Genomic DNA, 57,671 nt, shown 5'->3' on the forward strand with positions numbered 1-57,671 from the left:
TTGCATTCTACGGCCACGACCATATCCTTTTTGCCTTCTTGCAAGTGACTCATTAATATCTGTTTCTAGTAATGGCAACCCTGCAGGCAAGCCTTCAATAATTGTTGTTAATTGGGGTCCATGTGATTCCCCAGAAGTTAAATATCTCATTACTCTTTCCCCCTTCAACGCTTTAAAGGATTATGTATCAATATAACATATGAACATCTATAAACATAGTATAAATTTAAAAATAATCTTTTATTTCTATAAAAATTATGTAACTAGTTAGGTTGAAAAGCCTATTTATTTTATTAACGGCAGTCCGCTTGTCTTTTTATAAAAAAAAGATTGCTGATTTTTCAAGTCATATAGAGAGGGATTAAATATTTGTTCCGTACTTCCGACAAATAAGTAACCACCATTTTTAAGTGCTTTACTAAATTTGCTATAAATCATTGCTTTTGCTTCTTCGGTAAAATAAATAAGGACATTTCGACAAATAATTAAGTCATAGTCTTTTAAAAAAGAATCGGCAAGTAAATTTTGCTTTTGGAAGACTACTGTTTGTTTAATCTCATCTGATAGAATATATTGTTTTCCTTCTTGAAAAAAATACTTCTTTTTCATTTCATCAGGTATCTCCTGAAGAGAACGTTCATGGTAAATGCCTGTTTTCGCTCTCAGTAGTGCAGATTCATCAATATCAGTAGCAAAAATTCGGATTTTTGAAAGAGGTAAATATTTAGATAAGATCATCGCTAGTGTGTATGGCTCCTCTCCTGTTGAACAGGCAGCACTCCATAGCTTCAATGGCTCATTCTTCTGTAACAATGGAGGTAGTATTTCTTTTTCTAACACTTCCCACCTCTTTCGATTTCGGTAAAACTCAGAGACATTAATCGTCATACGATCTAAAAACTCAGCCAACAGCTTTTTGTCTTTAACCATCGCAAGATATAACTGGTTAAAAGATGTATACCCCTTTTTATCATAGAAAGCTTGGAGTCGCCTTTTCATTTGTGTTTCTTTATATTGAGCCAAATCAATACCCGTATATTGTTTAACCTTTTCAATAAATTGCTCATATTCATGTTCGTACATGAGGTGTACACCTCCCTTATAAAGCTACATTTTCTATCTAGTATAAAACAAAAGTGCAAATAATGTTGAAATTTTTTTGAATTGCCGTAAATAATTCGATCTACTTTATAAAAAGTATACAAAAGGTCAACGGAGAGTTTATCATTTTCTCTCTACTCTTGATAAAGCAGCTTAATGAATTGTCCTTAACGAATTTGCTCAGCTTTCTTTTTTCTCTTCATGGATGCGTTATTCCCTTTGGCACGCTATCTTTTTCGTTTTTTAATCCAGACGGATGCGTAATACCATTTTGCTACGCCATCTTTCTCTTTTTCACTCCAGATGGACGCGCTAATCCCTTCTCCTCAACTGTATATAAACACCAAAATTATTAGAGCCATTATTTAAGCAAAAAAACGCCTGGCAATTGCCAGACGTTTTTAGAGTGAATAGATTAGTTAGACCAATCGTTAATTAACTTTTTGTATTCGACAATCTGCTCTTCTTTAAAGAACAGACCGATTTCACGTTCTGCACTTTCTTTTGAGTCTGAACCATGAATAACATTCTTACCAACAGTTACTGCGAAATCGCCACGGATAGAGCCTGGTACAGCATCTTTAGGGTTAGTTGCACCCATCATTTGACGAGCTGTGGCAATCACATTTTCACCTTCCCAAACCATTGCAAAAACGGGTCCAGAAGTAATGAAGTCTACTAATTCACCAAAGAAAGGACGCTCTTTATGCTCTCCATAATGCTCTTCTGCAAGCTCAGTAGGAATACTCATTAACTTTGCGCCTTTTAGTTGGAAGCCTTTCTTTTCAAAACGAGAAACGATTTCTCCAATTAAATTACGTTGTACACCATCTGGTTTAACCATTAAAAAAGTTTGTTCCATTTTCAAACACTCCTCTTGCTCTATGTATTATTTATCATCCATAATCCATCAAAAATATTATCATTGTTTTGACAATTTAGCAACTTCCAATTGATAAAATGACAGTTTCGATTAAAACTTTCTTTTACCAATTGTTTTCGCAATATCTCGCAGTAAATTTTTTGCGCGGTTTTGTGGAAGCTCAGCAATCAATTTTAGCGCTTTTTCAAGGTATAATTCACTTAATGTTAGGCTACGATCAATCGCATCGGAATTTTTTATCAATTCTAATGCTCGCTCAATTTCTGCTTCTGTTGAATGGTCAGTTATTTTTACTAAATTGTCTTTAATAGCAGGTGTTTCCATAGCAAGTAATACAGGTAAAGTAATATTCCCTTGCTTCAAATCACCACCAGCAGGTTTCCCTAGCTCTTTTTCTGTCCCCACAAAATCAAGCACATCATCAATAATTTGATAACTCATTCCAATATAATAACCTATAAAATATAACTTTTTATGTAACTCATCCTCTACATCAGCTGCGATCGCTCCTAATTGACAGCTCGCTGCAATGAGGATAGCGGTTTTTCTTCTAATTCGACGTAAGTATTTTCGCAAATTTTGATTAAATTGAAATTTATCCTCAATCTGTTCAATTTCACCTAAACATAATTCCACAAGCGTATGAGCTAAAATTTGGTGCGCAATCGGCTTATTAATGTTAGAGAGAACATCCAGGGCTCTCGCAAAAATATAATCACCGGTATACATAGCAATCCGGTTATCCCACCTAGATTTAATTGTCGGCTGTCCGCGACGCAAATCTGCATCATCAATTACATCATCATGAACAAGTGACGCCATATGGATGAGTTCTAATGAAACTGCTACATTTTTTATGTTATTAATATCATAGTTGCCAAATTTACCACCAAGTAAAACAAATACTGGTCGTAATCTTTTTCCACCAGCCTGTAATAATGAAAGGGATGCCTCATGAAGCAAAGGCGATTCAGCCTGTATAGTGTCCTCTAATTCTTTTTCAATAATATTGATGTCAGCATTCAAAAAAGAATAGATCATCTTTAATTTCATATCGATACTCACCCAGCTTTAAATCCTTCATGCACATTCATACTTGTCAATGATGAATTACATTTCAGAACAAATTATTATTTATGTCCAATATGGACCGCCGCTACGCCACCAGTATATGGCTTATACTCAACATCACGAAAACCTGCTTTTTTAAACATTCCCGCTAATTCTTTTATACCAGGAAAATCTTTAGCAGATTCTTGTAACCATGAATATTCCTCATAGCTTTTTGCAAAGATTTTACCAAATGCCGGCATAATAAAACGGAAATAAAAACGGTAGCCTTGTTTAAAGCCAATCATTGTTGGTTGAGAAGTTTCTAAGCAAACAGCTATCCCACCAGGCTTCACTACACGATACATTTCCTTTAAGACTTGCATATAATCAGGAACATTCCGTAAGCCGAATCCGATTGTTACATAGTCAAAGCTATTATCAGGGTATGGTAATTCCATCGCGTTTCCATGGACTAATTCTATGTTCTTGATTGGGTGGTTGCTCACCTTCTCTTCACCAATCTTAAGCATATTTTTGCTAAAATCTAAACCAATGACTTCCCCATTTTCACCTACAGCTTCTGATAATGCTATCGTCCAATCGCCCGTTCCACAACAAATATCGAGCGCTTTTGCCCCAGGCTTTACATCCATTCGTTTCATCGTATCTTTCCGCCAGCGCAGGTGCTGTTGAAAACTAATGACTGAGTTCATCTTATCGTAATTACCATATATTTTTTCAAATACTTTATGCACACGTTCTTCTTTCGATTGTACCATGTATTTAACCTTCCTCTACAAATGATTGAACAGCTTCTTGTTGCTGGCTTTTCATCCATTTTAGTTTTTCTCTAAATAGCTCTGTATGTTCGCATTTATCAATGGATTGCTCAATTTCTTTAAAGGATAAGGAGACGTATTTATCACAAATATGAATAAGACTTTGTTTATTATTATGCAAAGTAAATGGTACACTTTGCTCTGTCTCAAATAATTTAGATAAAGCGTCAAATAAAATGGACGGTTTACCAGCTAAAAATTGCTTTTTCTCGAGTAACACTCTATTAATAAAAACAAGATTTGCTGCTAATTCACCAAGCTCACCTCTATTGTAAAAGTGAGTAATACGATCAAATAAAGAGGACTCCGTCTTTTTTAAAGACTCCATTAACGATTCTACAGTAACTCTGGCATGGCTATAAACAGAAACTTTATGTTCATTTACTTCCATAATTCCTTCAGCTAAAGTACGTATCATAAAAATATCATCTATTTCAGCTAAAATTTGGTAGTATAATCCACTATAATAAGTTCCTGCTAAAATGGTGAGCTGCCTTCCCTTTAGACGCTCTAATGGAAGAGGTTCATTTTGAACGCTTTCGTGTGTATCAAGGGCGATTTGCACAAGCATGGTCGTTATGATATATTTATCTGCTTTAGATTTCGGTATTTGCAGGTTATCGACAATAAACATGATTAAAAGAAGCTTGTCTTCGTCAATATATGGTTGTTGAATGATCTTTGACATATAAGGTTGACGCGTTTTTTTCTGAAGAACTTCCTTTAAGTTCATTAATCGTGTATTCATATCTTGTAGTTTGGCGTTCTTGTTTGCATTCATTATATATTCCCCCGATACGGGCAATCCTTATGATCGACATATGAACCAATCATTTACTAAAGATTATTTATAGTAGCACTTCCCTTTTACATTGCCCAAAAAGTGACTTAATTGTTCTCCCTTAGACATAAAAAAAGCCTCTCACTTTTATAAAATCATTGCGTCCATTCCTTTTTTAAAGCTTATTTAACTTGAATGGTAGAGCGCTTGACTTCAATGATAAGCCAGTGACAATTATATCATAAAACAAAGTGACTTGTTAGGGGAATATAAAGGAAAGGCATATAAATTCATGTCAATCGATCATACCTTTAAGCTTTCTTTTCACTTTCTACTTCTCCATATGCTGTTACGATGGACGCATGCCCCCGTATTTTAATAGCAGAAGTATGCTCTGTAAATTGAGCAATCATGACTTCTCCCTCATCTAATTTCTCCGAATGATGAAACCTCGTGTCTGAGCCTCTTGTTAAACCAATCACATTTACGCCATCTTCTTTTGCTTTAATGACGACATATTCATTGCCAGGATTTGTTCTCTCCATTTGAGTCACCTCTATCCTATTACCCTTTTATAAATGACAACACTTCTGCTCTTGTATTTCCATCTTCCGCAAAAACACCTCTAACCGCAGAGGTGACTGTTTTACTACCAGGTTTTTTCACACCACGCATGGTCATACACATATGTTCTGCCTCTACGACTACCATCACACCATGAGGATCTAATTTATGTAATATTGCATCTGCTACTGTAGCTGTAATGCGCTCTTGAAGTTGCGGTCTTCTTGCAACAGTTTCTACAGCCCTTGCTAACTTGCTTAATCCCGTCACCTTACCATTTCTAGGAATATAAGCAACATGCGCCTTCCCAAAGAATGGGACAAGATGATGTTCACACATTGAAAAGAATGGAATATCTTTTACAAGGACAAGTTCTTCATGGTCTTCACCAAAAACGGTTTCAAAATATTCTTCAGGGTCCTGGTGTATGCCCGAAAACACCTCTTCATACATTTTTGCTACTCTTTTTGGTGTATCTAATAACCCCTCTCGGTTCGGATCTTCTCCAATAGCGTCTAATATAAGCCTTACAGCTTCTTCAATTTGAGCGCGATTTACTTCTGACATTCAGCTACCTCCTATTACGGAACTATAAACTATTATCTTACATGCTAGCATAATTATTTCCTAACAGACAAAAAGTTATAGAAAAATAAAGGATAAACTTTCTTCCTTTTAGGATACTATTATATAAATGAACACAAGTACCGTCAAACTCCTATGATGGTTTTGAGAAAGAAATCTATATGTTAAGTACAAATAGTAGTAAAAAACATAGTTTTTTATAACTCATTCATAAAATGGTCATTCACTTGATATGGTGGAATGTGCATTGATTTTGTAAAGAGAATGAAGATCAAGAATCATTCATTTTGTTGTAAGTCAGTTATTGGGGTCTTCTTAATCATTTAACGAAGAGAAAAAAATCCGTAGTCTTTAGCCCCTTTACCTTTGTGGATTGCACTACTGTTGTATGGGACTAGGCAATGTTTGAAATTAATCGTAAATTTATAAGAAAAACCGCGAAAAAAATTCGCGGTTTTTCCTTAAGCAATTAATTATGTAATTAATTACTTTACTGCATCTTTAAGCGCTTTTCCTGGTTTGAAAGCAGGAACTTTGCTTGCAGCGATTTCGATTTCTTCGCCAGTTTGTGGGTTGCGGCCTTTACGTGCTGCACGTTCACGAACTTCAAAGTTACCAAAACCAATTAGTTGTACTTTATCACCATTTTTAAGTGCATCAAGCACTGTATCGAAAACAGCATCAACTGCTTTAGTAGCATCTTTCTTAGAAAGCTCGCTAGCTTCTGCAACTGCATTAATTAGTTCAGTTTTGTTCATTACTTTCACCTCCTCCCAAAAAATATCGTAAACCCAGTAAAATAAAGATTCCTTACATTCATTTGTAAACAAAATTACTGAATTCTATACGTTGTAACGCATTTTTGTTGAAGCAGAAACTTATCATATCTCAAAAAAAGAAGAATTTCAACTTTTTTGATGCAAAAAGCCTTATTTCATAAGGGTTCTTACCGTTACAACGTTAATTCTGCTTAAAAGATTATCATAATCAATTGAGCATATCAAGGATATTTCATGATTTGATGGCAATCTTTTCTTATTTGAAACAAATTTGTAATAAGGGGAGAGAAAACCCGTCAATCTAGGCTTAAAGCTTGACAAATTTGTAGAGATAAAAAATGTAAGCTCTTTCATTTTCATAGTGTAATTCTTTATAAAGAACAAACCAAAGTAACCATACTGTATTTTTATTCGTTTCTATGTTACGAAAGGTTGATTGGTCTTTTTATAGGGTAATTCAAATAAGACTTCTACCGAAATTCCACGCTTCTGTCATTTTAGATAATACTTTATTTATCAACAAAAGTATACTAATCCGTTTTATACTTTTATTACCCATAAAAAAAAGACAACTTTTCATCCGAATAGAATGAAAGTCGCCTTTTATTTCTACAAAATAATGGCAATGAGTCCCCCAGAGCCTTCGTTTATAATTCTTTCTAAAGTCTCTTTGAGTTTATATCTAGCATTCTCAGGCATCAATGATAACTTTGCTTGGATTCCTTCTCTAACAATCGAGCTAAGCGATCGACCAAAGATATCTGAATTCCAAATTGAAAGCGGATCATCTTCAAAGTCTTGCATTAAGTAACGAACTAATTCTTCACTTTGTTTCTCTGTTCCGATAATCGGAGAAAATTCAGATTCAACATCAACTTTGATCATATGAATCGACGGTGCAACAGCTTTCAAGCGTACACCGAACCTTGAGCCATGCCTTGTTATTTCAGGCTCATCTAAACTCATATCAGACAGTGATGGAGCTGCGATGCCATATCCTGTCTGTTTCACCATTCTAAGCGCATCTGAGATTTGATCATATTCTGATTTTGCATGGGCAAATTCTTGCATCAGTTCAAGAAGATGATCTTTACCACGTATTTCAACACCGACAATTTCTTTTAATACCTCATCATATAAATCATCAGGCGCATATAAATCAATTTCAGCGATCCCTTGACCCATTTCTATACCGGCTAAGCCCGCACGATCAATAAATTCGAAATCACTAAACTGATGTACAACACGATCAACATCTCTTAACCTCTTAATATCTTTGACAGTCTCTTTTACGGCTTCTTGATAACTCTCACGTAACCAATGATCTTCGTGAAGGACCATTACCCAACTTGGTAAGTTTACATTTACTTCTAAAACAGGGAATTCGTACAACGCTTCTCGCATCACGCTATATACATCAGATTCCCTCATTCCTTCTACACTCATAGCAAGTACAGGGATATCATATTTCTCTGATAGCTTCAAACGAAGGTCCTCAGTTGCCGGATGGTGTGGTTGCACACTATTGATGACCATAATAAATGGTTTTCCTACTTCTTTAAGCTCTTCAATTACTCTTTCTTCAGCCTCGATGTAGTTTGCACGAGGAATTTCTCCAATTGTACCATCGGTCGTAATGACGACACCAATTGTAGAGTGTTCTTGAATGACTTTTCTTGTACCGATTTCAGCAGCTTCGTGAAATGGAATCGGCTCCTCATACCAAGGAGTATTAATCATTCTTGGACCATTTTCATCCTCATATCCTTTTGCTCCTGGGACTGTATATCCAACACAATCGACAAGACGGATATTAACCTCCAATCCTTCATCCACATGGACATTAGCAGCTTGATTCGGCACAAACTTCGGTTCTGTAGTCATAATTGTTTTTCCTGCTGCACTTTGAGGGAGCTCATCCTGGGTACGTGCTCGATCAGCCTCATTGTCCATATTTGGGAGGACTGCTAGCTCCATGAATTTCTTAATAAATGTCGATTTTCCAGTACGGACTGCACCTACTACTCCAAAATAGATATCACCGCCTGTTCGTTCGGCAATATCTTTAAAAATATCTACCTTTTCCAAGTGATCCCCTCCTGAATCATGAGTTAGTGGGATAATATTATCCAATAATTTATATTTGTACACTATATATCTATGATGTTGTCCGATATGAATATGCCAACTTTTTAAAAAAATCCCCTTTCTCACTTTTTCTTTATGCAATCAATAGTTGCTTTTCATTATTGTATTAAAAGAGAAAAAAAACCCTCCCTCTACAATATATTTTGTAGAGAGAGGGTTATGACTAATTCACTAAAAATATTGGTTCATTCTTTTTTTCATCTATTGTATACGGTAATGAATAAGATGGTACAAAAGGTGAATCTTCGACTAAATGGAAGCGTATATCATTGTTTTCAGCTTTAATATCCCCAGCCTCCATTAATTGCATTAAGTCGGTACGATAATCAACGAATACTTCTCCGTCGGTTGTCACCACATACGATAGTTCGTTACCACTAAACGGGCTAACAGCTTTCGGTTCATCATTATAACCGATTTTAGAGAAATCTAATGAGTATACATTTTCACCGATATTATCCTTATATGGTGGATATCCTTCCATGCGAATTCGGAGAGTAATATCTCTTATTTCATCAGCAATACGTAAATCAGACAATTTCACTTTCGGATCATCTTCAACATCAATCAGTACATATTGAAAAACGCCTCCAGATTCAAATGCATTGCTAGGATACTCAGCCATGTATTTTGGTACAAGTTTCTTAAAATCAATTGGATATTTTTGAAAAAGCGGTGTATCTTCTTCGGTCGTTTTTATAGGTAATAGACCACCTGTCTCATCTTGATATTGCTTGATGGCTGTTTGTACGCGATTAATTTCATCCTCGTAAGGAATTTGATTTTTTGCTCTTTCTTCTTCTGGGTACATACATCCAGATAAAAGAAGGGTAATGAGTATAAATAAGCTAGTTACATAGCTCTTTTTTTTCATATACATCAACCTTTAATTATGTATTTTCAGGGAGAAACCCCTTGCGATGTTCTATTCTGAAACGGGACCGCTAAATACGACTAGAAAAATAATGAGACCACTTACTACCATAAAACTATAGGCAAATAGAGCAGTTACCCCTTTCAATACCCCATTTTTCAACTTAAAACGACTTAAATAAATAAGTAAGATAGCAATAAACATAAAGCCCATTGAAGCAAGGGCAATCCACATTTTCATTAAACCAGGTGACATCTCATTCACTCCTTTTTCCGAATTGTATTATACCATACAGTTCGTTCGCTTTGACAGCATTATCAGATAATTTTATGTATTGCAGTAAAAGGCAAGCAATTATTGGACTACTCTAATATTCTCAATATCCATTTTAGGAATCCCCTAATTGACTTCTTATTCTCCATATTAAATGAATTGTAACATAGCAAGTAAAGTACAAAAAAATAACCGAGGAATAAGAAGGGGCTTCCTTATCCTCGGCAAATGACTAAAATACCCTATTCACCCTGTTCATTTTACCAGTTTGCTTCAAAGGCATTGTATGCAGAGGATAAGCCGCCCGTCTCCTCATATGCCTATATTTTTATAAACAGCACCAAATTATTAGTTAATCCTGATTTTGAGCCATAAAAATATCCGCAATATCTTCCATTTCATTTGTTTTTGTACGTGCCATTAGACGGTCAACTCCATCTTTAGCATCGATATCATTAAATAAAATGTCATATAGAACAGATGTTATGGGCATTTGCACATCGTATTTCTCTGCTAATTGATAGGCTGCTCTTGTTGTTCGAACGCCTTCAACAACCATACCCATATTTTCTAATACTTCGTCTAAGTTTTTGCCTTTGCCTAGAAGATTCCCTGCACGCCAGTTTCTCGAATGAGTACTTGTACAAGTCACAATTAAATCACCTATGCCAGCTAGACCTGAGAAAGTTAGCGGACTTGCGCCCATTTTTACACCTAGTCTTGTGATTTCTGCTAATCCTCTAGTTACTAGCGCAGCTTTAGCATTATCTCCATAACCAAGTCCATCTGAAATGCCAGCTGCTAATGCAATAATATTTTTTAAAGCGCCACCAATTTCAACGCCAACAATATCTGGATTAGTGTATACTCTAAAGTTTTGATTAATAAATAAATCTTGGACTTTTTCAGCTGCCTTCATATTTTTAGAGGAGACAGCTACAGTTGTCGGGTGGCGCAAACTAACTTCTTCTGCATGACTAGGCCCTGATAGTACAACCACATCTTTTAAAAGGGCTGTAGGTGTCACTTCTTCAATCATTTCGGAAATTCTTTTTGAAGTATCTGGTTCAATCCCTTTACTCACATGGACGATGGTCAACGGTTCTTTTCTCACTTCAGCTATGCTCTGTAAAACTTCTCTAATCGCTTTCGTAGGTACAGCTAAAATGATTGTTTCGATACCTTCTAATACTTGATCAAGCTTTGTATAACCTACAATATTTTTTGGTAAAGTAATCGCAGGTAAATATGCTTCATTTGTATGGTTCTCATTAATTTCTTTGATTTGTTTTTCCTTGTGACCCCATAAACGCACTTCATGGTCATTATCTGCCAGCACCATCGCAAGGGCTGTACCCCAACTTCCGGCACCAATAACAGCTATTTTATCTTTTTGACTCATCTTGCATTCACCTCATTTCAATTCATTTCGCCTATTTAAAAGAAGGAAAGGAACCGCCAATCTGAGAAAAACATTAGTCGAGCGGATGAATAGTCATTTTTTTACCTTTACTAATTGGCATATACTAAAGAACCGGTGGTCCCATAAAGCTAGAAACATAATTATGTAAGAGACAGCTTATTATGAAATGATGAGTCATCAAATCATACAGCTGTCCGCTTTTACTATGCTAATAGTGAATAGTTTATTTTCGTTCTCTTGCAATAATTTTAATTGGCGTCCCTTCAAATCCAAAAGCATCTCTAATTCTGTTTTCAAGAAATCTTTCATAAGAGAAATGTAGAAGCTCAGGATCATTAACAAACACAACGAAGGTCGGCGGTTTGATTGCTACTTGGGTAGCATAGTATATTCGCAGCCTTCTTCCCTTATCTGTTGGTGTTGGGTTCATAGCTACTGCATCCATTATAACATCATTTAAAACATTTGTTTCCACGCGCATCATATGATTTTCACTAGCAATGTTCACCATTGGAATCAATGTATGAATTCTTTTCTTTGTCAATGCTGATAGAAAAACAATCGGTGCGTAATCAAGGAATTGGAAATGATCCCTAATATTTTGTTCGAACTTCTTCATCGTTTTCTCATCTTTTTCAACAGCATCCCATTTATTCACAACAATAATGACAGCCCTACCAGCTTCATGTGCATAGCCTGCAATTCGCTTATCTTGTTCAATGATTCCTTCTTCTCCATCTAGTACAATGAGAACCACGTCAGAACGTTCAATGGCCCTTAAAGCACGTAACACACTATATTTCTCAGTTGTTTCGTACACTTTACCTTTTTTCCGCATACCCGCTGTATCTATAATGACATACTCATCACCATTATACTTAAGCTGTGAGTCAATCGCATCTCTTGTCGTTCCAGCTACATTAGAAACAATAACGCGATCTTCTCCTAGAATAGCATTTACTAAAGATGATTTCCCCACATTTGGTCGGCCTATAAGCGAGAACTTTATGACATCATCATCGTATTGATTTTCCTCATGATTAGGGAAGCTTTTAGCTGCCTCATCTAATAAATCACCCAAACCTAAACCATGTGATCCTGAGATTGGAAACGGTTCACCAAAGCCCAGGGAATAAAAGTCATAAATCATTTGTCTCATTTCTGGATTATCAATTTTATTGACCCCAAGAACAACAGGCTTTTTTGCTTTATACAAAATTTTCGCTACTTCTTCATCCGCAGATGTCACACCTTCACGACCGTTTACTAAGAAAACGATCACATCAGCCTCGTCGATAGCGATTTCAGCTTGTTGACGAATTTGTTCTAAAAAGGGCTCGTCCCCAATATCTATGCCACCTGTATCAATAATATTAAAGTCATGAGTTAACCATTCTGCAGAACTATAAATGCGATCTCTTGTAACGCCAGGAATATCTTCAACGATTGAAATTCGTTCACCAACAATTCTGTTAAAAATAGTAGATTTTCCTACGTTTGGACGTCCGACAATTGCCAGTACTGGTTTTGTCACGAACATCACCCCTCAATTTCATTAAAATACTTGCTTATATTAATTTAATGTAAGCAAATTTGATTTAAAAGAAACCCTTCAACTAATGAAGGGTTCAACTATAATATATTACCAAACAGCCACCTTCCTTACAAGAAGAAGCTGCATATTCATGATTAATGGCGGACAATCACGTACATTTCTTCAGTCAGCATATGAGCGATTCCGTCTAAAATAGCTTCTAAATTTGTAGCAATCACTTCCATTTCTTTTTTATCCTCACAATGAAACACTGCTGCACCACTAGGGACTTTCTTTGGGTTTGTTGTTATAACTGCAAGTACAAATTTATTGATTTCCATCATTTATCCCTCCCTATTATTTTGGCACATGCATTTCTTTTGGCATTTTTATTGCATTTTCCAGGGTTGGTACACCACCAATTACTTTAATTGCTTTTTCAACTGTTCTTTCCTGTGGAAGGATGAATACCCCTACTCGCCCATCATCTAAATCCCGTTTAGCTAATGGCACAAGTGCTGGGGCACCAGAATCCGTCACGACCCCTAGAGCCGTTGAAACATCATGTAATATCGCTTGTCTTTGCCCTAAATTTGCAATTGTCGTATTTACATTAAAATTTTTCGGAACCAGAATAAAACCCATCCCATACTTTAAAATTTCTTCTTGTCTTTCCGGAAGTCCAATGTTCATAATATAAATGTTGTCAACATATAATCCGGCTCCGTCGAAATGCGGCTTCACATATTTGATTTCCACAATATCTGATAACTTACCACCACTCATCATTACTTTTGATAACACGACGGCAATAGCAGCAGCGATAATTGCTACCCAAAGATTAAATAAGAGGTAAAATAATGTAGTAATAAGAGATGTAAACATGACTAAATAATTCCTGCTTTCAAAGGCAATAGCAATTCCTTCTATATAAGTCCTACCCCGTGGAACCATTTCATAACTATCTAACTCAGTTAACGTATTTCTTTCCATATTCCTAACCTCACGGAACTGTGAAGCAGCCACGGTTAAGAAGGTGATCGCAGTAAAATCCTCCTCCATGATCGACGGGATGGCCACACTGCCTAATCCAGCAGCAATAAAACCTAAAGCAATATGAATAATCTTCCCATGTAGATAGGTTGGGTACTGTCGATAATCTGTTCTTAACATATAAATCCTTGTTAATGTGCCAACAATTACACCTAAAACAACTGGATAGATATATTCATTCATGATAATTTTGCTTCTCCTTTACTAATGGATTTAAGTTTCTTTCTAGGTAAGCAGCCAAATATTCAATCATATTCCATCCAGAAACAACTACAAATGCCATACTTAGGACATCAAGAAAACGAAAAGATCCAATTTGGAAAGGAAATCCATACTTTTGAATAATAAGGGCAAATATTACCTCCCCGTTTAATGCAGCAAATATTAATATACAAATACGGCTTAACGCTTGCTTATGAAGAAGTATGACTAAACACGCTAACATACCGGCTAACATCCAGTCACGGTTAAAAACAACCCAGATTGGATCAAACATCTCAAAGCAGAGAAAAGCACAGTAAGCAAATGAGACAATGAGCATACATGTAACCAAATAGAGAGGATGACCACATTGCGATTTTACAAAGAGAAAACTAGCGGCAATGTAGAGAAGGAAGAAACTCACACCAATTTCTGTCGTTCCAATTGAAAAATGATAAGGCGTAATGATAATAAGCAATAATAGTGCGAATGACGCTAAATAACGGTATGTATTTGCTTTACTTACGAAAAATGTGACAATAATCCAAAGTGACCAACCAATCCAATAAAAGAAAAGACCTTCCAAATAAATACACCTCCTACTATCCCCATTATGGGTAGAAAATATGTAGTTTAATCTATTTGAATAAAAAATGTCTGATTTCTTATCTTAATAATTAGGAGGTGTAGATATGGGAAAAGATCGTCAGGAAAAAAAACTAAAAAGCAGTAAGAGAGTAGAATCAGATCGTGACCAAAGTATTCAGTACGACGGGGCAACAACAATGCAAAGTCCAGACAATGCACGCAAATTAAATAATAATAAATAACTTAAAAGAATTGTGTAAACCTCTTAGTAACGGGATTACTCTTTATTTAACTGTTTTACTTTAAATATTTTTGTCCTATTCGCGTGTTAGCGCGACTTTTGTTTCGTATTCAGTCAACAAAGTCGCGCTCTTCTTTTTATGACTTTTATTAATTATATAGTTTAAAAATCAATAGTTTTTAACGTAATAAAAGAGACTACCTTTGTAAGCAGTCTCTTATTTTAAAGATTATTTTGCATGAATCATTCTTGTACTGTATGTATGTGTATTAATTTGTCGCTGTTGCAGCCACTCAAGTACTTCTCCCTTAAAAATCAGGGGGGCAAGTTGTAATTCGTTAAGATTGCTTGCACCTATAGCTGTCATAATTATTTTTAATTCTTCATGAAGGGAAGTAACTTCTTTTACTACTGCTTCATAACCAGAATCCACTAATATCTTCAAGAAGTACCCTGCCATTCCTACACCGTTAGCACCAAGCGCAATAGCCTTTGCAATATCCATACTTGTCTGAATTCCACCAGATGCAAGTATCGTTATATCACTATTATGTGATTGTGCTTCGACAATTGAAGTAGCAGTTGGAATCCCCCATCCATCAAAGAATGACAGTACCCTCTCTCTTCGTTCGTTTTCGATTTTAGAGAAATTAGTGCCACCATAACCACCGACATCTACGATATTAACGCCAACACCTTTTAGCTTTTCTACAGCTTCGCGACTCATACCGAATCCTACTTCTTTAACGATAATTGGCACATCTAAGTGATTTACAATCTTTTCGATACGCATGAGGGCATGCGAAAAATCACGATCTCCCTCTGGCATCGTTAACTCTTGGACGACATTTACATGAATTTGTAATGCGTCTGCTTGTATCATCTCTACAGCATCTTTTGCTTGGTTTACCGTGGCTTCGCTACCTAAATTGGCAAATATCAATCCATCTGGATTTTCTTTCCTTACAATTTCATACGAAAAGCGTTCTTCTGAATTTTTTATTGCTGCCATCTGCGAGCCTACTGCCATCCCTACCCCTGTCTCTTTAGCCACCCGCGCGAGCAGGCGATTAATTTCAAGTGTCTTTGCACCACCGCCACCGGTCATTGCATTGATAAAAATAGGCGAACTGAGTTGTAGTTCGCCTATTTTCGTTCCCAAATGAATCTTTGAGAGAGATGTGTTAGGTAAGCTTTGATGTACAAAAGAAACACAATCAAATCCAGCGTTATTCGTTTGACCAGTTGTTAGCGCATATTGAATATGATCCCATTTTCTCTTTGCTCTCGTCACTATACTACCACCATTATTTATTTAATTTCTTTAACTGTTCACCAATCATTTCACCTAATTGGAACCCCTTAGACTCTTCAGGCAGTTCATAATCAGTTGGTTCTTCTTCTTTTTCAACAAGATCTTTAATACTTAGAGAAAGTCTTTCATCGCCTTCATTCACATCAAGGACTTTCACTTGTACTGCTTGACCTTCTTTTAATACTTCGTGCGGAGTGGCAATATGTTTATGTGCAATTTGAGAAATATGAACAAGCCCTTCCACTCCAGGGAATACTTCTACGAAAGCACCATAAGATACAAGTCTTTTCACTGTGCCTTCTAACACACTACCTTTAGGAGCTTTTTCAGCAATACCATCCCAAGGACCAGGCAAAGTATCTTTAATAGATAGTGAAATTCGTTCATTATCCTTATCTACACTTAGTACTTTTACTTTGACAGATTGACCTTCTGTAACAACATCTGAAGGCTTAGCAACATGCTCATAAGAAAGTTGTGAAATATGGACTAAACCATCAACACCACCGATATCAACAAAAGCACCGAAATCTGTAATACGTTGTACAGTTCCATCAATCACGCTTCCAGCTTCAAGCGATCCAAGTAACTCTTTCTTTTGTTTTCCTTGCTCCTCTTCAACAACTACACGATGAGAAAGAATTAAACGATTTTTATCTTTATCTAACTCTACAATTTTAAAAGCTAATGTTTGACCTTTATAATCTGAGAAATCTTCAACAAAATGTGCTTCAACTAAAGAAGCTGGTACAAATCCGCGAACTCCAAGGTCAACGACTAATCCGCCTTTAACAACATCTTTGATTTCAGCATCAAAAACTTCACCGTCATTAAATTTTTGCTCTAGTTGTTCCCAAGACTTTTCAGCATCTACTTTGCGCTTTGATAGTACAAGCGCTTCTTCTTCTACTTTTAACACTTCTAATTGTAGTTCATCACCTTCTGCAACAGCATCGCTAGCTGTTTCTACATGAAGACTTGATAGTTCACTAATTGGAATAATACCATCTAATTTGCTATTTTCGATATCGACAATCACTTGCTTCTCTTCTACTTTTGTCACTTTACCATTTACTTTATCGCCAACTTCAAAATTTGCTACTTCAATTTCATTCATTTCTTCTGACATATGTATTCCTCCTTAATCCAATGGCTAATTTCATTTTCCACTTATAAAATGCAATCTTACAAAGTGTAAATTGCACTAAATAAACTAGAGTTGTAAAACCACTTTGATCCTGAAATATAAAATGCCTTTTTATAAACTTCTTACAAATAGCACCTTTTGTCAAGTAAGAAGGTTTAGCGATTCTGTTCGATTAATTTTTTGATTTCATTCATAATGATATCCGTTGTTTCTTCTGCATTGACTTTGTTTGCACGGATTTCATCCATTGGGATAGGCTTTCCGTAGACGACTTTTAATTTCTTAAAAGGCTTATACGGGCCAATGATGGCACAAGGTACGACTGCAGCATTAGAACGAAGAGCAAAGAACCCTGCACCGGCAAGACCTTTACCAACTTCTCCGGTTTTACTCCTCGTCCCTTCTGGAAATAAACCTAAAACATGCCCTTCTTTAAGAACCTTCAACCCTTTTCTCAATGCTTCACGATCACTCATTCCTCTTTTTACAGAAAAAGCATTCAGATGTGGTAATAACTTCCCTAAAATTGGCACGTTAAACAACTCTTCTTTTGCCATAAAGTGAATGTCTCTTGGCGCTGTTATCCCTACAATTGGTGGATCCAGGTTATCAATATGATTGCAACATAAAAGGACGCCACCTTCTGCTGGGACATTCTCCCTACCTTTAACATCCATGCGATAAACGGGCTTTAATAAGCCGTATACTAAAGAGCGTGCAAATGTATATACACTCATATTATTGAATCCTTTCCTCAACCAACTTCATAATTCTATCAACAACTTCGTGAATGCTTAGTGATGTTGTATCCAATTCTACTGCATCCTCAGCTTTTTTGAGTGGTGCAACTTCCCTTTCCGAATCTAACTTATCTCTTTTAGCAATTTCCTCTTTTAAAAGAGCTAAATCTGAAGGAAAACCCTTTTCTAAGTTTTCAGCATGGCGCCGTGCTGCTCGTTCATCCACTGATGCTAAAAGAAACACTTTTACCTCTGCATCAGGTAAAACATGTGTACCAATATCACGGCCATCCATCACTACACCACCTTCTTGACCGAAGCGTTGTTGACGGGCAACCATTTCTTCTCTTACCTGCTTATGTTTAGAAACCGTAGACACTGAATTAGTTACTTCAGCTGTTCTAATTTCCGTAGAAACATCTATCCCATCTAAAAGAATACGTTGGCCTGATTCTCCAGGATTTAAGACAATCTCTGTCTCTTTTAACAAAGGAATTAATGATTCTTCATCATTTATATCTATTTCTGACTGCAACGCTTTAAATGTTAACGCGCGATACATCGCCCCTGTATCTATATAAATATAATGAAGCTTCTCAGCTATAATCTTAGCAACTGTACTTTTCCCCGCTGCTGCAGGTCCATCGATGGCAATTGATATTTTATTCATAAACCCTCCTGAAATACCTATACAAATATATTCTTTACGTTTTATATTCTATCATAAATTCACTTAATTAGTTGTAATGATTATGTGTTATTAATAATCCCCTCCCCTAATAGGGAGTCTTTTTATTAGTTAAAATAATACGATAATTTTTAAAAAATAAGAAGAAACACTAAAAAAGGATGTTCTCAGGAAGAACAATCCAAAAGGTCTGTAAAGCTATTATTTCTATTGGCCTGATTTTCATCATAAAATCAAGTTAAGGCCTCTTTATGTAGAATACCTCCTCATCATTGTTTTCTAAATGATGATTCACTCCTTCATATCTTGTCACTTCATTAAAATGCGGAAATAGGTGTAAATAATGAAAAACGGTTTGAAATAATAGTAACAACCCAAGATGAAAAATGATTAATAGTATGAGCGTGCGTTCGAATACTTTCATCCTCCCACCTCCATTAATCATTATGGAGACACAAAAGAGATTTTATGCTGTTCTGCTTAAGATTGTTTACTTTTCTTCATATGAAGTAACTGTTGTTCGAAGCAAAACCTCATCATTGCTTGTCTATCTTCTGCATTTATTTGTGGAAATCTAAATGATATAACGAGACGCCCATCTGCTAATGCCTCTTTCCTTACATATTCTGACGCTAAAACAAAGGAACGCTTTTTACCTTCTATCACAAGTGTAAAACGCAATAAATAGGGCGATGGTTTATACAAATAGGTAAAATTATTAACAACTACAGCTATTCCCCCTGCACTTATATTTCTACTTATCCCTATAATAGAGTGAGACATCCCTTCACCTACGGGTTGAATTTCAACAGATTCATTGAAATCAACTCTAACATACTCCCTCATTTGTTCCTTCTCATGAGTAAATTCTTTTGCATAAGCAATTTTCAATAATGGTGTGGACTGCATCATTCGACCGACCACTCTTCCAGAGAAGAAAAACATTTTCCCATTTGCATTGTAAGCAACACACTTAATTCTTCTTCCATCTACTAAGTACATTTTCCGATTCGTTTGTAAACAAACGGGATAATGAATATGTAATATATCCTCTTTAATTTCAGCAATTCTAGATATGTACTTGCCCTCACTTGATAGATAATGTTCTATATACAATTGATCACCTGGTGACAATGTATTCCCTCCTAATCTTTTCTACTTTTCCTTATTTTATCACTTAACTGTTACAAAAGAACTATATTTTTATTTGAATGAGATGAGAATTATTAACATCATGGTATAATCACATTACTCTATTTAGTCCTAATTTTTTTCTACATTTATATTTCATCTTCATGTCTTTATTTAGCCAATGATTTCCATAAAAAAAAACAAAAAGAACCCTTTTCGGGTCCTTATTTGCCTTATACCACATCTTCATAAATTGGTTCTGCATTTTGCAATTTTTCTACTTTTTCTTCTCTTCCATTTTCACTATTAATATAGATGCGATACGTGTCTTCACCTAATGTCCCAGTAAATTCATAACAAAGTACTTCTTCATTACTATCATTCAATATAATCGCTAACCGATCATCCATAATTTTTAGTTGACTATTGATTTTTTCTCTTGCTTCCTCTTTTGCTAACACAGCTTGAGGAATATCTCGCTTATGATGGGATTTCAAATAATCCTCTGCTGAAAATCCTAAAATTTGCCCATTATCTAATGCTACTTTCATCTTAATTGAATCTGGGTAAATTCTTACATCGTCCTGTTTAGACACAAATGTAAACACGCCCATTTGATCATATTGCACACTTTCAAATAGATCAAGATCTTCAAATTCATTATCTTTTAAAAATTTCACTGCTGATTGATGAGCATCTTCCAGACTAATTTTTTGTTGTTTTACATCTCTTGCCGTGATAAGCCAAATAGGATAACCGCCCTTTTTAGTAATATCTAAATTGGTTTCTATACTTTCTTTAGGAGACCTTAGTGATACACTAAAAAATCCATAATCCGATCCTTCGCCATTTTCTGCCACGGTTGCTTTAACATCATCAGGGGATTGCGCATATTTCTTCGCTTCTGATACAGCTTCCTTTTTAGATATTTCTTTTCCTTCTAAGTATTGATAGTTCTCATCTTTCTTTTGCATATTTACAAATGCCGGACCTAAATCCGTTTCATCGTATCCCTCAACTGTTTTTTCGACGGTTTGAAAGCCGTCTATAATTGTATTATCTGCTGCTTCATTATTTGTAGCAAGCGCTGTTTCTACATCCATCCATCTTAAGTCATTTTTGACGACCATATGCTGCACATTCCGTAATTCTGATTGAATATCTGCTGCCTGCTTGTATAATCCTTGTAGAGACTGATATTCTTCATCAGTCAATGGGTCTTTATCCAAGTCTCTAATCGCTGTCTTATAACTAAACTCACCAATTTGTGCTAAAAATTCTTCCGTCTTATTAAATGGTAAAAGTGATAGTGGCAGCTGACCTACATCTGAATGTGCTTGAGAGGTAATTCTCCAAACATCCGCAAGCGCAGGAGACAGTGAACTTCTAGAATTCATTGCCAAAGTAGATCCAATTTTATCATGTAATACATCGATTTCATAAGTGAGTTCATGAAATGCACGTTGATAATTGTTTTCTGCGTTAATTAATATCGCATTTTTCTCACGATGTTCTTGATAACCCCAGACAGCAGTTCCGATAACACCAACTGAAAGAACAGTTATGAGTATTCCTTTTAACACGTGACTTCACTCCTTATTTACAGAAAATATGTTGTCCAATTTTTTTAATTTGTGGTCTTGTCCAAATCCAAGGACTTGTTGCAGTATCTGGATTAAAGTAATAAAGGGCATCTCCACTCGGATCCCAGCCATTAATTGCATCTATCACTGCTTCCCTCGCTGTTTCATTAGGTGTTAGCCAAATTTGCCCATCTGCAACAGCCGTAAATGCTCTTGGTTCAAAGATCACACCATAAACCGTATCTGGAAAAGACGCACTTTCTACTCGGTTCAATATTACTGCCGCTACCGCTACTTGCCCTATATAAGGTTCGCCACGCGCCTCACCGTACACCGCATTTGCCATCATTTGTATGTCGTTTTCCGAGAATCCACTAGGAACATTTGCCGAAGTTGTACCACCGGAATTACCACTTGATGCATTACCATCATTTTGATTTGATCCACTATTATTAGCAGGTGCTTGTTGACTTAAATCCGTTCCGCCATAATGTGTAAATGAATTCCCTTGATTAATTTGATTCTTCACATATTGCTCATCATAATTTGACGCACTCACCAACTTTTCCTTCGTACCAGAACCAGCAAGCCCATCTATATCCAAGCCAAATTCATATTGAAAATTGCGTAATGCCCAATATGTGCCCCAACCGAAGACCCCATCGATTTTACCATTATAGAATCCTAAATATTGCAATCTTGCTTGTAGCTCAATGACATCATCGCCTATCGCTCCTTGTCTAATCACTTGATTCGAAAAAGCATTTGCCGACTTATCCAATTCAGCCATTGGAATAGTGGTCGCTATAAGCAGTAGTATTAGCATCACTTTAGTAAACATCAATAGTTGTTTCATCGTACTAACCTCCAAAAATACATCTTTTCATCTGTTAAACAATCAGGTAACCTAATATGGCGTTTTGCAGGTAAAAAATGATGGCTGTAACAGTTATTCCTCGATCTCTCTTTTTCACGTTTACTAATCAGCGAGGAAGCTAACAATACATCTATTTTTTGGTTCCAATTGGCTTTTTATACAAATTCAATGAGAAAATCATTTGGATAAATATAGCATTTACAGGGTGGCCATCAAATAGAGGCTCGTACGCTTGAAATTTAACGATTTTTATAAAAAATTCAACTTCTATGTTAGATGTTCTGATTACTTATTTTTCCTTTAGAAGGCATCCGTTAGCCGGAGGAAGCTTGGTGATTTGACAAAAAGAAAAGAAGGCGGATTTGAGTTTACTCAAATCCGCCTTCTTACTTTATCTGAACTGAAACTCATTACTTATAGCCTCTTTTAACCTATGTTAACCATAATTTGTTCTTGTATCTTCTAATGATTGATTATATTTAGCACTTAGTATTCTCGCTTGTTTGGCTTTCTTTAGCCCCATCCACCAAAGAAAGATCATAAATGGAACAATAAACAGCAGCCAATTTTCTAATGTTAACAAAATATAATCATATGTTCCATGCAAAAGGAAAGGAGTTGCTAGAGATAAGCATAGCCATTTCCCTCTAGATTTTTTCGAAAACTTTCCTTTTCCTAAATAATAGCCCATAATTACACCAAAAAGTGCATGACTAGAAACCGGGAATAATGCACGACCTAGCGCATGCTCTATTCCGAGTGTCAATAAATAAAAGATATTCTCCAATGTAGCAAACCCAAGTGATACTGCTGCGCCATAAACAATGCCGTCATACGGTTCATCAAAGTGCACATGGGGGTAAATAATAATAAGGAGGATAAACCACTTAAAAAATTCCTCAAGCATACTAGAAGAAAGAAAAGCAGAAACAAAATGAGAAGTAAACACTTGTTCTACTTCAAATACATATTGGATAAACATTATGGGAAACACAAGAAGTGCCCCAAATAAAAAGGTTCTAAAAACCATCGAAAAGGGCTCAGTCTCATATTGATCTTTTAAATAAAAGTAACTTAATAATGCCAAGCCAGGAGCAATGGCAGCAGATATTAATCCCAGCATGGGCTGTTCCTCTTTTCAAAGCTTTTCTTTAATCGTATCATGTATAGGTAAGATTGAAAATAAATTTACCAAAATAATTACATATTAAATGGAGGTACCAAGTTGGATAAAAAGAAAATACTCCTAATTCATACAGGTGGGACCATTTCAATGAGTGAGGATGTTGAAACAGGTGCAGTATTAACAAATGAAGAAAACCCATTAACAAGACAAACAAAAGAGTTAAATGAGCTTGCGCACTTGATTGTCGAAGAACCATTTCAATTACCCTCTCCCCATATTACGCAAAAGGAAATGCTTATATTACGAAACTTAATTCATTCTTACAAGGATAAGGTATCTGGTGTTGTCATTACACATGGTACTGATACATTGGAAGAAACTGCCTATTTTCTTGACTTAACAGTAAAGGGTTCTTTGCCGATCGTTGTGACTGGGGCTATGCGCTCTAGTAATGAAATTGGCTCAGATGGGTTATATAATCTGATTTCTTCTATTCGTGTTGCCATTTGCGATGAAGCGGATGGAAAGGGCGTTTTAGTAGTGCTGAATGATGAAATTCACACAGCTGAAAATGTGACAAAGACACATACTAGCAACGTCTCGACCTTTCAAAGTCCTCAATATGGACCCATAGGTATAGTCACAAAAAGGGGTGTACTTTTTCATCACCTCCCTGTTCAACATGCACATTTCGAAATCGAACAAGCAGATAAACAAGTGATGCTTATTAAAGCTCATGCCGGCATGGACTCTACCCTATTAGGAGCAATTGCACAAACTACATGCGATGGATTGGTGATTGAAGCGCTTGGACAAGGAAACCTTCCTCCAGCCATGCTTCCTGGTATAAAAGATTTACTTGCTAGAAAGATTCCCATTATTATCGTATCAAGATGCTTTAATGGCATTGCCCAAGATGTTTATGGTTATCCTGGAGGGGGCAAAGAATTAAAAGAGCTTGGCCTCATTTTTTCTAATGGATTAAATGGGCAAAAAGCTCGTATTAAACTATTAATCGCTTTGGAAAGCAGGATGCCCTTCGAAAAACTTGAAGAAATGTTTCAACTATAAATGTTTGATTTACTGACTTTCTTTATTCCATCTATTAGATGGGAAGTCTACTGAGTTGATCGCTCACTCCTTTGGCAGTTTATGAAGATCATAATGATAGTACGCCACAAAATTTCAACATATGGAAAAATCATCCTAGACAAAAGGCAAAAAATATTGACAAAGTGATGCAACATCATTTGAAAACCCGAACAAAGCAAAGCACCATTAAAGAGTGTTTTGCATAAAGTTCGGGTTTACTTAAGCTCATATTCTCGTCTGAACTTGTTTGATTATTGTTCTTTCTCTTTAATCGCTTTGGCAATCATTTCTCCATGATGCCTACCATTCTCGATAAATATTTCATTGGCATTATTACCCGCAGCAATCACGCCAGCAATATATATACCTTCTACATTGGTCTCCATTGTTTCAGGATGATGTTCAGGTTTTCCGGTCTCTTCGTCTTTTTTAATGCCTATTGATTGTAAAAATGGATGATCTGGATGATAACCAGTCATGGCAAAGACAAAATCATTCGCGATTTCCTTAATTTTCCCTTCTTTCTCATAGACAACAGAAGTTGCTCTTATTTCCTGGACATTCGCATTAAATTCCATTTGAATATTCTCATGGCGAACAAGTGAATCAAACTGCGGTAAAATCCACGGCTTAACGCTTTTTGAATATTCATCGCCCCGATAGAGAACCGTCACATTTGCCCCAGCCTTTTCTAATTCAATGGCCGCATCAACACTGGAGTTTTTCCCACCAATAACAACAACATCTTTATTAAAAAACGGATGGGCTTCTTTAAAGTAATGAAAGACTTTATCTAAATCTTCACCAGGGACCCCCATATAATTTGGTTGATCATAATACCCAGTTGCAACAATAACATAAGAGGATTGATATTCCGCTTTATCTGTTTGCACAGAGAAGTCATTATCTTTTTTCTTTATGATGCTTTCAACCTTTTCATATGCATTGACATTGATTGCTTTCCGTTTAACCACTTCTCTATAATAGGTAAGTGCTTGATTTCTATTGGGTTTATGTTCAACCGTTACAAACGGTATATTACCAATTTCTAATTTTTGACTGGAACTAAAGAAAGTTTGATGAGTCGGGTAACGATAAATGGCATTAACAATGTTTCCCTTCTCAATGACTAAAACATCTTTCCCTAACTCTTTTAAACAAATGGCTGCGGCTAATCCACATGGTCCACCACCAACCACAATCGCATCTTTTTTATTCATGATGATCCACCTCTTGGACTGACCCGTATGATATTTTATATATGTAGAATTGAAAAAAATCTCCTAATGTATATAATAGGAGATTTTTTACCTTCTTTCAAATGTAAGAAATTGCGAAAATTAAATCCAACCTCTAAATCTTGATGCTTCAGCCATTTTACGTACACCAACCATATACGCAGCTAAGCGCATATCTACTCTACGTGTTTGAGCGGTTTCATAAATATTATTGAATGATTTCACTAGAATTTTTTCTAATTTTTCTTCTACTTCTTCTTCAGACCAGTAGTAGCCTTGGTTATTCTGCACCCATTCAAAATAAGAAACTGTTACACCACCGGATGATGCAAGCACATCAGGCACAAGAAGAATATCTCTTTCTGTTAATATTTGTGTCGCTTCTAATGTTGTTGGGCCATTCGCTGCCTCTACTACAATACTTGCTTTAATATTATGTGCGTTTTCCTCAGTAATTTGGTTTTCAATTGCTGCAGGAACCAATACGTCACATTCGAGCTCGAGTAGCTCTTTATTCGAAATCGTCTCATTAAATAACTTTGTTACAGTTCCAAAACTATCACGGCGATCAAGTAAATAATCAATATCTAAACCATTAGGGTCATGAAGGGCACCGTATGCATCAGAAATACCCACAACTTTTGCGCCTTCATCATGCATAAACTTTGCTAAGAAGCTACCTGCATTACCAAAACCTTGTACAACCACGCGAGCACCCTTTAAATTAATACCCTTTTTCTTGACTGCTTCATGAATACAGATCGTAACCCCTTTAGCTGTTGCTGATTCCCTACCATGAGAACCACCAAGTACAAGTGGTTTACCAGTAATAAATCCCGGGGAATTAAATTCATCCATTCTGCTATATTCATCCATCATCCAGGCCATAATTTGTGAATTTGTAAATACATCTGGAGCTGGAATATCTTTTGTAGGACCAACAATTTGGCTAATCGCTCTAACATACCCTCTACTTAATCTTTCAAGCTCACGGAAAGACATATCTCTTGGATCACAAACGATACCGCCTTTACCTCCGCCATATGGTAGATCGACTATACCGCATTTTAAGCTCATCCATATAGATAGTGCCTTCACTTCTTTTTCTGTTACATTAGGGTGAAAACGAATTCCCCCTTTTGTAGGACCGACTGAATCATTATGCTGAGCACGGTAACCAGTAAAAATTTTCACCGTCCCATCATCCATCCTAACAGGAATTTTCACTGTTAATAAACGCATTGGTTCTTTCAACAGTTCAAAAACCTCTTCTGGATATCCAAGTTTCTCCAACGCTTTGTGGATTACGATTTGAGTTGACTTCAAAACATCCATTTTATCTTCTTGATTCGTATGATCAGTACCTTTATCGGCCACTATTTGAAACCTCCTAGAAAAATTCACATTCTTTAGTTGTCCGCTTTCAAGACATAGTATACACCTTTACTCTATTTATGCAAGGAGAAAAAGCAATTTTTTCTTATTTTTATGTAAACGCTACCAAAGCTATAATATTACGTATTTTCCTTATTTTCAAAAATATTTACATCTATTTTATTTTGCCTTTATTAGCTGATTTCATTCATAAAATACTCATATGTATTTATCGAGTTAAATTGAATTAATCTCATCGATAAGCTCCATATTACATTCTATTCCCAAAGAACTAATACGATAAACATCAAGGCACCTGAATATTCAAACAAATAGGATCACTTAAATCCTATTTGCTTGAATGTACCATTATTTAAAATAGTGTTCGATCTTTTCTAATGCATGGTCTCTAATTAATTCTTTTCCGTATTCTTTAATAATATATAAACTAACAAAAGAAACGGTACCATATTCAGCTAAAATTGAAATCAGTTTTTCTTCCGCTTGTTTTCTATTGCCTTCAATCAATACATAATAAAGTCCGTTATACACATATAATGAATTTACCACTTCTTCTTTCCATATTTTCCGGTGACTTAATGAAATAATATTCTCAAAATCATGAAATTCATATAAAATATAATCTTGTTTGTCTACATCTACTTGAAAATCAATGATTCCATCCTTAAGCCATTCTTCTTCTACTTCTTCTTGTATCGTTACAATCATAACCATTCCTTGTATTTGCATTGAAAAAATCTCGATACTGATTGTGCCATATATATCAAGGTCAAATTCTTCACTTGCTTCCTCAAGCATATCTTGAAAAAGCTGATGCCATTTTAAAGAGTCCTTCCAAATATCTTCCTTTGACAAGCCTCTCTCAAACAAATCATCTAAAGTAAGCAAAATTTTAATTTTATTATCATTCAAACGCTCCAATTGCATTTCTTCTGCCCCCTGCCCAGAACCGACTCTTGTGATTAGTGTATGGTATATACTTTAGTTGGTGAGTCGTCCTTAACATTTCCTTCTAAACTTGGATATAAAGAAAGAATATGTGTTTGTGCAGGTGCGCCTAGCCTTAAAGGCAAGGCTGTTGTCCCATAACCATTACTTACAAAATAAGGTATACCGTTCTTATATTTCATCCCACCTTTTTCATAAGGTCCCCAGTTTAAGATACGGATTTGCCCACCATGGGTATGTCCTGACATCATAAACGAAATTTGATATTCTGGTAATAAATAGTCAACAATACCAGGGTCATGGCTCATGAGAATACGACAGCCATTCCCAGCATCCTCAATTGCAAGATCAATCTGGTCTCTTTCCCTACTAAAATCATCTGTTCCAAGTAACACGATACGTTTACCATCTGAGCCTTCAAAACTGACTGCTGAATTATCAAGAATTTTCACTCCGAGATCTAATAGCAATGCATCTAGCTCATGAAAATCCACTTCATAATCATTATTCCCCCATACAAAATAAGTCGGAGCAATAGAAACAAGGTTTTCTATATTCCGTTTCGTCCTTGCCAAAGGTACTCCCTTTTCTGTTAAATCACCGCCTATGCAAACGATATCCACCTTTCTATCTTTAACAGCTTGAATCAACTTTCCTGATAGCTCTCTACGATGGATATCAGAAATAAAAAAAATGTTCAATCCTGCAAGACTCTCTGGGAAACCTTGTATGGCAACCTTTCTCACTTCAATTGTATCTTTATGTGCTTCCTTATACATATAAACGACGACCCCAACGGAAATAAACAGTAATGCACCTGCTAAAATAATATACATGACTCCACCTCATCTATATGTACTAAAATTTAAGTTAGTCAATAAAAAAAGGATGCTCTATAAACGAACAACCTAAATATCATTTATTTCGCTTCTACAAACCTTATATTTCATGTGAACTTGCCCGATTGTCGCTATGATGACTTGAATCACCGTTAGTTGTTCTGTAAGTTCTTAGATTTTCAAATGATTCATGTCATGCAATCGCAAACTGGGGTAGGTTTTAGTCAGCAGTTCCTCTTCATTTCTCTGCTTCTTCATTCGTATGAGATAGGTTTAAATGTCTTTACTCCCTATGGCTTTGAACTATGATTATTTGTTCTCATGAAACAGATTAATATCATAATTTTTTTTCATCATATTAAAGACATGATGTCTATTTTTCCACTCATCCTCTTTTTTCCACAAGTCCTTACTCTTATCGATGATCTCGCATCTAAGTGCATGATATTCTTTTTCCGCTTTATCACGCTTCTGTTGTAACAGGACCATATATCCATAAAAGCCAATCAACGTTACCATACTGTATAAATTGAATGGATGATTAATATAAACAGAAAAAACAGAAGCAAATGAATAGGAATAAGGTAAATAAAATTGATAATACACAAAAATCACATAAGCAAATGATAGAAATACAACTAGCCACATAATAACCAAATGCCACTCTTTCAAGTGATCATATTTCGCTTTTCTTTCAACTACTTTTTGAAGCATTTGTCTCGTTGCTTGGTCTGTTCTTTCATCTAGTTGATTAATTGCTGTTTCCATAAAATCCCCCCAGTCATAGCTATGCTTGCCCACATTATATGATTGGAGGAGTGGATTCATGACTAGTCGAGGGGAATCCTTAATACTTGGCCAACGTAAATTTCCTCAGATGGCAAATTATTAGCAGCCTTAATTTTTGCAATCCCATCAGGTGACTTATAATAATTCATAGCGATTCTATACATTGTTTCTTGTGATTGAACCGTATGCTGAACAACTTTTGTTGCTTGTTTTTTTGCTTCCTCTTCTTTCGCCTTTTGTTCTGCTAATTCCTTCTCTTTTTGTACAGCTTCTTCTCGTGCTTTCTTTTCAGCCTCTTCCTTTTCTTTTTTGGCTGCTTCTTCTTTTGCTTTCTTCTCTGCTTCCTCTTGTTTTTTTCGTTCAGCTTCTTCTTGTTCTTTTAATTTTGCCTCTTCAGCTGCTTTCTCCTTTTCTTGTTCTTCCTTATCTTCTTCCTTATCATCAGGGGCGGCTGCAACATTTTGTGATGACCCATTATTACTGCTATTTGATATACCAACAGTTTCAAAATCTTCTTTTTCTGCTGAAGTTGAAGACTGATCAGCTAGCATAGGAACAAGATAATAAACAGACAAAGCCACTATTGGTACCATAATAAAAAATGCTGCAAGTAAACGAATGAGTGGGTAGTCCAACTTTTTATCCACTGTTTGTTTTTCTTTAGTACTGCTGATCTCCGCCATTGACAACTCTTCACTAACATTTACTTTTTGTAATCTTTGGCGATCTCTCTTTGCCTTCTCCCGATATGATGCCTCTCTATTCATCTATCTTCCCTTCCTGCTCTTTGACTTTTATATATATATAACCCCAATAAACAATCAATAATAAAGTGCATAATAATTGTCGCTAACAAATTACCAGTTAATTCATATATCCAACCAATGAAGAAACTCAATAAAACGACATTTAAAAATAAGAACCATTGAAATAAATAACGATAATGGACAAGAGCAAAGATTAAACTAGTCACTATCAACCCAAAGTGAGTTTGCAGCACACCTCTAAATAACACTTCCTCACTAAAGGCAATAATTAACGTAATTACTACGATATGGGCTGGTGATAGTGAGCTGAATATCCTTATATTTACCCCACCATCATTATAATAGGAGGGAGGTAGGACCCGCATCCCTATTATATCAAGCATGACAATGACTAATCCTGATAATATACCAATCGCAATAGATGGTCCATCCCATTGAAATAGCGCAAAAAAAGAATCCCATGAATGAAAGAGAAATAGGCCAATAACCAATGCAATGAAAAGTAATAACACTTGTGTTAAATATAAATGAAATCTTAATTCTTTATCAGATAACAAACGAATGGTTTCTTCATATTTACTCTTCATTTTTGGATGTCTCACTTAATAAAATGTCTTGTAGGATCTCTTCCCAATTTTCATATAAAGGCATTATCCCTAGCTCTTCAGTTTGCAGATCAGGGTAGTTGCTACCATTACAATGATCGCAGCATTCTCCTATATTTAATGTCGGCTCTTCACCAAAATAGTGTAAGATTTTTTCTCGCCTACATGTGGAACTATGAATATATTGATAAACAGTTTGAATGGCTCCTAATTTAAGCTGGAATTGTTTATTCATAATCACCTTTAGTTCATCTAAGGAACTTGCCTCCTTATGATCAAGGATAGCATTACGATGAAAATCCTTTAATATTCGCATAGATGTTTCACTAAGATTAGCAATTACTGTTAAATCCTCTTCGTATTTTTCTAACTCCCACCACCTTAGGGAATCTGTTAAAAAAAAACGTTTTAAATTCTCCATTTGACTATCATTAATTAGTTCTGATTCTACCAACTGCATCGGCAGCTGTTCATCAAAAGGTGCATATAACAGTAAAGCAAGACTAGGCTTGCCATCTCTCCCAGCTCTACCAATTTCCTGTAAATATGATTCCATATTCATTGGCATATGAAAATGAATAACATAACGAATATTTTCTTTATTAATCCCCATGCCAAATGCACTTGTTGCACATATCACATCGAGTTGGTTATGAATGTATTGTTGCTGAATAAGTATTCTTTCTTCATGATTCAATCCGCCATGATAGATGCTCACTCTTTTTATCCCATTCTCTTTTAATGATTGTGCACAAACTTCTGCCGTTTTTTTACTAGAAAAATAAATAATACCTGGACCATGTAAAGCTCTTACCCTCTTAATTAACACATCGATTTTCTCTTGATAGCTTTCAACTTTCTCAACATGTAAAGAGATATTTGGTCGGTCAACTGAATAAAGAATATCAATACTGTTTTGCATGTTTAAAGATTGTTTAATATCCTGTTTCACCTTATCAGTTGCCGTAGCCGTTAACGCCAATATAGGCGGATGTCCTAACTCCTTCATTACAGAGCCAATAGCTAAATAGTCCGGTCTGAAATCATGTCCCCATTGAGAAATACAATGAGCTTCATCGACAACAAGTAATGTAATATGAAGCTCACTCAATCTCTCCATGAATAATTTTGATTGCAGCATTTCAGGTGAAGTAAAAATAAACTTATACTGGTGCAAATTTTTAAGTGCATACATTTTTTTTTGGTAATTTAAAAAAGAATTAAATGCGATAGCCCGTTTTTCCCCAATCAATAGTAATTGGTCTACCTGATCCTGCATTAAGGAAAGAAGTGGAGAAATAATTAAAGTTGTGCCTGGGAGCATAAATGTTGGAAGTTGATAACATAAAGACTTCCCAGAACCAGTTGGGAGCATGGCTAACGTATGCTTACCGGCCACTACCGCTTTTATTGTTTCTTCTTGTCCATCTCTAAAAGACGTATAACCAAATTTTTCTCTCAGTAATTGTTTCATTATACGCTCACCGCACTTTTATGTTTAGCTAGTACAAGCCGTATCTGAAAATAGCTTGCTTCAGGAACTGATTGACGGATATATTTTAGCTGCTTTATTCCGTTCGTTGAAGTTTTTATAATGTTTCTTTGTACTTCTGGTGGAACATATACATCTATATTAAAAGACGAATCAACAATGGCCAATTCCACAATATGATCTTCAATTGTTCCTTGTTTTAATTTTCTTATTTTAATAATATCCTCAATATCGTATCCTTGATTTAAATAGATAGCTGTTTTTCTTGTTGATTGTGTTAGCTGTAACCACTCATTTGTCTCTTTTGTCTCTAATATTTGCTCGAGTAACGGATAAGAGGTGTTATTTTCTTTTACTTCAGTTAATATCATGTGAATCACATTTGTAAAATGTAACTGATAGGTTAACATTGACATTTGCAACTGTTCGGCTGCCTGCTGCTGTGTTAAGCCAATTCGATTACTTCCTGTTAACCTTAGAATGAGAATAAGAGGGTCAATTTTTTTATTCGTTAAAATTTGTTGTAACTCCTTAAACAGTTGTGTTGCCAACTCATGGCGATTGATTCTATTCCTTTGAATAAAGTTCTTTAACCAATCAAGATCAGGTTTATTATTTTGAATAGGGAGATACCTTCCGTTATATGCGACTAGGTTAGAAATTACTTGAACCATAAGAGAAAGGCGCTCCCAAAAAAGTTTGTCCATCCGGTTATATGACCAGCCATTGAGATAGCTAGGTATGATTGGTTCAGCAAACTCTTGGAGATACATATCCCCTTTTTCCGTCATTCGATAAGACCCCTCACCAAGACAAGTGACATATTTCTCCTCTAAAAGATGATCTAATATTTGATTAAATTCCTCTCTTGCCAAATGGGGTAACACATGAAAGTATTGCTTCAAGTGAAATAAATGAGCATCTTGTATTGTTTGAGATGACTTTTTGCCATTAAGCAAATGTAAAATGGCATAAGCAGTTCTCTGATTCTCAATTGATTTTAGACAAAATAAGACCAATTTCTGAATAACGCTCACATTTCTCTCCCCTTTATTCATTGACTAATTAGTTTTTAGAATAGCATTTCCGTGGTGAATTTGCAGACTTTTTCGACATTATTTTAATTTTTTTTGTTGAATTTTATTGTATCATGAAACCGTTATATACGTGATAATATCAGTCAATTTTTCATCATGAACAAGATGAAAAGTCCCACCATAGACTATTCTAGATGGTAGATTTTTATTGAAATGTTTACAAGACAGATTTACAATAGAACATGTGGTAAGTGTTTCGGCAGATATTTTCGTGCTTTAACATGAAAAAGATTTTAAATAGGAGGTTATTCCATGGCGAAGTATACAATTGTTGACAAAGAAACATGTATTGCTTGTGGCGCATGTGGTGCGGCAGCTCCAGACATTTATGATTACGATGATGAGGGCATCGCATTTGTAACACTAGATGATAATGAAGGAATTGTTGAAATTCCCGATGTTCTTATAGAAGATATGATGGATGCATTTGAAGGCTGTCCAACTGACTCAATAAAAGTCGCAGACGATGCCTTTGATGGTGATCCGTTAAAATACGAATAGAACAAAAAGAAATCTAATTGTAAAAAAAGAAAACGAGTAAATCCTATTTTAGGGATTTGCTCGTTTTTTCTATGAGCTACAGGGAATCACATACTCGTATACTCATTCGAATAAAAATCGTTCCCTTCATCAATTATCCAGTTGGAATTAAAATAGTAGTTATCGAGGATTGCATATGAGTTCATTGGTGCTTTTACGAATGATGTAATATGATGGATAAGAGTGACAATTCTACTTAAGCGGCATAAAATTATATATTAAAAGGCATCTAACTTTTCAAAGTTAGATGCCTCCTTTATAAATTAAGCAATCGTATTTAGCGATCTTTGTTTATTAATCCAATTACTCATCTTAGCAAATACAAGCATAAATACCGATGCCATTAAAATTCCTTTAATAAAGTTAAAAGGTAGAATAAACATGACTGCAGTTGAACGCATTTCTGGTCCTGACATAGCGGGCATATTTAAAAACATTGTATAGGCAGGTAAAAAGACGAAATAATTAAGCAAACTCATGGATACAGCCATTACACTTGTGCCAATGATTAATCCTATTGTCATACCTTTTTTGGATTTCATCTTTGTATAAACATAATAGGTTGGCAAAATAAATAATAAACCTGCTACAAAGTTAGCAATATGACCAACAGGTACACCAGTAGCACTTCCCGTCATAAAATAATCCAACACATTTTTAAACAATTCGACCAGTATTCCCGCAATCGGACCAAATATTAACGCAGCCACTAAAGCAGGGATATCACTAAAGTCAATCATCAAAAAGTTCGGAAACGGTGGTAATGGAAAGTTTAACAACATAAGAATATACGCGATACTACTCAACATACCGATTGCAACAAAAGCTTTGACATTTAACTTCTTCAATTTTCCTCTCTCCTTTTAGGCTATCTCTCCTATAGAAGAAAGGTTCAGCAAATAAGCGTCTTTGCATAACAAAACCCTCAAGTAAACTTGAGGGAGAATTGAACAAAGACATTCTTAATAAACGTTCTTGTAGTGTATACTTTGAACGTTAGCAGAACCTCCATCTTCTCCCATCCAGACTTTACTGTCGGCTTTGGATTCTCACCAAATCCTGCCCAATACAAACGCTTCGTGCTAATTGCACTCCACTTTTAGGCTCGCGGGCTTAAAGTATAAATACTTATCACCGCCGGTCGGGAATTTCACCCTGCCCCGAAGATAGACCATATTTATTTGACAACTTCATTATACTGAAAAATAATTCATTTGTGAAGCCTAAAATAGTAAATATCTCGAATTAAAAACATTCCTTTCATTATGCACATTTGTCTTCAGGAGATAAAATTTTCTTTCCACGAAGATCGTTTTATTTTACTACATTAAAGCGTTTCCATTTTAAACACAAACAATAAATCCAATTGACAGAATAATATTCGTCTTGTAAAATAATCAGATAATTAAGTAACCAACTTAGGAGGATTCATACATGTATCAAATATTAGTGGCTGATGCCATTAGTGAAGAAGGCTTATACCCTTTACTTAACGACACAAATGCTGAAATTATTCAAAAGAAAACCGACGATCCCGAGGTTGATTTATCAACTATTGAGGCTTTGTTAGTACGGAGTGCCACGAAAGTAACGGATGAATTAATGGCGGAGATGCCAAAGTTAAAAATTATTGCAAGAGCAGGTGTGGGTGTCGATAATATTGATGTTCCAGCAGCAACTAAAAGAGGCATTATCGTCATAAATGCACCAGACGGAAACACAATTTCTACGGCAGAGCATACTTTTGCTATGATGGCCTCCCTTATGAGAAATATTCCTCAAGCACATAGCTCAGTTAAGAATTTGGAATGGAAAAGAAATCAGTATGTAGGTACTGAACTATTCGGTAAAAGTCTTGGTATTGTTGGTATGGGAAGAATCGGGAGTGAAATCGCCAAGCGAGCAAAAGTATTTGGTATGAGTGTGTTAGTATTCGATCCCTTTTTAACGAAAGAACGTGCAGCAAAACTCGGTGTAGAATCTAGTACATTAGATGAAATACTGCAAAGATCTGATATTATTACGGTTCATACTCCACTTACACCTGAAACAAGAGGGATTATCAATGAAGAGGCATTGAAAAAAACAAAAAAAGGCGTTCGCTTACTTAACTGTGCCCGTGGTGGTATCATTGATGAGCAAGATTTAGCTAAATATGTGGCTAATGGACATGTTGGAGGAGTTGCATTAGACGTATTTGAAACTGAACCACCTGGTGAACACCCACTTTTGAAATATGAAAATGTCATTGTAACGCCACATTTAGGTGCGTCAACAAAAGAAGCACAATTAAATGTAGCAACACAAGTCGCTCAAGAAGTTCGGACTTACTTTGAAGGAAATCCAGTATCTAATTCAATTAACTTACCAGCTATCTCCAAAGACATTTATGAAAAAATACAACCTTTTTACCAAATCTCTAAACAAATCGGAAATATTTTAACTCAATGTGTTAAAGAAGGGGTACATGAACTCTCTATTACTTACTCTGGTTCAGTGACAGATTTAGAAACTGCATACTTAACAAAAGCAATGCTGTCCGGTTTCTTCAAAGGTAGAATTGACGTTAACGTGAATGAGGTTAATGCATTACTCACTGCAAAAGAGCGTGGTATCACTGTTGGAGAAAAGATTTCCACCGATGCATTTGGCTATGACAACTGCATTTCGGTCACAGCAAAAGGAGAAGAAAATGCATTTACAGTTAGAGGAACATTTATTGATCATTATGGGCCAAGAATTGTCTATTTAAACGGGTTTAATATTGACTTCTTACCAGAAGGTAACCTTCTTTATATTCAACATATGGACAGACCTGGTGTTATTGGCCACGTAGGTCAAGTCCTTGGCGATCACCATATTAATATTGCCACAATGCAAGTAGGTCGTAAACAAGCAGGTGGAGAAGCAATTATGGTGCTAGCTTTTGACAAACCACTAAGTGACAAAGAGCTTTCCTTATTGAACAACTTAGATGAGATTGTTTCTATTAATCCTATTATTTTATAATTCCTTTTTGTAGAGAGTGGCCCTCAGTCGACCACTCTTTTTTATATTTAGGATAAAAGTAAAAGTCATTCACAACACAAACAGATTCCAATTAGAACCTGTTCATTTTATGAATGACTTTTTTAAATTGAGCACTATTCATCATTATTCCTAGCCTAAAGGGTATTTTTTACGTTCACCTTTTGAAAAAGTCATGATGGATGAATATCCAATTTCTTTTGCTAATGCAAGCGATTGATCAAAGTCTGCACCAACATGCTCGGGAAAATGAGCATCAGACGATAGAACGATTGGTATATTCTTCTCAAAACATTTTCGTAATAATCTTGGATCTGGATATAGCTCACCCACAGGTTTTCTTAAACCAGCACTACTAATTTCCACGCATGTTTTTGATTGTGCTAAAGCATCAGTTGCTCTTTCATATTGTTCTAATAGAAACTCTTCATCCTGAGGAACATACTTAAAAATCTTCACTAAGTCAATATGGCCGACAATATCAAATAGATTAGATTGAGCCAAAGTAACTATCTGATCATAATATTTACGATATACATCATAAAGATCGCGTCGTTCCCATTCCTTTTTGTACTCAGCTAAATCTATGCCAAAGTCACCTACCCAATGGACAGAGCCAATCACATAATCAAAATCATATGATTGAATGAATTTCTCCATTTCCTTATGCTTTCCAGGTGTATAATCCATTTCAATGGACATTTTTACATCTATTTCTTTATTCCATGCTTGGTGAAATAATGATACATAATCCTTCATATCATAATATCGTCTTTCATTTACCCATTTATTTTGCAGAATATCTGCCGTTTGGTAAAAGTGATAAGCATGTTCAGAAATACCAAATGAACCAATATTTTTATTATTAGCCGCGTTTGTAAATTGTTCTAAATAGTCTAATGTAAGTGTACCGTTCTCTAAATGATTATGATAATCCGTTAACATTTTGCCTGCCTCCTCAATTGTATGTAACAATTATACGCCTTAAAAGAGGCATGGACAATGAGATTTAACTATTTTTTTAGAATAATCAATACTTAAATGGCGTCAAATTATTTTGATTGAAAAAAGATGCGATTTTTTAAAAAAATACAACCTTTTCATTTATTTTCATATTACATGTACGTACCTTGTATGTATTCCTTTCAATTTAGGGAACCTGTAATATTTGATTAGGATATATGTTTTCTGTCCGCAATCCATTCTTATTTACCAATTCTGCTACCGTCACATTATACCTTTCACTAATCGACCATAACGTATCTCCTGTTTTCACTTCATACGTATCCATATGAGGTCCGTTCATTTTTCCTGAAACAAGTATCGTATCCTCATCGTGATTAAATACTAAAAAAGGATCAAGCGCATTCTCCTTAGAAAAGGTCCATTCTTTTGCGTGAACTTCAAAATGCAAATGAACCCCTGAGGAATCACCGGTATTCCCCATCTCTCCTATTGTATCGCCTGCTGAAATCACTTCACCTTCAAATACTAAACGCTTTTTCAAATGAGCATAAATGGTTTCTGTATCGTTATGATGCTGTATAAACACAACATTACCATATGTATCAGAGTAATATGATCTTGTAACTACTCCACTATCCACTGAGTGAATAGGTGTACCTATCTCTGCAGCAATATCAATCCCTTTATGATGTCCTCCTCTAGTTCCATATGTATCTGTGATGACCCCTTCTACTGGCCATACCCAATTTTTTGTTTTTTCTGGCCAAGAGTCTGCTAAAGCATTTTTTTCACTACTGAATATTAAAAAAAGAAAACATATACTTCCGAACATGAATAAACGGCTTACTTTATACTTCAAAACTTTGCCTCCTATAGCGGTTATATTATATAGACAAATTAATTACTCTATGATTACGACAAATCCTGCCAAAAAACACATCCATTACTATGTACGAGTTTTTTAAAAATATGTATATAAAAATAAATTTTTCTTTTTTTAATGTAGCACCTTATTTTAAAATTATAGTTATGAGTGTTTTACTTTTTTCAATATTACCTTTGTCAAAAACGCAAAAAAGTTGGTAATATTAGACTTTTACAGTCATAATTACCAACTCTTTATTCTTTCTTATGGTAAATCCCTTTTATTAGGTGCTACCGGCACTTGAATTTCTTTTTCTAAATCAAACCGACCAATTTGATCAATTTCGGTATTTTCCAACTTAACCTCATTATATTCAAATTCCTTGGCTGTTAATAGAATCGCTTCAATCGTATATAAAGTTTCCTCATCATTCTTTATATCGGCATCATCTTCAAAAGTAATTAATAATTGTTCATCGGAAACGACTTCCGTTTCAAAGTCTATGTCATTAGGTATAGAAGCTTTCAGGTTATAAGTTTCAATCCCTTTTTTCATTGCTGCAAAAGCATCTGTCACTGAGTTTATTTTTTCTCTAAACGGAACAAGGAAAGGCGTTGTCCATTCTTCGTTAGGATAGTAAAAATAGTAAGCAGATTTATTAGTCGTATCAACTTGATCTATTTCTTCTGTAAAGCCTTCATTTCCCATCTCTAGCCCTTGTTCACCATCTGTTAATAAATCGATTTTCTCTATATTAAAATCAGCCATCATATCCGTTAATATTTCTTTTATTGCTTCTGATTGACTGCTTGATGAAATATTTGTTGCAGCAGGAAAATCAACTGCAAGCACTTGATTTGAAGTATCATAATGAAAGTCCGCATTAAATGGGTTTAGCTCCCCTAACCCCCATTCAGCTTCTTTTAAATCTGACATATGATTAATGAATAATTCCATTTTAGAAAGATCTGCTTCTTTATTTACCATCACACTAATGGGAATAAAATTTTGAACATTATGATCCGGTATAGAATAAGTTAAAACTTCCTCTTGATCTTTAATATCTTCCGCATAGACTGCAGTTGGTTCAATTTGCTGTGTCACTGGTTGCTCATTATTATCATTGGCATTGGCCTCTTCTGACTGGTCATTTTGAGCATAAATTTCATCCGTCTGATCTATATCTTCTTGCGGAGTTACTTCTTCATCCTTTACTATGTCTTCCGTATTTTCTTGCGTATGATTACTCTCGTCATTTGTTATCTCATCGTTTACTTCCTTTTGTTGAGTCGCATTCGATGCCAATTGATTCTCTTGCTCGCTATCATCTATATTACTTCCGGCTGAATCTTGAAAATTGATCATGGTCGGAACGAGAATACATAACAATAAAACAGCAACTGCAGAAGCTACAGATGGGGTTAACCACCTTTTTCTTTTCTTCTCCTCTTTAAATATCATCATTTGTTGATACATATCTTGCTTACTTATGTGGTTAGTAATTTTAGGAAGTTGTTTCAATAGTTCTTCGATGTGATCATCTTTCCAATCTTGTTTTTTCACTATTTAACCCCTCCTTTTCCCACATGTCAGACATGTTTTTCTTCAGAGCCTTTAATGCTCTGTGTTGCGTAGTTTTCACTTTACTTTCCGTCCAGCCTAGAGTTGCTGCCGTCTCAGCAATGGATAGTTCTTGAATATATCTCATTATAATAACCGTTCGTTGGTCCACTGAACACTTCTCCATGCACCGATATATCATTTGGATTTCCTGACTCTGCATAACTACTTCCTCTGGCATAGGGTGTTCATCTTTAATCTGTTGCTTTGACCAATCAAATTTTTCAATTATTTTTTGTTTCCAGCCTTTTTGTTTTCTAAATGAATCAATGGCCACATTCCTTGCAATTGAGAATAGCCATGTTTTTTCACTACTCTTGCCTTCGAATTTATCATATGACTTCAAAACTCTTATATATACTTCTTGCATAAGATCTTCTGCCAGCTCTCGATCTCTCACCATATAGAATAAGAATTGAAATACATCCTGATGGTATTTTGTATATAATTCATCGAAAACGGAGTCCAATAACTTCCCCTCCCCGTTCATAAATAATAGTCGTTATTAGAATTAAAAAAGTTACACTCTAACTATAGTATTAATGAAATTAAAATGGAAGGGTTTCTTTAGGAAATCTCTTTTTGCTTATTTCGCTTCTGTTTTCTGACATGAATGGTTTGCCAAATGCACATCGATTGTCTGAATCATCACATATCCAGCTCTTTTATACTTGTTAGAGATAAAATTCAAAAGAAGGCCTTATATTAATCCCATGTGGTATTGGCATTCATACGTAAACAGAAATAAAAAAACCGAACACGCACTCTTAATTAGGAGTTCATGTCCGGTTTTTTTGAATCGCAGTTACTATATTTCATTTTTATGATTGGAATGTTCCTTATGAATCAAGAGAATTCGTCAAGAATAGCGCTGACTATTCATGACTTTTCGGAAGAAAGATGGAAAATGTCGTACCATGTCCAATTTTACTCTGAACAGTGATTTGACCTTTATGGGTATCGACAATATTTTTGGCAATTGCGAGGCCAAGCCCTGTTCCAGATCTTCCTCTTGTTCGTGCTTTATCTGCTTTATAGAACCTTTCAAATACAAATGGCAAATCTTCTTCTGGAATTCCAGATCCAGAATCAACAACCTCTATCATTAGCCCTTTTTCGTTACTACGTTGAACGACAGTGACTTGTCCACCTTCAGGAGTATGTCTAATAGCATTATCTATCAGATTGGTCAAGACTTGCTCCATCCGATCAGGATCAAAGCTTGCCCAAACACCTTTATCTTCCAATGACTCAGCTAATATAATTTTCTTTTCAGCCGCCAGTCTTTGAAACTTTCTAGTAACTTTTAGAATAAATGATTTTACTTCTACAGCTTCACGAATAAGCTGAATATGGCCAGCTTCCATTCTTGCGATATCTAGTAGTTCATTCACAAGTCTACTCATTCTTAACGATTCATCATAAATAACTTTAGCCATTTCTTTCTTTTCATCCTCAGTACCAGCGATGTCATCGACAATTGCTTCACTATATCCTTGCATTAAAGCAATTGGTGTCCGTAATTCATGAGAGACGTTGGCGATAAAATCTTTACGTAATTTATCAAGTTGTCGTTCCTCTGTCATATCACGGATAACTGCAACAGCACCCCGAATATAGGTTTCATTATATAAAGGACTAATAATCATTACCCACGTTCGCCCTTGAATATTTACTTCACCTATACTTTCACTTTCTGTATTTACAGCTGTTTGGAACAACTCCATTACATAAGCAGGTACACTATTAGTGAGACCATCTTCACGTTCATAGGACCAATTACGCAGAAAACGGTCTGCAGGTGGATTTGTTATCACAATTTCACCATCTTTACTAAAGGTGAATACACCATCTGCCATACTGCTTAAAATACTAGATAATTGTTCTTTCTCTTGACTTAAAGCATCAATATTATATTTCAACTGCCGGCCCATCCGATTAAAGGTAATCGCTAGATCACCTATTTCATCTTTAGAAAGATAAGGTACTTTTGTATCAAAATTCCCTCGTGATGCTGCTGTGACGGCTTCTTTCATTTTTCTAAGGGGTGCAGTAATCCTCGTTGACAAGAAGAAGGCAAAAATAGTTGTTAAAATAATCGCTACCCCAGCGGCTAATAAAGTAAACTTAGTCGTTGACTCTGTTGTTTCTTGCATAACCTCCAAAGATTGATATATAAAAACTGCACCATCACTTTCATTTGAAGGCGGAAGTGGGACCCCGCTAATCAGTATATCAGGATTATCTATATTTCCTTCTCCACCATTTGTTAAATAAGAAGACACCTTAGTAACTGATTCATTTTTTGTGAAAACAGCTTTTAAATCTGGGTCACCATGTAAATAGGATAGTGGCAACTCGAATGTTTGACTTTCATTGGGAGAATAGTACACTTGATCATCAGCAATAATAATTACTTTTGTCACTTCATCCACTAGCTCCCAAGCAATTTCCAGTCCTATTTCACGATCATGTTTTTCCAAGATCATTGCTATTTTATTGGCAGTTGCCTTCAATCCCTTTTCTGTTTGATCAATATGATAATTCTCAAAAAATTGCAGCAACATAACCGTTAAAATAAATAAGACAAAGGAGACCAGTATAAGAAAAGTTGCCCATAGTTTCCCTACAACACTATGCCATAACCTCATTCATTTACAACCTCAAACTTATAACCCACTCCCCAAACAGTAACAATCATTCTAGCAGCTTGCTCTGATACTTTGTTTAATTTTTCTCGCAACCTTTTTACATGTGTGTCTACTGTACGCAAGTCACCAAAGAATTCATAATGCCATACTTCTTTTAGTAACTGTTCACGATCAAATACTTTATCTGGTGCTTTAGCCAAAAAGTAAAGCAGCTCATATTCTTTAGGAGTCAAGCTTACTTCTTTACCATCTGCTAATACACGGTGAGCATCATTGTCTATTGTTAAATAAGGAAAGACAATGATATCTTTAGCAGTTGTTTCTGGTGGGACGTAAGAAGATTTAGACGACCTTCTTAGCAATGCCTTCACTCTTAAAACCACTTCTCTAGGACTAAAGGGCTTGACGATATAATCATCTGTACCTACTTCAAATCCTTGGACGCGATTTACTTCCTCACCTTTTGCCGTAAGCATAATGATTGGTGTTGTTTTCTTTTCTCTTATTTCTTTACAAACTTCTATCCCATCTTTACCTGGCATCATTAGATCTAAAAGAATGACATCATATTCATTTGTTAGGGCTTTATCTAGTGCCTCGTCACCATCTTCTGCTTCTTCAATAACATAGTCTTCTCTCTCTAAATACATTTTTAATAATCGGCGAATTCTCTCTTCATCATCAACAACTAAAACTTTTACTTCATTATCCATTTATAGCACTCCTTTAGAATGAAGATTATTTTCATAGAAAAAAGCCTTCACTCCACTACATGTGAAGTGAAGGCATAAAATCTAGCACTACCTTAATGCTCAATTCTATTTTAGCAAAATTTTCACGATCCTGCATAGGAATGCAACCCGGCAATAACTAAGTTGACAACAATTAAGTTAAACATGATAATAATAAACCCAATTACACCGAGCCAAGCAGATTTTTTACCATGCCAACCTTTTGATAATCTGAGGTGGAGGTATGCTGCATAGAATAACCAAGTAATTAATGCCCACACTTCTTTAGGATCCCAGCCCCAAAATCGCGACCAAGCGATCTGTGCCCATATCATGGCAAAAATTAACGCTCCTAATGTAAACACCGGAAAACCAATTAGGACAGATCGGTAACCTACTTCATCGACTAAATCTAAATTTACTCTCTTCGTTAGTGGTTGCAAGGCTAGCGTCATTCGTTTTCTAACAAATAACCTAAATAGCAAATAGAGAATTGCTCCTGTAAACAATGACCATAAAACAGTATTTAACTTTTTGGCATTAATGATACCAGGAGTCTCCACCAATGGGCTAAATTTATCCGGCGTTAAATGTTCACCTTCATGAGGCCCAACGAGAGCAGGTAAGTGATATTCTAACGTTTCTTCTACATTATTATTATCAACCCAATGAAACTCTGACTTATAGCCTGTTGCCCCAAATACGGAAGAAATGATAATAAAACCTAGTGTACAGACAACTCCAAAGAGAACAACTTCTAACCAGATTGCCTCTTTTGTTTTTTTCGTATGATCCACTGCTTTGATTAAATAGATTAAGCCAGCAACAAAGCTAATCGCTAAAATCGCTTGTCCTAACGCTGCTGTTGTTACATGGATATGAAGCCAATTACTTTGAAGAGATGGGACCAATGGTGTAATGTCCCTTGGGAACATGGCAGCATAACCAATAAGGAGAAGTGCCACTGGTAATGTAAATAACCCAAGGGCAGGAAGCTTATAAACAAAATAAATGACAATAAACGCCCCAACTAAACACATGCCAAAGAATGTTGTAAACTCAAATAAATTACTTACTGGTGCATGTCCAGCTGCTATCCATCTTGTAATAAAATAACCTACTTGACATATAAATCCGGCAATCGCTATCGTAACACCTATTTTTGCCCACTTATTTGGTCCATGATCTTTTTCTCTTGCTTTCTTGTCCTTAATCGAACCGGCAAAAAAAGCCGTGCCTACTAAATAGAGCAAAAAGGCGATAAATAATAAATTTCCACTTAATGCAACCATTATTACTCCTCCTTACCCTTCTTATTTGTTGTTTCATCTGATTGGTCAATCGGTTCTTGAATACCACTACCATCAAATACATGGGTGATCTCTCTCTTAAGTCCGTGCCAATTTTTATTTGTATGACCCGCAACTAAAACTTGATCTCCTAACCTTCTAACCCATATTCTGCGATGGTTCCAGTATGCACCTTGCACGACACCAATCATGAAGATGAGACCACCTATAGCTAGAATAGGAAGTGTTAAGTCTTTTCTTACGGTCAAAGCACTAACATTTTGCGTGTCTACTCCTTTAAAGGCCATCTTTAAGTCATTATCACCATATGGTTCAATCGTTTGTTGTATAGCAACGAAGCTAACTTCTCCATCAGGATGTTCGGGTGAGAACATTTTAAAGATAAACGCTGGGTTGTTCGGCACGCGTGATTTCGTGACTGGCTCTGAATTTTCATCAAATTCAAAATCAGGGAAATAGCTCATTAGCTCAACACTGTATCCATTTTCAAATGTATATTCATCTTGTGGGTTATGTAAATCAATCGTCATTTGACCAAATTCTTCATTTGTTTCTTTATTCGTTAAAGCAAACGACATTTCGCTTAGCTCACCTAGTTTATAGCTTTGTTGATAAAGAGCAAACTGTTCAAACTTTAAAGGTTCATTTACCCTTAATTCATAGTCTTCTACCTTTTCTAGTTCTGGGTCTTGCCCTGCAATTGTTTCTCCAGATTCTTTGTAAAGGCTCACATTTGTTTGAAAGTTCTTCGCGACTGTACCATTGTTTTCTATCGCTGTTGAAAACGCTTCATTTTCTTTTTCTTTTTCATAAGTTTCTAGAATAAATTCGTGATTTTCCAGATAATACTCGCCTTTTGTTTCTGGGATAACGACTGTTTCACCTTCACGGATCCATAGCAATTCGTCAACATACATTCCTGGCACAAAACGCAACATGCCTCCAATTAAAAAAATAATCAACCCAATATGGTTTATATAAGGGCCCCATCTTGAAAATCGATTTTTCTCAGCAAGTATACTCCCATTCTCTTCTCTTATGTTGTAGCGTTTTTCCTTTAGTTTCGCCTTGATTTTCTCAAATGAATCCTCTTCTACAGAAGCCAAGGTTGTAGCTCTATATAATCTTTGGCGTTTTAAAAACCCTTCATGCCGATCGACTCTTTGTTTTTTCAAGGCACGGTATAGAGGTACGACACGATCAAGACTACATATAACCAGAGATACGCCAATTGAAGCAATGAGCAATAAATACCACCATGAGCTATACAGGTTGTGAAATCCTAACGTATAATACACTTCCCCAGCAAACCCGTATTGATCCTCATAATAAACGGATGCATTTTCTGTAGGCGGTATATACATTTCTTGCGGGAAAATGGTACCAATTGCTGAAGCGGCTAATGTAATAATGATTAAAGTTACCCCTACTTTAACAGAAGAAAAGAAGTTCCATATTTTATCAATAATTGTTTTGTTGTACGTTTGTGACCTTCTCGCACTGCCCTCATAACGCATATCAACGAGCTTTTTACTTTTCTCTTCTTCTACTAACACACGACCGCATGATTCACATAGGACTGTACCATGAGGGTTTACATGGCCACATTCACACTTTACTTGTTTCATCATAAAAACTCCCCAATAATTACGGTTTGATTTGCGTCATAAAATCTTTTACCATTGGTTCTGTCAAAGTCCCCGTATGATATTTCACGACTTCACCTTCAGGATTAATGAGAAAAGTCGCAGGCAAAGGACCGATTCCATATGCTGCCTTTACATCTTCATTTTTATCAATGACTACCGGAAAAGTCATGCCATGTCTTTCAATAAACTTATTCACTGCTAGATTCGATTCACTTATGTTTACTGCGATTGTTTGAACCCCTTGATCTTTAAATTGTTCATATTGATTGTTGATAAATGGCATTTCTTTTTCGCAAGGCTTACACCAAGTACCCCAAAAGTTCAAAAAAACGCCTTGGCCTTTATAGTCAGATAATTGATGCTCTTTTCCATCCATATCGACTAATACAAAATCAGGAGCTTCTTTACCTATTTGTACTTTATGCACATTATCCTTATTAAAGTTTGCATATAGCGTGTAAGCAACGGCTGCAAATAGAATCACTAATATCGCTGTCCTCATAACGAGCCGTCGTTTTTTCATGAAAAATTCCTCCCAAAGTTAAGACACAAATTTTTAGCATTATTTTAACAATTTGGTATTTATTATATCACTAGTATGAAAACAGTCCTTGTAAACGGTGTGAAGGAAATGTGACAACTCTATGACTTTTTCATTTATTTACCTGTACTCTTTTTAGCTAATGCCCTAAATTGCTTTACTTCATGTGCTGTAAGTTCTCTTGCCCCGCCCGCTGAAAGTCTGTTCAATTGAAGGAATCCGTATCTTTCTCTTTTAAGCTTTTGCACTTGATGACCAACAGCCTCAAACATTCTTCTCACTTGACGGTTTCTGCCTTCGTGAATCGTTAATTCGATTATCGCTGTTTGTTTTTGTTTATCACTACTAAGCACTTTTACTCGTGCAGGAGCCGTTTTTCCATCTTCCAAGCGGACACCTCTTTGTAAATGATTTAAACTTTCTTTAGAAGGAATGCCCTTTACCTTCGCTACATATACTTTTTCAATTTCATTTCTTGGATGCATAAGCAAGTTCGCGAATTCACCATCATTCGTCAATAATAATAATCCTGATGTATCATAATCTAATCGACCCACTGGATAAATTCTTTGTTTCACATGTTCAAAGTAATCGGTTACCACTTTTCTACCTTTGTCATCCGCAACACTTGATAATACACCTCTTGGCTTATATAGAAGAAAATAAACCGGCTCTTCACCCTCAACCGGGATACCATCAACTTCGACTTTATCAGAAGGTGTCACTTTCACCCCTAATTCTTTTACAATTTTACCATTAACCTTTACACGGCCATCTACAATAAGTTGCTCCGCTTTTCTCCTAGATGCAACCCCTGCATGGGCTATGACTTTCTGTAATCTTTCCATTATCAGTCACCTCAAAATCTCTATTACTGTCCATATGAATTATGCCATAAGTTCAAGTTTTTTCAAAGAGCGCATTTTTTAACCAAATTGTACATTTTTAAACTAAGTATACAATAGTCATTCCCTTCTCTTTGAATTTGAACAGTTAGTAGGCAATTCTAACATAAAAGAAGCATTGTAGTAAGCTGTTATCACACTGCACAAAAAAAAGCCAAACAAATGATCCAAATTTGTTCAGCTTCCTCTTTTATAAATAAAAGACTACATTATGAAAAGACAAGTAATACAATAAGGATGGCAGCGATAAAACCTGCTAAGTCTGCTAATAGGCCAACTTTCAACGCATCACCCATCTTCTTAATACCGACTGCTCCAAAATAAACAGTCAATACATAAAAGGTTGTATCTGTACTCCCTTGAATGACAGATGCCATTCTTCCAATTAATGAATCTGGTCCGTGTTCAGCTATTAAATCAGTTGTCATTCCTAAGGCAGCATTACCTGATATTGGACGAATAATAGCGAGTGGGACAACATCTGCTGGAATCCCGATAGCCACAAATAATGGTCTGATGAAATCAAGAAAGTATTCTAATGCACCTGATGCTCGAAAGATAGCAATAGCTACCATCATACCTACTAAGAAAGGAATGATTGAGATAGCAATTTTAATGCCATCTTTCCCACCTTCTACAAAACTCTCATAAGTCGGTACTTTTTTAAACGTCGCGTAGACTAATATAAAACCTATAAGTACGGGAATAAACCAAAGAGAAATTAAAGATACTATTTCCATCTATCTCATCCTTTTCGTGATCTCCTGTAATAAAAGTATCTATCAATCAAAATAGCGGAAATGGTCGAACAAATTGTCGCTATAAGGGTAGGACCAACGATGTCAGTTGGACTAGCTGACCCGTAATTCATGCGGATGGCGATAATTGTTGTTGGAATTAATGTAATACTTGATGTATTGATGGCAAGAAATGTGATCATAGAACGACTTGCTTCTGTACTTTCACCATTTAATGCTTTTAATTGTTCCATTGCTTTAATCCCTAGAGGTGTAGCAGCATTCCCTAAGCCGAACAAATTGGCCATCATATTCGATAATATATAGCCCATTGCCGGATGATCTTTCGGTACATCCGGAAAAAGTCTTGATATAAATGGTTTAAATAGTTTAGCCAGCTTGTCTAATAGACCTGCATGTTCGGCTATTTTCATCATTCCTAGCCAAAAGACTAATATGCTGATTAAACCAATACATAATGTGACTGCTTCTTTTGCCCCTTTAAATATCGCTTCATTTACATCACTTATAGTTCCATTAATCATGGCAAAAACGATACCAATGATCGCTAACCCTGCCCATATAACATTAATCATGTTGTTGTACTCCTAATATCCTTATAAACAGATGTTTGAAGTAATCAAAAAATTTTCCTTTTTCTTTTTTAACTCCAGCCTGATTATAGTGAATAGGCAAAGTTTTAATTGCTTCATCATTTAAGTAAACAACGGCTTTTCCTACTATTTCAGGTGATTTTTCACCTTTTCTCCAACTCTCTTTCGGTTCAATAAAATTATATTTAATCCGAAAAGATTCTTTCTCTTTTTCTGTTACCGGGTATGAAAAGGAGGAGTGCAGTGATACCTTATCTTTGTAGAAAGCATATTCTACCCCCTTAATTCTCCCTTCACTCAATACTTCAACTTGTTCATATTGATCAAATGCACCCTCATACATAGCAATATGATCATTCCAATCATCCGGTCCATTTAACGTAACAGCAATTAGATCAAGATTGTTTTTTGTCGCTGTTGTTACTAAAGTCCTTTTTGCTCTTTTTGTATAACCAGTCTTTCCACCAGTTGTATATTTATAAAGCTGGGTCAATAAACGATTTTTATTATTCCAGCTGTAATCTCTGTTTTCAGATCGATAAGATTTTGTCCCTGCTATTTTTTGATACATCTCATTTTTCATTGCATAGCGAGTAAGTAACGCCATATCATAGGCAGTTGAATAGTGATTTTCATGATCGTCAAGCCCATGTGGATTTTCAAAATGCGTATTTGTCATGCCTATTTCTTCAGCCTTCTGATTCATTAAATACACAAAGCCATCTAAGCTTCCGCCTACATACTCTGCAATCGCAACTGCCGCATCATTACCCGAGCGAAGCATTAAGCCATAAACCAAATCTTCTAGTTTGATTTCTTCCCCCGGTTTCAAATAAATGGATGAGCCTTCTGCTTTTAAAATCGTATCAGTTACTTTCACATCTTCTTCTAGCTTATTTGATTCAATCGCCAATATTGCTGTCATAATTTTTGTTATACTAGCAATCCGGTTTCGATCATTGGCTGCCTTATCATAAATAATTCTACCTGATTCCTGTTCGATTAATACTGCATTTCTAGCACTAACAGAGGGCTTCGCCTCTACTAGTTGTGGACTTAAACTAAGCAATAAGGTGGACATTATGAGAATAGTGATTAGGTTTTTCCATTTCTTCATCGCACAAACCCCGTCTCATTTTATGGTTTGTACAATTCTATGCAGGACAAGTTTTGTTATGACAGATTCATGGCGATCGGTTCATAAATTAGTAGGCTGTATTTTATCAACCTTCATCGAAAGGAGTTGAACTATTCATTCAAATTGGGGTAAGGATACGGGTATTGTAAACTGTTGGATCACTTGGACTTTGTTGACTGACTATGATTGAGGTTCCGCAAGAGATGAAAGCTCAATACTCTTGCGGGGTGTAAAAAACATAAGCAACTGCCTGTTTTCTTGTGCTATTTTCTTAAAAAGGCTGCCATTTCATTTCATGTGCTTTTTGAAACCTTCTTGAAACATTGTCCCAGTTTACAATATTCCACCAACTGTCAATATAAGCACCTTTGTCATTTTTATATTGTAAATAATAGGCATGCTCCCAAACATCTAACACAAGTAACGGGATCGTGTCCCATTGTGTTAAGTTTTGATGTTTTTCAGATTGTAATACTTCTAAATGTCTAGCTCTCGGAGACCAAACAAGAATGGTCCAACCTGAACCTTCTACTTGCTTTGCCGCTTCTGTAAAATGTTTTTTAAAAGCTTCAAAGCTACCAAAGTATTTGACTATTTCTTTTTTCAATTCCCCCGTAGGTTCTCCACCACCTTGCGGACTCATATTTCCCCAAAATATCGTATGCAAATAATGGCCTGATCCATTAAAAGCCAATTCTCTTGACCAATGTTTAACTAGAGAAAAATCGCCCGAATTTCTCGCCTTTTCTAATTCTTTTTCTGCTTTATTCAGTCCATCCACATAACTTTTGTGATGCTTATCATGATGTAATCTCATGATTTCTTCTGAGATATACGGTTCTAAAGCATTATATCCATAAGGTAAAGGTGGAAGTTCATGCTTTCCAGCTTGAACACTTACTTCATTAACATAAATTTGTCCAAGTGATAATCGGTGATTGAAATACTGTTCCATCTCACCGTGAAGTTCTTCTACTTTTTCGTGAATTTCTTCTATTTCCTTGTCTCCCATACTATGATCAATTGTCTCCATAATGGCTGTCATATGATCAAGTTTATCCCATAGCTCATTGCTCTCTTCAATATTTTCACTCTCCAAAAAAGCCCTCATATCTTCATTCCATTGAAACACATTCTTTAAGTATTCATTCATACGATGATTCAAGCTAAATCCCTCCTCTTCACTACATCATATGTATAGTAATGATAAATAATATCGTTTTTTAGCCATTCTACATGATGCTTATCATTTTGAACGCTATAGACACAAAAAAGCACGAACAAATTTGTCCGTACCTTAGCTCATTCTAAAGTATTTCATTATTTATTTGGATTGCATCATTTTTGTACGATAATCTGTTTCGTAGTATTCTAGTTCTTCTCTTATCTTTTGGAAATCGCTTTCTAATCCTCTAAATAAGTTCTCAAGGCGAACGGGTACTTCGTGATGAAAACGAATTGAATTCTTTCCTGTATACGCTGAACGACTATTCTCATACCACGCATCATTTTTAGGTGAGAAAAACTCTTCAATACAATGATGGTAAAGTTTATACAATGTTTGCTCAGCTGCTCCCCGCTGAAATTGATCACTCATGAGTATGATGCGACATGCTTCATGACCTTCCTCGCAAAACACTAGAAGCTTTCTCAAATTCGATAAAATGCTTTTATAATATCGCTCATCACCCTGTCCTTCCTCTTTAAGTACCGACAAGGTTGTTTCATTTAAGAAGTTCTCAAAAGTGCTTACCGTATTACTAAGGAATTGTTGCACATCTTCCATTTGTGATTCAACTATAGAATTTCCCATCATTTTCCTCCCGTATATTTAGCTACTCTTTTATCCATTTCGTTCTTCAGCCAATTTGTTTATATCAGCTCTTCATTTATTCTGCATCATTGTTTCTATTATGTTAGATATTTGCTTAAAATCAAATCCCTCAAATAACCGTATAAAAGCGGTCTCATCACTTATAAATAACCGTTTTCTCAGCTTCAATTCCGGATGATTGAGAAGAGAAGCTAGCGCTGCAATATCCTTAAAAGTTCTATCACTTACTGACTGTTCATATGATGTCAATTGATCAAGCTTTTCTTCAAAGTACTGCAAATAAGTTAATGTGAATTTTCTTTCCTCTCCATCTTCCTCATAAATGACTTCACTTTTATTAAAAAAATCTTCGAAGGAATTAGGAAGAGTTTTTTCAAGCGACCATCCTTTCGATTGCAGAATGAACAATCAGAACCCTCCTTCAGATTCAATCTACTTTTTGATAAGCATCGTGATTGATAATAATGAAGTTTGCTGATGATATAAATTTATTAAGGGAAATAATTTTCTTTTGTACCATCTGACATTATGTATATATGCCTTTGGTGTTTAATTATGCTAAACAAGTAAATCACCCTTAATGTTTTTATATTAACATAAATGAGCTGTTGATTGTTCAGAATTATTTCACTTATACATTATTTAATGTATCAAAGAACAAATCTGCTTCTGTTTGCTCAAACTCTTCGTCTCCTTGATCAGGTAGCTTTGGCAGCTCTTTTAAACTTTTTAATCCAAATGTATCTAAGAAACCCTTTGTCGTGCCATACAAATATGCACGACCATTACCTTCAGCTCTTCCTACTTCTTTGATTAATGCTTTTGCCACAAGTGTTTGTAATGGTCTTTCTGTCTTCACTCCACGAATTTCCTCGATTTCAATTCTTGTAATGGGCTGCTTGTAAGCAATAATTGCTAATGTCTCTAAAGAAGCTTGCGATAAAGAATGGGAGGAAGGAGCTTCCACGAGTTTCTTTAAATAGTCAGCTAATTCCTTTTTAGTCGTTAATTGATACGACCCACCAATTTCAATGATTTGTAATCCCCGTCCTTGGTTATTTGCTAACTCAGTCATTAATTGATTCATTCTTTCACTTGCCTCTTGATCACTCACTTCAAATACCGAAGCAATCGATTTCAAATTAAGTCCTTCATCTCCTGCTGCAAATAAAAGCCCTTCTAAAATGGCTTTCCAATTTTCTTTCTTACTCACTTACTTTCCCTCCGCTACTTCTACATACAATTCTGCAAAGTTATTATCTTGTGTAACGAGCACAGCCTGTCTTTTCATTAACTCTAGAACAGCTAGAAAGGTTACAACAACTTCTTCTCTAGAATGTGCAGTAAATAAATCATTAAAGTTTTTACGGCCATTACTTTTTCTAAGTGTACGTATAACTTCGTCTATTCTTTTTTCAATCGGAATTTCCTGCCTGGCTACTTTCGTTGCAAGTGGTTCTTTCCATTTTTTTCTTCTTAATAACTTTTGCAGCGCACCTAACATATCGTAAAGCGATACGTCGACTTGGGTCTGTTCCATTTTCACTTCTTTTGCCATGTCAGAAAGGTCACTCGGTGCTTTTGTGTATAATAAGCTTCTTTCTTGTTCAAGTTCCTTTAAGTCCTCGGCTGCTTCTTTAAAACGGCGATACTCTATTAATCTTTCAACGAGTTCATCTCGTGGATCTTCTTCCATTTCCATATCAATATCTTCGTCATAGTTATCTTCTTCGTGCTTTGGGAGTAGCATTTGACTCTTGATAGCGAGTAACGTGGCAGCCATAACCAAATACTCACTTGCTATATCCAGCTCTAATTCTTGCATAGTATGTATATAGATTAAATACTGTTCAGTAATTTCTGCTACTGGAATATCATATATATCAATCTCGAGGCGATTAATTAAATGCAGTAATAAATCGAGCGGCCCTTCGAAGGCGTTAATCTTTACATTATAATGCTCCATATGTTCCACCAAAATTTCTATAAAATTATTTCTTTACTCTATACAGTATAGATGATTCAACGTAGCGAATCCAACATAATTCTTTCCTTTAACAAGGGACTCTTTTTTCAACTTTTAGAAACTTACTTTTTATTTTATCCTAAGCCCAAACATGAGACAAACTACTCACATACAATGAGAAGGTAATGACAATTAGGTACTAATGGAGGTATAAATATGTCCAGAGAAAATTATGGTGACAATCATCATAGAGAAGAAGAGTGCTATGGTGGCGGTTTCGGTGCAGGCTTTGCTTTAATCGTTGTTCTCTTCATCCTACTTATTATCGTAGGCGCTTCTTGGTTATTTTAATGTAAATAGACATTGCCTGGCATTGTAATTTGCCAGGCATTTCTTTTTTCCATCATTATTATATGATACCATGAAATTAATCAACTGTATGTTTGAAGGAGGAGTGTAACTTTGCATCCCCAAGCTTTTATTGACTATTTAGCTCATTATCACGGCGATCGTGATTATTTTGAATGCCACGAAATTTTAGAGGAATATTGGAAAGAAGTAGACAATCGAAACAAGCAATCCATCTGGGTTGGCTTGATTCAAGTCGCCGTGTCTAATTATCATCATCGTAGAGGGAATTTTCATGGTGCTAAAAAAACTTTGCAAAAAGCAGCATTTATTCTTTCGTCATATCCAAAAGAAGTAAAACAACTTGGTATTGACCATCAACAACTGTTAAATGATATACACACAATGCAAGAAGAAATTGATAAGGCCTTTCCTTATAAAAGCTATTACTTCCCTATAAACGATGTTTCCTTATTAGATGAGGTCAAAAAGACATGTAATTCTAAAGGATTCCGATGGGGACAGGAAAGCAATCTTGAAAACGAAGAAATTGTTCATCGACATATGAAAAGAGATCGGTCAAATGTCATCGCAGAAAGAGAGAAAGCCCTCCAAAGACATCGCTAAAAGGCAGCGAAAATTATTCGCTGCCTTTATTTATCTCTTCACATTTCTGTAAAAAGGCTTCTGTAACATTGTCCGCTGTTAGTTCTTTATGTGGATAAGTGTCATTTAATGCTTTTATCATCGACTTACCGACTCCTTGCTGACGATGAGAAGGGTTGACTGATATATGACGAACTTCAATATGATGATCAGATAAGCATACACCAACTAGCCCAATAATATCTTCGTCTTCTTTCCACAAAAACAATTGCAGATTTTCTTCACTTTCATACTCTTTAATCGTCTGTAACAACTGCTTTAATACTTTTTCTTTTGGCATAAAAGATAAAAGTCCCATAGCAATCTTCTCAAAAGACTTTTTATAGCGTATTAACATGATAACCCCTCATTATTAGTAAAACCGTTTATTTGCTATTATTTCCATTTCACAACTAACATAAACTATTTTATCATATGTATCTATAGATTGAAATGGAACTAGTTATGATTGCGGGGCAATAAATAACCAATAAATAAGCCCCCATATAAAAGCTATACCTAAAATAAAGACAAATAACATAATATTACTTTTTTTATCCATACTTTCTTCAGTAGCTCCCCTTTTGATATACATTCATCTTTATTGTACATGAAAGGTTTCTACATTCCAATATGTTAAAAGAAGGAGTTCTCCAAATAAGTAGAATAATAGGTGAGTCCCTTATGAAGATTCTGAAACCCACCTAAGTTTCTTGGTTCATGTTAATTACTGATTAACCTTGTTTTTTAAAGGTAAATCTAGCCGTGCCATATCTTCAAATGATTCTCTTTTAATGACCAATCGATCTTCTCCATCTTCCACAAACACAACAGGTGGACGAGGGATACGATTATAATTATTTGCCATTGAATAACCATATGCACCTGTACAAAAAACAGCTAACAAATCGTTGTTTCCAGCCTTCGGAAGTGGCAAATCCCAAATAAGCATATCTCCGGATTCACAACATTTACCTGCGATAGAGACTTTTTCCTCTATATCATCTAGGACACGATTAGCAAGAACAGCTTCATATTGTGCCTGATAGAGAGCAGGACGGATATTATCACTCATTCCTCCATCAATAGCCAAGTATTTTCTTACATTCGGAACATCTTTTGATGAGCCAATTTGGTAGATGGTTGTGCCAGCATCACCGACAAGTGATCTTCCAGGTTCAATCCATATTTCAGGTAAAGTCATCCCGTGATGGCTTGTTTGTTTTTTTACTTCCTTGATAATTTCCTCTACATACGTTTCTGGGGCGAGTGGTTCATCTTCCTCTGTATATCTAATCCCAAATCCTCCACCTAAATTAAGAACTTCAGATTCATAATCATATTTTTGGCTCCACGTTTTCAATTTGGCAAAGATTTTTTGTGTGGCAAGGATAAATCCAGTTGGTTCAAAGATTTGTGAACCAATATGACAATGGAACCCAAGTAAATGGATGTGTTGGGAATTAAGGGCGATTTTTAATGCTTCCTCTGCCTGTCCATTTTGTAAATCGAAACCAAATTTAGAATCTTCTTGCCCAGTTAAAATATAATCATGTGTATGCGCTTCTATTCCTGGAGTAATCCTTAGTAACACATCGACGCGCTTATTCATTGATATAGCTACTTCTTCTAATAAGTTCATTTCATGGAAATTATCTATGACGATACAACCAATATTATAGGAAAGCGCCATTTCTAATTCTTCACGGCTTTTATTATTCCCATGAAAATGAATACGTTCAACTGGAAAATCCGCCCTAATGGCAGTGTATAGTTCTCCTCCAGAAACAACATC

The 57,671-nt window shown here is 35.6% G+C and carries 62 protein-coding genes and 1 riboswitch (2 of these 63 only partly in view); of the genes, 6 read left to right on the forward strand and 56 right to left on the reverse strand.

All coding sequences use genetic code 11. From position 1 onward, the window contains the following. From aroC to U9M49_RS07355, 17 genes are all read right to left on the reverse strand, one after another. Positions 1–150, reverse strand: the start of a protein-coding gene (gene aroC / locus U9M49_RS07275; protein ID WP_095372760.1) for a chorismate synthase. Its footprint begins 1,023 nt before the window's first position; the window shows 150 of its 1,173 coding nt (coding positions 1–150); it begins with the start codon at positions 148–150; the stop codon falls past the left edge of the window. 135 nt (positions 151–285) lie between these two features. Next, positions 286–1,083, reverse strand: coding sequence for a protein-glutamate O-methyltransferase CheR (locus U9M49_RS07280; RefSeq protein ID WP_322909559.1), 798 nt, complete (start codon positions 1,081–1,083; stop codon positions 286–288). A 433-nt stretch (positions 1,084–1,516) separates the two neighbouring features. Then, positions 1,517–1,963: a nucleoside-diphosphate kinase gene (gene ndk, locus U9M49_RS07285; RefSeq protein WP_095372758.1), complete on the reverse strand. Its 447-nt coding sequence runs from the start codon at positions 1,961–1,963 to the stop codon at positions 1,517–1,519. Positions 1,964–2,074: 111 nt separating this feature from the next. Further along, positions 2,075–3,037, reverse strand: a complete 963-nt coding sequence (hepT, locus tag U9M49_RS07290; RefSeq protein WP_095372757.1) for a heptaprenyl diphosphate synthase component II — start codon at positions 3,035–3,037, stop codon at positions 2,075–2,077. Between the two features lie 77 nt (positions 3,038–3,114). After that, positions 3,115–3,816, reverse strand: a complete 702-nt coding sequence (locus U9M49_RS07295) for a demethylmenaquinone methyltransferase (protein ID WP_095372756.1) — start codon at positions 3,814–3,816, stop codon at positions 3,115–3,117. Positions 3,817–3,820: 4 nt separating this feature from the next. Beyond that, positions 3,821–4,657, reverse strand: coding sequence for a heptaprenyl diphosphate synthase component 1 (locus tag U9M49_RS07300; RefSeq protein ID WP_095372755.1), 837 nt, complete (start codon positions 4,655–4,657; stop codon positions 3,821–3,823). Between the two features lie 311 nt (positions 4,658–4,968). Then, positions 4,969–5,202 (reverse strand): trp RNA-binding attenuation protein MtrB, encoded by a 234-nt coding sequence (mtrB, locus tag U9M49_RS07305; protein ID WP_095372754.1) that lies wholly within the window; start codon positions 5,200–5,202, stop codon positions 4,969–4,971. 19 nt (positions 5,203–5,221) lie between these two features. Beyond that, entirely contained in the window at positions 5,222–5,788 is a 567-nt protein-coding gene (folE, locus tag U9M49_RS07310; RefSeq protein ID WP_095372753.1) for a GTP cyclohydrolase I FolE, read from the reverse strand. A 503-nt stretch (positions 5,789–6,291) separates the two neighbouring features. Further along, the gene (gene hbs, locus U9M49_RS07315; protein ID WP_066200607.1) at positions 6,292–6,564 is read right to left on the reverse strand and encodes a non-specific DNA-binding protein Hbs; all 273 of its coding nucleotides are present in this window, start codon (positions 6,562–6,564) and stop codon (positions 6,292–6,294) included. Positions 6,565–7,194: 630 nt separating this feature from the next. Next, on the reverse strand, positions 7,195–8,673 hold the full coding sequence (spoIVA, locus tag U9M49_RS07320; RefSeq protein WP_095372751.1) for a stage IV sporulation protein A: 1,479 nt from the start codon (positions 8,671–8,673) through the stop codon (positions 7,195–7,197). Positions 8,674–8,896: 223 nt separating this feature from the next. Beyond that, on the reverse strand, positions 8,897–9,607 hold the full coding sequence (locus tag U9M49_RS07325; RefSeq protein WP_095372750.1) for a hypothetical protein: 711 nt from the start codon (positions 9,605–9,607) through the stop codon (positions 8,897–8,899). 51 nt (positions 9,608–9,658) lie between these two features. Then, complete coding sequence (locus U9M49_RS07330; protein ID WP_095372749.1) at positions 9,659–9,862, reverse strand: DUF2768 domain-containing protein; 204 nt, start codon at positions 9,860–9,862, stop codon at positions 9,659–9,661. Between the two features lie 370 nt (positions 9,863–10,232). Further along, on the reverse strand, positions 10,233–11,282 hold the full coding sequence (locus U9M49_RS07335) for an NAD(P)H-dependent glycerol-3-phosphate dehydrogenase (protein ID WP_307313038.1): 1,050 nt from the start codon (positions 11,280–11,282) through the stop codon (positions 10,233–10,235). 244 nt (positions 11,283–11,526) lie between these two features. Further along, positions 11,527–12,837: a ribosome biogenesis GTPase Der gene (gene der, locus U9M49_RS07340; protein WP_095372747.1), complete on the reverse strand. Its 1,311-nt coding sequence runs from the start codon at positions 12,835–12,837 to the stop codon at positions 11,527–11,529. Between the two features lie 155 nt (positions 12,838–12,992). After that, the gene (locus tag U9M49_RS07345) at positions 12,993–13,178 is read right to left on the reverse strand and encodes a capping complex subunit for YIEGIA (protein ID WP_095372746.1); all 186 of its coding nucleotides are present in this window, start codon (positions 13,176–13,178) and stop codon (positions 12,993–12,995) included. Between the two features lie 16 nt (positions 13,179–13,194). Next, on the reverse strand, positions 13,195–14,073 hold the full coding sequence (locus U9M49_RS07350; RefSeq protein WP_095372745.1) for a YIEGIA family protein: 879 nt from the start codon (positions 14,071–14,073) through the stop codon (positions 13,195–13,197). Further along, complete coding sequence (locus U9M49_RS07355; RefSeq protein WP_095372744.1) at positions 14,066–14,677, reverse strand: hypothetical protein; 612 nt, start codon at positions 14,675–14,677, stop codon at positions 14,066–14,068. Before U9M49_RS07355 ends, U9M49_RS07350 begins: the two co-directional genes overlap by 8 nt. 106 nt (positions 14,678–14,783) lie before the next feature. On the opposite strand from U9M49_RS07355, the gene U9M49_RS07360 reads away from it, so the two are divergent. Next, entirely contained in the window at positions 14,784–14,921 is a 138-nt protein-coding gene (locus U9M49_RS07360; protein ID WP_095372743.1) for a YpzI family protein, read from the forward strand. 228 nt (positions 14,922–15,149) lie between these two features. Here U9M49_RS07360 and fni read toward each other — a convergent pair whose 3' ends face one another. The 9 genes from fni to prsW all read right to left on the reverse strand — a co-directional run bounded on the left by fni (position 15,150) and on the right by prsW (position 23,524). Further along, complete coding sequence (gene fni / locus U9M49_RS07365; protein WP_307313035.1) at positions 15,150–16,214, reverse strand: type 2 isopentenyl-diphosphate Delta-isomerase; 1,065 nt, start codon at positions 16,212–16,214, stop codon at positions 15,150–15,152. 13 nt (positions 16,215–16,227) lie between these two features. Further along, positions 16,228–17,364 (reverse strand): 30S ribosomal protein S1, encoded by a 1,137-nt coding sequence (rpsA, locus tag U9M49_RS07370; RefSeq protein WP_095372741.1) that lies wholly within the window; start codon positions 17,362–17,364, stop codon positions 16,228–16,230. Between the two features lie 173 nt (positions 17,365–17,537). Next, positions 17,538–18,119: a lysophospholipid acyltransferase family protein gene (locus U9M49_RS07375; RefSeq protein ID WP_095372740.1), complete on the reverse strand. Its 582-nt coding sequence runs from the start codon at positions 18,117–18,119 to the stop codon at positions 17,538–17,540. 1 nt (position 18,120) lies between these two features. Then, on the reverse strand, positions 18,121–18,792 hold the full coding sequence (cmk, locus tag U9M49_RS07380; protein ID WP_095372739.1) for a (d)CMP kinase: 672 nt from the start codon (positions 18,790–18,792) through the stop codon (positions 18,121–18,123). Positions 18,793–19,048: 256 nt separating this feature from the next. Further along, on the reverse strand, positions 19,049–19,234 hold the full coding sequence (locus tag U9M49_RS07385; RefSeq protein WP_095372738.1) for a DUF5359 family protein: 186 nt from the start codon (positions 19,232–19,234) through the stop codon (positions 19,049–19,051). A 56-nt stretch (positions 19,235–19,290) separates the two neighbouring features. After that, entirely contained in the window at positions 19,291–19,944 is a 654-nt protein-coding gene (locus U9M49_RS07390) for a flagellar brake protein (protein WP_095372737.1), read from the reverse strand. A gap of 230 nt (positions 19,945–20,174) precedes the next feature. After that, positions 20,175–21,524, reverse strand: coding sequence for a germination protein YpeB (ypeB, locus tag U9M49_RS07395; RefSeq protein ID WP_322909560.1), 1,350 nt, complete (start codon positions 21,522–21,524; stop codon positions 20,175–20,177). A 13-nt stretch (positions 21,525–21,537) separates the two neighbouring features. After that, positions 21,538–22,314: a spore cortex-lytic enzyme gene (gene sleB, locus U9M49_RS07400; RefSeq protein WP_370873269.1), complete on the reverse strand. Its 777-nt coding sequence runs from the start codon at positions 22,312–22,314 to the stop codon at positions 21,538–21,540. A gap of 523 nt (positions 22,315–22,837) precedes the next feature. Beyond that, complete coding sequence (prsW, locus tag U9M49_RS07405) at positions 22,838–23,524, reverse strand: glutamic-type intramembrane protease PrsW (RefSeq protein WP_095372734.1); 687 nt, start codon at positions 23,522–23,524, stop codon at positions 22,838–22,840. Positions 23,525–23,626: 102 nt separating this feature from the next. Between prsW and U9M49_RS07410 the strand changes: the two genes are divergently transcribed. Further along, positions 23,627–24,598: an asparaginase gene (locus U9M49_RS07410; protein ID WP_095372733.1), complete on the forward strand. Its 972-nt coding sequence runs from the start codon at positions 23,627–23,629 to the stop codon at positions 24,596–24,598. Positions 24,599–24,870: 272 nt separating this feature from the next. On the opposite strand, the gene U9M49_RS07415 is transcribed toward U9M49_RS07410, so the two are convergent. From U9M49_RS07415 to U9M49_RS07455, 9 genes are all read right to left on the reverse strand, one after another. Beyond that, positions 24,871–25,839: a YpdA family putative bacillithiol disulfide reductase gene (locus U9M49_RS07415; protein ID WP_307313029.1), complete on the reverse strand. Its 969-nt coding sequence runs from the start codon at positions 25,837–25,839 to the stop codon at positions 24,871–24,873. A gap of 120 nt (positions 25,840–25,959) precedes the next feature. After that, positions 25,960–27,237, reverse strand: coding sequence for a Glu/Leu/Phe/Val family dehydrogenase (locus U9M49_RS07420; protein WP_095373653.1), 1,278 nt, complete (start codon positions 27,235–27,237; stop codon positions 25,960–25,962). 363 nt (positions 27,238–27,600) lie between these two features. Beyond that, positions 27,601–28,179: an adaptor protein MecA gene (locus U9M49_RS07425; protein WP_095372731.1), complete on the reverse strand. Its 579-nt coding sequence runs from the start codon at positions 28,177–28,179 to the stop codon at positions 27,601–27,603. Between the two features lie 35 nt (positions 28,180–28,214). Beyond that, positions 28,215–29,036: a metallophosphoesterase gene (locus U9M49_RS07430; RefSeq protein ID WP_307313028.1), complete on the reverse strand. Its 822-nt coding sequence runs from the start codon at positions 29,034–29,036 to the stop codon at positions 28,215–28,217. Positions 29,037–29,348: 312 nt separating this feature from the next. Further along, the gene (locus U9M49_RS07435; RefSeq protein ID WP_095372729.1) at positions 29,349–29,807 is read right to left on the reverse strand and encodes a YpbF family protein; all 459 of its coding nucleotides are present in this window, start codon (positions 29,805–29,807) and stop codon (positions 29,349–29,351) included. 62 nt (positions 29,808–29,869) lie between these two features. Continuing rightward, entirely contained in the window at positions 29,870–30,595 is a 726-nt protein-coding gene (locus U9M49_RS07440) for a LysM peptidoglycan-binding domain-containing protein (RefSeq protein WP_095372728.1), read from the reverse strand. Further along, the gene (locus U9M49_RS07445) at positions 30,592–31,182 is read right to left on the reverse strand and encodes a CPBP family intramembrane glutamic endopeptidase (protein ID WP_095372727.1); all 591 of its coding nucleotides are present in this window, start codon (positions 31,180–31,182) and stop codon (positions 30,592–30,594) included. Before U9M49_RS07445 ends, U9M49_RS07440 begins: the two co-directional genes overlap by 4 nt. After that, positions 31,172–32,674, reverse strand: coding sequence for an ATP-dependent DNA helicase RecQ (locus U9M49_RS07450; RefSeq protein ID WP_322909561.1), 1,503 nt, complete (start codon positions 32,672–32,674; stop codon positions 31,172–31,174). The genes U9M49_RS07445 and U9M49_RS07450 overlap by 11 nt, the downstream gene beginning before the upstream one ends. Continuing rightward, positions 32,674–33,729, reverse strand: coding sequence for a helix-turn-helix domain-containing protein (locus U9M49_RS07455; RefSeq protein ID WP_322909562.1), 1,056 nt, complete (start codon positions 33,727–33,729; stop codon positions 32,674–32,676). The genes U9M49_RS07450 and U9M49_RS07455 overlap by 1 nt, the downstream gene beginning before the upstream one ends. A 312-nt stretch (positions 33,730–34,041) precedes the next feature. Here U9M49_RS07455 and U9M49_RS07460 point away from each other — a divergent pair, with 312 nt between their 5' ends. After that, positions 34,042–34,290 carry a ferredoxin gene (locus U9M49_RS07460; protein ID WP_095372725.1) on the forward strand — a complete coding sequence of 83 codons (249 nt, stop codon included), beginning with the start codon at positions 34,042–34,044 and terminating at the stop codon, positions 34,288–34,290. A 302-nt stretch (positions 34,291–34,592) separates the two neighbouring features. Here the strand turns inward: U9M49_RS07460 and U9M49_RS07465 are convergent, their stop codons facing one another. Then, on the reverse strand, positions 34,593–35,177 hold the full coding sequence (locus U9M49_RS07465; protein WP_095372724.1) for an ECF transporter S component: 585 nt from the start codon (positions 35,175–35,177) through the stop codon (positions 34,593–34,595). 158 nt (positions 35,178–35,335) lie between these two features. After that, positions 35,336–35,501, reverse strand: a riboswitch (FMN riboswitch). A 262-nt stretch (positions 35,502–35,763) separates the two neighbouring features. Between U9M49_RS07465 and serA the strand changes: the two genes are divergently transcribed. After that, entirely contained in the window at positions 35,764–37,338 is a 1,575-nt protein-coding gene (gene serA, locus U9M49_RS07470) for a phosphoglycerate dehydrogenase (RefSeq protein ID WP_095372723.1), read from the forward strand. Between the two features lie 150 nt (positions 37,339–37,488). On the opposite strand, the gene U9M49_RS07475 is transcribed toward serA, so the two are convergent. The 18 genes from U9M49_RS07475 to U9M49_RS07560 all read right to left on the reverse strand — a co-directional run bounded on the left by U9M49_RS07475 (position 37,489) and on the right by U9M49_RS07560 (position 54,883). Next, on the reverse strand, positions 37,489–38,301 hold the full coding sequence (locus U9M49_RS07475) for a histidinol-phosphatase (RefSeq protein WP_322909563.1): 813 nt from the start codon (positions 38,299–38,301) through the stop codon (positions 37,489–37,491). A gap of 205 nt (positions 38,302–38,506) precedes the next feature. Next, positions 38,507–39,154, reverse strand: coding sequence for a peptidoglycan DD-metalloendopeptidase family protein (locus tag U9M49_RS07480; RefSeq protein ID WP_416337094.1), 648 nt, complete (start codon positions 39,152–39,154; stop codon positions 38,507–38,509). 297 nt (positions 39,155–39,451) lie between these two features. Continuing rightward, positions 39,452–40,750, reverse strand: a complete 1,299-nt coding sequence (locus tag U9M49_RS07485; RefSeq protein WP_322909565.1) for a hypothetical protein — start codon at positions 40,748–40,750, stop codon at positions 39,452–39,454. After that, the gene (gene sigX / locus U9M49_RS07490) at positions 40,725–41,276 is read right to left on the reverse strand and encodes an RNA polymerase sigma factor SigX (protein ID WP_095372719.1); all 552 of its coding nucleotides are present in this window, start codon (positions 41,274–41,276) and stop codon (positions 40,725–40,727) included. Before sigX ends, U9M49_RS07485 begins: the two co-directional genes overlap by 26 nt. A gap of 406 nt (positions 41,277–41,682) precedes the next feature. Continuing rightward, positions 41,683–43,458, reverse strand: coding sequence for an ATP-binding protein (locus tag U9M49_RS07495; protein ID WP_307313015.1), 1,776 nt, complete (start codon positions 43,456–43,458; stop codon positions 41,683–41,685). Further along, positions 43,455–44,171, reverse strand: coding sequence for a response regulator transcription factor (locus tag U9M49_RS07500; RefSeq protein ID WP_095372717.1), 717 nt, complete (start codon positions 44,169–44,171; stop codon positions 43,455–43,457). The genes U9M49_RS07495 and U9M49_RS07500 overlap by 4 nt, the downstream gene beginning before the upstream one ends. 122 nt (positions 44,172–44,293) lie before the next feature. Beyond that, positions 44,294–45,481: a c-type cytochrome biogenesis protein CcsB gene (gene ccsB, locus U9M49_RS07505; protein ID WP_095372716.1), complete on the reverse strand. Its 1,188-nt coding sequence runs from the start codon at positions 45,479–45,481 to the stop codon at positions 44,294–44,296. Between the two features lie 2 nt (positions 45,482–45,483). Continuing rightward, complete coding sequence (gene resB, locus U9M49_RS07510) at positions 45,484–47,127, reverse strand: cytochrome c biogenesis protein ResB (RefSeq protein WP_095372715.1); 1,644 nt, start codon at positions 47,125–47,127, stop codon at positions 45,484–45,486. 19 nt (positions 47,128–47,146) lie between these two features. Beyond that, positions 47,147–47,671, reverse strand: coding sequence for a thiol-disulfide oxidoreductase ResA (gene resA, locus U9M49_RS07515; protein WP_307313012.1), 525 nt, complete (start codon positions 47,669–47,671; stop codon positions 47,147–47,149). 134 nt (positions 47,672–47,805) lie between these two features. After that, on the reverse strand, positions 47,806–48,537 hold the full coding sequence (gene rluB / locus U9M49_RS07520; RefSeq protein WP_322909566.1) for a 23S rRNA pseudouridine(2605) synthase RluB: 732 nt from the start codon (positions 48,535–48,537) through the stop codon (positions 47,806–47,808). Between the two features lie 266 nt (positions 48,538–48,803). Then, positions 48,804–49,334 carry a spore maturation protein gene (locus U9M49_RS07525; protein ID WP_095372713.1) on the reverse strand — a complete coding sequence of 177 codons (531 nt, stop codon included), beginning with the start codon at positions 49,332–49,334 and terminating at the stop codon, positions 48,804–48,806. A 5-nt stretch (positions 49,335–49,339) separates the two neighbouring features. After that, the gene (locus tag U9M49_RS07530) at positions 49,340–49,927 is read right to left on the reverse strand and encodes a nucleoside recognition domain-containing protein (RefSeq protein WP_095372712.1); all 588 of its coding nucleotides are present in this window, start codon (positions 49,925–49,927) and stop codon (positions 49,340–49,342) included. After that, positions 49,920–51,062, reverse strand: a complete 1,143-nt coding sequence (locus tag U9M49_RS07535) for a D-alanyl-D-alanine carboxypeptidase family protein (RefSeq protein WP_322909567.1) — start codon at positions 51,060–51,062, stop codon at positions 49,920–49,922. The genes U9M49_RS07530 and U9M49_RS07535 overlap by 8 nt, the downstream gene beginning before the upstream one ends. 292 nt (positions 51,063–51,354) lie before the next feature. Further along, positions 51,355–52,236, reverse strand: a complete 882-nt coding sequence (locus U9M49_RS07540; RefSeq protein ID WP_095373652.1) for a superoxide dismutase — start codon at positions 52,234–52,236, stop codon at positions 51,355–51,357. A 171-nt stretch (positions 52,237–52,407) separates the two neighbouring features. Continuing rightward, entirely contained in the window at positions 52,408–52,896 is a 489-nt protein-coding gene (locus U9M49_RS07545; RefSeq protein WP_095372710.1) for a YpuI family protein, read from the reverse strand. 72 nt (positions 52,897–52,968) lie between these two features. Beyond that, complete coding sequence (locus U9M49_RS07550; protein WP_095372709.1) at positions 52,969–53,325, reverse strand: hypothetical protein; 357 nt, start codon at positions 53,323–53,325, stop codon at positions 52,969–52,971. A gap of 223 nt (positions 53,326–53,548) precedes the next feature. Next, a complete protein-coding gene (gene scpB / locus U9M49_RS07555) occupies positions 53,549–54,130 on the reverse strand; it encodes an SMC-Scp complex subunit ScpB (RefSeq protein WP_095372708.1) in 582 nt (193 codons plus the stop codon). Next, a complete protein-coding gene (locus U9M49_RS07560; RefSeq protein WP_095372707.1) occupies positions 54,131–54,883 on the reverse strand; it encodes a segregation/condensation protein A in 753 nt (250 codons plus the stop codon). A 216-nt stretch (positions 54,884–55,099) separates the two neighbouring features. On the opposite strand from U9M49_RS07560, the gene U9M49_RS07565 reads away from it, so the two are divergent. After that, the gene (locus U9M49_RS07565; protein WP_095372706.1) at positions 55,100–55,234 is read left to right on the forward strand and encodes a YjcZ family sporulation protein; all 135 of its coding nucleotides are present in this window, start codon (positions 55,100–55,102) and stop codon (positions 55,232–55,234) included. A gap of 111 nt (positions 55,235–55,345) precedes the next feature. Further along, on the forward strand, positions 55,346–55,858 hold the full coding sequence (locus U9M49_RS07570) for a DUF309 domain-containing protein (protein WP_095372705.1): 513 nt from the start codon (positions 55,346–55,348) through the stop codon (positions 55,856–55,858). A gap of 13 nt (positions 55,859–55,871) precedes the next feature. Here the strand turns inward: U9M49_RS07570 and U9M49_RS07575 are convergent, their stop codons facing one another. Together U9M49_RS07575 and lysA are read right to left on the reverse strand one after the other, a co-directional pair. After that, positions 55,872–56,234: a GNAT family N-acetyltransferase gene (locus U9M49_RS07575; RefSeq protein ID WP_095372704.1), complete on the reverse strand. Its 363-nt coding sequence runs from the start codon at positions 56,232–56,234 to the stop codon at positions 55,872–55,874. Between the two features lie 369 nt (positions 56,235–56,603). After that, positions 56,604–57,671 carry the 3' portion of a diaminopimelate decarboxylase gene (gene lysA, locus U9M49_RS07580; protein WP_307313001.1) on the reverse strand. Its footprint extends 252 nt past the window's final position, so only the last 1,068 of its 1,320 coding nucleotides appear in the window; its start codon lies beyond the right edge, outside the window; the stop codon is at positions 56,604–56,606.

It is taken from the genome of Cytobacillus sp. OWB-43, from assembly GCF_034651445.1.
Classification (GTDB): Bacteria; Bacillota; Bacilli; order Bacillales; family Cytobacillaceae; genus Cytobacillus; species Cytobacillus kochii.

Coding starts and splice junctions, on each gene's coding strand:
- U9M49_RS07280 (WP_322909559.1), bottom strand. CDS start 1,083: ATGTACGAACATGAATATGAGCAATTTATTGAAAAGGTTAAACAATAT.
- ndk (WP_095372758.1), bottom strand. CDS start 1,963: ATGGAACAAACTTTTTTAATGGTTAAACCAGATGGTGTACAACGTAAT.
- hepT (WP_095372757.1), bottom strand. CDS start 3,037: ATGAAATTAAAGATGATCTATTCTTTTTTGAATGCTGACATCAATATT.
- U9M49_RS07295 (WP_095372756.1), bottom strand. CDS start 3,816: ATGGTACAATCGAAAGAAGAACGTGTGCATAAAGTATTTGAAAAAATA.
- U9M49_RS07300 (WP_095372755.1), bottom strand. CDS start 4,657: ATGAATGCAAACAAGAACGCCAAACTACAAGATATGAATACACGATTA.
- mtrB (WP_095372754.1), bottom strand. CDS start 5,202: ATGGAGAGAACAAATCCTGGCAATGAATATGTCGTCATTAAAGCAAAA.
- folE (WP_095372753.1), bottom strand. CDS start 5,788: ATGTCAGAAGTAAATCGCGCTCAAATTGAAGAAGCTGTAAGGCTTATA.
- hbs (WP_066200607.1), bottom strand. CDS start 6,564: ATGAACAAAACTGAACTAATTAATGCAGTTGCAGAAGCTAGCGAGCTT.
- U9M49_RS07325 (WP_095372750.1), bottom strand. CDS start 9,607: ATGAAAAAAAAGAGCTATGTAACTAGCTTATTTATACTCATTACCCTT.
- U9M49_RS07330 (WP_095372749.1), bottom strand. CDS start 9,862: ATGTCACCTGGTTTAATGAAAATGTGGATTGCCCTTGCTTCAATGGGC.
- U9M49_RS07335 (WP_307313038.1), bottom strand. CDS start 11,282: ATGAGTCAAAAAGATAAAATAGCTGTTATTGGTGCCGGAAGTTGGGGT.
- U9M49_RS07345 (WP_095372746.1), bottom strand. CDS start 13,178: ATGGAAATCAATAAATTTGTACTTGCAGTTATAACAACAAACCCAAAG.
- U9M49_RS07350 (WP_095372745.1), bottom strand. CDS start 14,073: ATGAATGAATATATCTATCCAGTTGTTTTAGGTGTAATTGTTGGCACA.
- U9M49_RS07360 (WP_095372743.1), top strand. CDS start 14,784: ATGGGAAAAGATCGTCAGGAAAAAAAACTAAAAAGCAGTAAGAGAGTA.
- rpsA (WP_095372741.1), bottom strand. CDS start 17,364: ATGTCAGAAGAAATGAATGAAATTGAAGTAGCAAATTTTGAAGTTGGC.
- U9M49_RS07375 (WP_095372740.1), bottom strand. CDS start 18,119: ATGAGTGTATATACATTTGCACGCTCTTTAGTATACGGCTTATTAAAG.
- cmk (WP_095372739.1), bottom strand. CDS start 18,792: ATGAATAAAATATCAATTGCCATCGATGGACCTGCAGCAGCGGGGAAA.
- U9M49_RS07385 (WP_095372738.1), bottom strand. CDS start 19,234: ATGAAAGTATTCGAACGCACGCTCATACTATTAATCATTTTTCATCTT.
- sleB (WP_370873269.1), bottom strand. CDS start 22,314: ATGGCTGAATTGGATAAGTCGGCAAATGCTTTTTCGAATCAAGTGATT.
- prsW (WP_095372734.1), bottom strand. CDS start 23,524: ATGCTGGGATTAATATCTGCTGCCATTGCTCCTGGCTTGGCATTATTA.
- U9M49_RS07415 (WP_307313029.1), bottom strand. CDS start 25,839: ATGAATAAAAAAGATGCGATTGTGGTTGGTGGTGGACCATGTGGATTA.
- U9M49_RS07425 (WP_095372731.1), bottom strand. CDS start 28,179: ATGCAATTGGAGCGTTTGAATGATAATAAAATTAAAATTTTGCTTACT.
- U9M49_RS07430 (WP_307313028.1), bottom strand. CDS start 29,036: ATGTATATTATTTTAGCAGGTGCATTACTGTTTATTTCCGTTGGGGTC.
- U9M49_RS07435 (WP_095372729.1), bottom strand. CDS start 29,807: ATGGAAACAGCAATTAATCAACTAGATGAAAGAACAGACCAAGCAACG.
- U9M49_RS07440 (WP_095372728.1), bottom strand. CDS start 30,595: ATGAATAGAGAGGCATCATATCGGGAGAAGGCAAAGAGAGATCGCCAA.
- U9M49_RS07445 (WP_095372727.1), bottom strand. CDS start 31,182: ATGAAGAGTAAATATGAAGAAACCATTCGTTTGTTATCTGATAAAGAA.
- U9M49_RS07450 (WP_322909561.1), bottom strand. CDS start 32,674: ATGAAACAATTACTGAGAGAAAAATTTGGTTATACGTCTTTTAGAGAT.
- U9M49_RS07460 (WP_095372725.1), top strand. CDS start 34,042: ATGGCGAAGTATACAATTGTTGACAAAGAAACATGTATTGCTTGTGGC.
- serA (WP_095372723.1), top strand. CDS start 35,764: ATGTATCAAATATTAGTGGCTGATGCCATTAGTGAAGAAGGCTTATAC.
- U9M49_RS07475 (WP_322909563.1), bottom strand. CDS start 38,301: ATGTTAACGGATTATCATAATCATTTAGAGAACGGTACACTTACATTA.
- U9M49_RS07480 (WP_416337094.1), bottom strand. CDS start 39,154: ATGTTCGGAAGTATATGTTTTCTTTTTTTAATATTCAGTAGTGAAAAA.
- U9M49_RS07495 (WP_307313015.1), bottom strand. CDS start 43,458: ATGAGGTTATGGCATAGTGTTGTAGGGAAACTATGGGCAACTTTTCTT.
- U9M49_RS07500 (WP_095372717.1), bottom strand. CDS start 44,171: ATGGATAATGAAGTAAAAGTTTTAGTTGTTGATGATGAAGAGAGAATT.
- ccsB (WP_095372716.1), bottom strand. CDS start 45,481: ATGGTTGCATTAAGTGGAAATTTATTATTTATCGCCTTTTTGCTCTAT.
- resB (WP_095372715.1), bottom strand. CDS start 47,127: ATGAAACAAGTAAAGTGTGAATGTGGCCATGTAAACCCTCATGGTACA.
- resA (WP_307313012.1), bottom strand. CDS start 47,671: ATGAAAAAACGACGGCTCGTTATGAGGACAGCGATATTAGTGATTCTA.
- rluB (WP_322909566.1), bottom strand. CDS start 48,537: ATGGAAAGATTACAGAAAGTCATAGCCCATGCAGGGGTTGCATCTAGG.
- U9M49_RS07525 (WP_095372713.1), bottom strand. CDS start 49,334: ATGGAAATAGTATCTTTAATTTCTCTTTGGTTTATTCCCGTACTTATA.
- U9M49_RS07530 (WP_095372712.1), bottom strand. CDS start 49,927: ATGATTAATGTTATATGGGCAGGGTTAGCGATCATTGGTATCGTTTTT.
- U9M49_RS07535 (WP_322909567.1), bottom strand. CDS start 51,062: ATGAAGAAATGGAAAAACCTAATCACTATTCTCATAATGTCCACCTTA.
- U9M49_RS07540 (WP_095373652.1), bottom strand. CDS start 52,236: ATGAATGAATACTTAAAGAATGTGTTTCAATGGAATGAAGATATGAGG.
- U9M49_RS07545 (WP_095372710.1), bottom strand. CDS start 52,896: ATGGGAAATTCTATAGTTGAATCACAAATGGAAGATGTGCAACAATTC.
- U9M49_RS07560 (WP_095372707.1), bottom strand. CDS start 54,883: ATGGAGCATTATAATGTAAAGATTAACGCCTTCGAAGGGCCGCTCGAT.
- U9M49_RS07565 (WP_095372706.1), top strand. CDS start 55,100: ATGTCCAGAGAAAATTATGGTGACAATCATCATAGAGAAGAAGAGTGC.
- U9M49_RS07575 (WP_095372704.1), bottom strand. CDS start 56,234: ATGTTAATACGCTATAAAAAGTCTTTTGAGAAGATTGCTATGGGACTT.